The sequence below is a fragment of the Variovorax sp. ISS6 genome (assembly GCF_056523145.1).
The window spans coordinates 1,607,234-1,664,691 of the sequence record NZ_JAWRZC010000001.1; the positions used below are offsets into that span (position 1 = coordinate 1,607,234).

Here is a 57,458-nt window from a genome sequence, read left to right on the forward strand (position 1 = left end):
CAGCGCCATCAGCGCGCCGACCACGAAGGACAGGCCCAGCACCACCGCGATCGGGTAGAGCTTCTGCAGCACGGTCTGCGGCGCGCGCTCGATCAGCCCGGCCTGCGCATAACCGAGCGCGAGCGCGTAGAAGGTGTTGAGCGTGGCCAGCGTCATCGCGCGCTCGGTCACCGGGCCGGCGGCGCGGGTGTCCATGATCACGCGGCTGAGCACCGCCGGCGAGGCGACGATCGCCATCAGCGCGAGCGGGTTGGCCACCGGGTCGGGCAGGCCCAGCAGGCGCAGCACCCAGAACACGCCGAAGTAGGTCAGCGTGGCCTCGAGCAGGCTCTGCACCAGCACCATCGGGTTGTGGCGGAACCAGCGCAGCGGCAAGCGGCCGCCGGCCTCGAACAGCACCACGGCCACGCCGAGCTCGAGCAGGAACAGGCTGATGCCGCGCAGCGGCCAGATCGCGCCCTCGAAGCCGGCGAAGCCGACGATGGTGCCCACGATCGAATAGCCGACCACCTTGGGCATGCCCATGTAGCGGCGCACCAGGTGGCCGGAGGCGGCGGCCGCTGCCAGCAGCAGCGACCACAGCACGGTGGGAAGGCCGGCCGAGGGGCGGGCCCATTCGGACCAGAAGCCCATCAGGTCGGCGGTGAGACTCGTCAGGTTCATGCGGGTAGGAAAAAGCTCGTGGGCCGGCTGCGCCAGCGCTCGCGCAGCGCGCCGCGGATGCGGGCGCGGTCGGCGAGGCTCACGCTGTGCGCGCGCAGCGCCAGCCGGAAGGCGAAATAGAAACTCACGCTCACGTTGAGCGCACCGATCACCGGGATCGCCGCCACCGCCCACCACAGCAGCGGCTGCTGCAGTGCCGGCAGGCCGAGCGACACCGCGGCCGCGCCGATCTGGCCGGCCGACAGCGTCACGTGGCGCACGTCGAGGCCGAGCCCGAAGAAGCCCGCGACCGCGGGCAGCAGTCCGAGCATCAGGCCCAGCGAAATGTTGGCGGCGAAGCCGGAGATATGGGTGCGCATGAAGTCGGCCCATCGGCGGGCCCGGGCGGCACCCAGGACGGCGCCGATGCGGGGGTTGTACCGCATGGCGGAGTCCAGCCTGTGCAGGACAAAGGCGTTTTCTGCCCAGCCCGCGATAAGGCTGGAGGCGAACAGCAGCACCCCCGTGAAGGCCGCGAACAGCACCGTGGGGCCCGCGATCGACAGCGAGCGCAGCACCGCGCCCGCGTGCGCGGCATCGAGCAGCGGCCGCTGCAGCGCCAGCTGCCAGGCGATGGCGAGCGCGGCCACCGCCGGCACCACCACCAGCACGTTGCCCAGCACCGCCGCCACCTGCGAGCGCACCAGGTTGGCGACCTCGTCGACGAATTCGTCGAGGCCGCTGTCGGCGCGGATCCCGCGCAGCCGCGCGGCCAGCGCCGGCGCCGTCATGGCCGGCTGCTTGGTGGCGAGCGTGAGGTGCAGCAGCTGGATCGCGACGAAGCTGGCGGCGTACATCACGCCCGAGCCCAGGCCGCTCCAGAAGGCCGACAGGCCCAACGCGTAGATGCCGAACTTCGCGAGCACCGTGAGCGAGGTCAGCGCGCCGCCGCCCGCGGCCTTGCGCACCATCTGCCGGTAGCTCGCGCGGTCGCGCGTGATGTAGTGCTCGCCGGTCTCGGCGCTGCGCTCCGTGACCTTGGCCGCGAGCATCGAGGAGTTCGAGGCGATCAGCGCGCGGATGCTGTTGCGCTCGCTGCCGGCCTGCACCAGCCGGGCCACCAGCCGCGCGATGCTGACCGCGGGCGTGGGCGACATCAGGCCGTCGAGCAGCTCGCGGATGCGCAGCACCCGCTCGCGCATCTGGCGCACGCGGAACACCAGGCCGACCGAGATGCCGTTGTCCTCGAGGTGCTCGTAGACCGAGGCGGCGCTCGCGCGGCAGGCATCGAGCCGGTCGCGGAACGCGACGAAGGCCGCCTGCACCGCGGCCTCGTCGCGCGGACGGTCGTCGAACAGCCGCTCGCGCAGCTCGTCGAGCTCGGCCATCAGCGCATGGAAGGGGCGGCTCTCCTCGGTGCTGCGCATGCGCAGCCGCAGCTCGGACGAGAAGCCCGCGGCCACCAGCTGGCTCGCGCAGTAGGTGATCGCGTCCATCAGCGTGGCGCGCCAGCGCGGCACGGTGGCGCCGTCGTCGCTCGTTTCATCGGCCAGCAGCGCGCCGATGCGCACCAGCTGCGAGGCTTCGAGCAGCGCGATCCAGCGCGCGTCGAAGACGCCCGGCAGCACCATGCGGAACAGCTCCGAGGCATCGGTGGTCTCGGGCGTGCCCGGCAGGATCTTGCGGCGCAGCCGCTCGTTGAATTCGCTGAGGAAGGCGGTGCGCGGCGCGAAGCCGTAGTCGGCCAGGAGCGTCGACAGGTCGACGTCGCGCGTGAAGGCGCGCCACCAGGCGCGCACGCGCTCGCGCAGCTCGGGCCGCGCCTCGATGGCGTCGAGCAGCAGCAGCACGCGGCCCATGGCCGCCTGCGGCGAGGCACGGTCGCCGCGCAGCCAGTCGAACAGGTCGATGAGCCAGATGTGGCGCCGAGCCACGTCGGCGGAAGGATCGAGGCCGGCGAGCAGCCCCTGCAGGTCGCGCGAAGCGGCAGCCATGGGAAGAGGGATCGAAAAGGGAGAAGAGGAGGGCGATGCCGCAGCGGGAAGGTGTCCGTGCGGGTGCCCGGGCGGGGGCTAGTGCAGCACGCGCGAGACCGGCGCGCCGCCGACGTCGGCCTCGAGCACGAACATCGGGATCGGCACGTCGAAGCGCTCGCCGTCCTCGGTCACCACGAGGTAGCTGCCATGCATGGTGCCGCTCGCGGCCTGCAGCCGGCAGCCGCTGGTGTAGCGGAAGCTCTCGCCCGGCGCCAGCAGCGGCTGCTGGCCGATCACGCCCAGGCCCTTGACCTCCTGCGCATGCCCCGAGGCGTCGTTGATCAGCCAGTGCCGCGCGATCACCTGGGCACCGGTGGAGCCGGTGTTGGTGATCGTGATGGTGTAGGCGAAGGTGTAGATGCCTTCCTTCGGCGAGGACTGGTCGGCGAGGTAGCGCGGCTCGACCTCGATGGAAAGGGGGCTGTGTGACATGCGCGCGATGGTAACTGCTGGTTTTTGGCGCGGGGGGAGCTTCCCGGTGCCGGGCCGGCTTTCTTGCGGAAATGGCGAAGAAGGGATAATCTGGTCGGTATGACCAGAATTTCTCTTCCAGGCCATTGGCCGCTGCAGGACGCCAAGGCGCGCTTCAGCGAACTGGTGCGCCGCGTCCACAGCGAGGGGCCGCAGCACGTCACGGTCCACGGGCGCGACGAGGTCGTGGTGATCGCGGCCGAGGAGTTCCAGCGCCTGCAGGGCGCGCGCACGGGCCAGGCCCTGGTCGACATGCTGCAGGCGTCGCCCCATCGGGACATCGAGCTGTCGGTCGGCGCCTCCGAAGCCTCGCCGGTGCGCAGCGTCGAGCTGTGATGCCGTGAGCGGCTTCCTGCTCGACACCAACGTGCTGTCCGAGCTGCGGCGCCCGCGCCCCGAGCCCCGGGTGGTCGCCTTCGTCGCGGCACAGCCGCTGGAAAGCCTGTTCGTCAGCACCGTCACCTTCGCCGAAATCCGCTTCGGCATCGAACTGGTGGCCGACATCCACAAGCGCGCCCAGCTCAGCGACTGGCTGCAACTGCAGCTGCGGCCGATGTTCGGCTACCGCGTGCTGCCGGTCAGCGAGGACGTGATGTTCAAGTGGCGGCTGATGGTCGAGCAGGGCCGCAAGGCCGGGCGCACCTTCTCGCAGCCCGACCTGATCATCGCCGCCACCGCCGCGCAGCACGGCCTCGCGGTGGTCTCGCGCGACGCGGCTGGTTATGTCGGCACCGGCGTGGCGCTCGTCGATCCCTGGCAGGCGTAGAAGTCCGGGAGCTCCGCTGCGCCTTTGGCCGGCTGCGACAATCGCCGCCCATGACCTTCCGCATCGCCCCCTCCATCCTTTCCGCCGACTTCGCCCAGCTCGGCCAAGAACTCTCGGACGTGATCGCCGCGGGCGCGGACTGGATCCATTTCGACGTGATGGACAACCACTACGTGCCGAACCTGACCTTCGGTCCGATGATCTGCCAGGCGCTCAAGCCGCATGCCAAGACGGCCGACGGCACGCCGGTGCCGATCGACGTGCACCTGATGGTGCAGCCGGTCGATGCGCTCGCGGCCTCGTTCGCGCAGGCCGGGGCCGACTACATCAGCTTTCATCCCGACGCCACGCCGCACGTGCACCGCAGCATCCAGGCGATCCGCGCGGCCGGCTGCAAGCCGGGGGTGGTGTTCAACCCGGCGCGCGGGCTCGAGGTGCTCGACTGGGTCATCGACGACATCGACCTGATCCTGATCATGAGCGTCAACCCGGGCTTCGGCGGCCAGAGCTTCATCGACTCGGCGCTGCGCAAGATCGAACAGGCGCGCAAGCGCATCGAGCAGAGCGGGCGCGACATCCGCCTCGAGGTCGACGGCGGCATCAAGGCCGACAACATCGCGCGCGTGGCCTCGGCTGGCGCCGACACCTTCGTGGCCGGCAGCGCGATCTTCAACGCCAAGGACTACGGCGCCGTGATCTCGCAGATGCGCACGCAGCTCGCGGGCGTGGCCGCCGCCTGAGCGGCCGCGGGCATTTCAATCAGCGCCTGGACTGCTCGCCGACCTTGTCGGCGCGCAGCCCCTGGTCGGTGTCGACCAGGCCGCGTTCCACGTCGTCATGCGCGCGGCGGCCACGTTCGGTCGGCTTGCCGTCGCGGGTCTGCTGGCTGTCCGAGGACTGGTCGTGCTCGTGCGGCAGCCGCGGCGACGACTCGCCGCCCTGTTCGACCTTGGTCTTGCCACCGCCCGCATCCTGCTGCGGATCGGCGGGCTGCTTGCGGGGCGCGGTGTTGTCCTTGGCCATGGAGAAGGTCCCTTCGGTCGTTGATCGACATCCAGCTTGCGCGGCCACCCGCGGGCACCTGGTAGGACAGTCCAGGGGGCCGCTGTAGGCTTCTGCTTTCCACGTTGCCGCGAGGATCGGCGCTATGAAAAGAGGAGCGTCTTTGCGCCCGTCATGGCGCCTCCCCATAATCCCCGCATGGCTTCCTCTCCCTTCGACGCCGTCGCGCACGACAGCATCCGTCTCCACGCCTTCGCCTCCCTGAACCCCGGTCCCCGGCTGCTCGTGATGGGCGGCGTGCATGGCGACGAGACCAGCGGCACCGCCGGCATCGAGCGGGTGCTGGCCGAATTCGCGGCGGGCGAGCTCGCGCTCTTGCGCGGCGAGCTCACGCTGGTGCCGGTGGCCAATCCGCTGGCGCGCCGGCGGTTGCAGCGCGAGGGCGAGCGCAACCTCAACCGGCTGTTCAAGCCCGCGGCCGAGCCGGCCGACTACGAGGCCCGCGTGACCAACGTGCTGGCGCCCGTGATCGCGCGCCACGAGGTGCTGCTCGACCTGCATTCGTTCCAGAGCGCGGGCGAGGCCTTCGCGATGATCGGCCCGCGCGACAACACCGGCACCCTCGAGCCCTTCGCGCGCGCCGCCGAGGAAGGCCGGCTGGCGCTGCACCTGGGCACGCCGATCGTGGTCGAGGGCTGGCTCGACATCTATGCCGCGGGCCTGGCGCAGCGCGGCGCCGCGGTCGACGAGGCCGCCATCGACTTCGGCCGCGGCACCAACGAATACATCCGCGGCTGCGGCGGCTACGGCGTCACGCTCGAATGCGGCCAGCACCAGGATCCGCAGGCGCCCGAGGTGGCCTGGCGCGCGATCCGCCGCACCTTGGCGCTGCTGGGCATGGCGGCGCTGCCGCCGGGCCTGTCGGCCGGGCCCGACGTGCCGCCGCGCCTGCTGCGCCTGGCCAGCGTGACCGACCGGCTGCACGCCGACGACCGCTTCGCGCGCGACTGGGCCACCTTCGATCCGGTGCGGCGCGGCGAGCTCATCGGCACGCGACACGACGGCACGCCCGTGACCGCGCCCGACGACGGCTGCATCGTGTTCCCCAACGCGCTCGCGCTGCCGGACACCGAGTGGTTCTACTTCGCGCGGCCCAGCGAACGGCGGCTCGACGGCACGGCCTGAGCGCGAGGAATACACGGCGCGCCGTCGCGTTCCTACATCCGCGGCCCCGGGCGAGCACGAACATGGCGGACCAAGGAAACGAACCATGGCCGCCGACCGCCAGCCATCCACGCCGCGCATCACCCATGCCGACCGCCTCGTCGACGCGAAGAGCGGCATCGTCAAGGGCGAGCTCGCCGCCTACTACGCGCGCGTCGCGCCGCTGATGCTGCCCCACCTGCGCGGCCGGCCGGTGGCGCTGGTGCGCGCGCCCGACGGCATCGCGGGCGAGCTGTTCTTCCAGAAGCATGCGCAGCACGGCGAGATGGCCGGCGTGGGCCTGCTCGACCCGGCGCTCGATCCCGGCCACGCGCCGCTGCTGCAGATCGACACGGCCGAGGGACTGCTCGGCGCGGCGCAGTTCAACGTGGTGGAGTTCCACACCTGGAACGCGCTCTCGCGCGCCTTCGCCCAGCCCGATCGCATGACCTTCGACCTCGACCCCGGCGAGGGCGTCGAATGGCCGCGCATGCAGGAGGCCGCGCTGCTGGTGCGCACCCTGCTCGACGAGCTCGGGCTGCCGTCCTTCCTCAAGACCAGCGGCGGCAAGGGCCTGCACGTGGTGGTGCCGATCCGGCGCGCGCACGGCTGGGACGAGGTCAAGGGCTTCTCGCAGGCCATCGTGCAGCAGCTCGCGCGCAGCGTGCCCGAGCGCATCGTCGCCAAGAGCGGGCCGCGCAACCGCGTCGGAAAAATCTTCGCCGACTACCTGCGCAACGGCTTCGGCGCCACCACCATCAGCGCCTGGTCGGCGCGCGCGCGGCCGGGCCTGGGCGTGTCGGTGCCGCTGGACTGGGACGAGCTGTTCGAGGTCGACAGCGCCGATCACTGGACCGTGGCGACCATCGCCGAGCGGCTCGACATCGGCAACGCGCCCTGGGCCGCGATGGAGCGCAGCCGCAAGGGGCTCGGCGACGCGATGCGCAGGCTCGGTCACCTGGTGAACTGAACGCTCTCGTCCCGCGCGGACGGCTGGCCGCGATCGAGCGACATCACATCGAATTCATCGATGTGTAACTCCCACTCCATCGATTGGGCAAATAAGCAGGTACTCCTAAAGTCCCCGTCCACGAGCCACCCACGATGAAATGCGGCGCTTCCCGCGGCGCCGGCCGGAGACAAAGAACACCATGGAGCGATCCTTCGCCGAAGAAGTCAAGCGCCTCTCGCTGGGCGCGAACGAGGAATTCCACGGCGAGGGCATCCTGGCCGTCACCAAGGCCCTGCTGCAATCGGGCGTGAGCTACATCGGCGGCTACCAGGGCGCGCCGGTCTCGCACCTGATCGACGTGCTCGGCGATGCGCGCGAGCTGCTCGACGAGCTCGGCATCTACTTCGAGAACAGCGCCTCCGAGGCCGGCGCGGCCGCGATGCTCGGCGCCTCCATCAACTACCCGGTGCGCGGCGCCGTCACGTGGAAGTCCACGGTCGGCACCAACGTCGCGTCCGATGCGCTGTCCAACCTGGCCTCGGCCGGCGTGCAGGGCGGCGCGCTGGTGATCCTCGGCGAGGACTACGGCGAGGGCTCGAGCATCATCCAGGAGCGCACCCATGCCTTCGCGATGAAGTCGCAGATGTGGCTGCTCGATCCGCGGCCCAACCTGGGCTCGATCGTCGACGCGGTGGAGCAGGGCTTCGAGCTCTCCGAGGCGAGCCAGACGCCCGTCATGCTGCAGCTGCGCATCCGCGCCTGCCACGTGCACGGCAGCTTCGTCTGCAAGGACAACCGCGCGCCGGCCATCTCCACGCGCGAGGCCATCGCGCAGCCGCGCTTCGACTTCGCCAACATCAACCTGCCGCCCTCGATCTACGCGCAGGAGCGCATGAAGATCGAGTCGCGCTGGCCGGCCGCGCTGGCCTACATCCGCGACGCGCGGCTCAACGAGCGCTTCGACGGCGACTGCGCCGACGTCGGCCTGGTGCTGCCGGGCGGCCTCTACAACGGCACCCTGCGCGCGCTGCAGCAGCTGGGCCTGGCCGATGCCTTCGGCAACAGCCGCATTCCGCTGCAGGTGCTCAACGTGGTCTACCCGATGGTGCCCGACGAGCTCGTCGATTTCTGCCGCGGCAAGCGCGCGGTGCTGATGGTGGAAGAGGGCCAGCCCAACTACATGGAGGACGCGCTGCACGCGATGCTGCGCAAGGCCGGCTGCGACACGCGGCTGCACGGCAAGGACATCTTCCCGATGGCCGGCGAGTACACCGGCGAGGTGCTGGTGCGCGGCCTGGCCGAGTTCATCCGCCAGGCGCGGCCCGAAGCGCTCGGCGACCAGGGCGCCATGCGGGTGGCCGACAGCGCCGCGCCGCTGGCCGCGCTCAAGCCGCGCGCGGTCGAGGCGCTGGGCGTGCCCGTGCCGAGCCGGCCGCCGGGCTTCTGCATCGGCTGTCCCGAGCGCCCGGTGTTCGCCGCCATCAAGCTGATGCAGAAGGAACTCGGCAGCGTGCACGTCAGCGCCGACATCGGCTGCCACACCTTCGGCACCCTGCCGCCGTTCAACACCGGCAGCACGGTGCTCGGCTACGGCCTGGGCCTCGCGAGCTCCTCGGGCATCGCACCGCTGATGGGCAACCGGGTCGTCAGCATCATGGGCGACGGCGGCTTCTGGCACAACGGCTTCACCAGCGGCGTGGTCAACGCGGTCTATAACGGCCAGGACTCGGTGCTCGTGATCCTGAAGAACGGCTACACCTCGGCCACCGGCACGCAGGCCATTCCCTCCTCGCCCACGCAGCCCGCGGCCAAGCCGCTGACCTTGGACATCGAGGCCGCGCTCAAGGGCGTGGGCGTGGGCTGGGTGCGCAAGGTGCGCAGCTACAGCGTGGCCGAGATGCGCGACACGCTGCAGGAGGCGATGACCACCGAGGAGGGCGGCCTCAAGGTCATCATCGCCGACGGCGAATGCCAGCTCGAGCGCCAGCGCCGCATCAAGCCCGTCACGGCCGCGAAGCTCAAGCGCGGCGAGCGCGTGGTGCGCACGCGCTTCGGCATCGACGACGACGTCTGCACCGGCGACCACTCGTGCATCCGGCTGTCGGGCTGCCCCTCGCTCACCATCAAGCCCAACCCGAGCGCGCTGCGCACCGATCCCGTGGCCACCGTCAACCAGGGCTGCGTGGGCTGCGGCCTGTGCGGCGAGAACGCGCACGCCGCCATCCTCTGCCCCTCGTTCTACAAGGCCGAGATCGTGCAGAACGCCGGCACCTGGGAGCGCCTGCTGCACCGGCTGCGCAGCGGCGTCATCGGCCTCATGGCCGGCAAGGCGCGCGACCGCGCGGAGGCACTGGCGGCATGAACGACACCCCCTTCGAAGACGCACCGCGCATCGTGACCGTGCTGGTCGCCGCCATGGGCGGCGAGGGCGGCGGCGTGCTGGCCGACTGGCTGATCGCCGCGGCCACGGCCCAGGGCTTCCCGGTGCAGAGCACCTCGGTGCCCGGCGTGGCGCAGCGCACCGGCGCCACCAACTACTACATCGAGATCTACCCGGTCGAGGCCGCGCGGCTCGGCGGCGCGCGCCCGGTGTTCTCGCTCACGCCGAGCCCGGGCGACGTCGACATCGTCGCCGCCTCCGAGCTGATGGAGGCGGGGCGCGTGCTGCAGGGCGGCTTCGTGCATCCGCGGCGCACCACGCTCGTGGCCTCGACGCACCGCGAGTTCGCGGTGGCCGAGAAGTCCGCCATGGGCGACGGCCGCTACGACGGCCGGCGCGTGAGCGAGGCCGCGCGCGAGCTCGCGCGGCACAGCCACCTGTTCGACATGCGCGCGCTGGCCTGGCGCCACGGCACGGTGATCAACACCGTGATGTTCGGCGCCATGGCCGGCAGCGGCGCGCTGCCGTTCTCGCGCGAGGCCTGCGAGCAGGCGATCCGCGCCTCGGGCAAGGCGGTGGAGGCCAGCCTCAAGGGTTTCGCGGCGGGCTTCGAGCAGGTGATTCGTCCTGCGCCGGAAGCCGCCGCCAGGGCCGCCGCGGCAACGCCGCGCGCGCCCGTCGACCCGCGCATCGCCGCCATGCCCGAGCCGCTGCACGAACTGCTGGGCCACGGCCTGCAGCAGGTGCTCGACTACCAGGACGCGCGCTACGGCGCGCTCTACCTGCAGCGCGTCGACGCGGTGCTCGCGCTCGAGCGGAACTTCGGCGGCGAGCTGCCCGTGACGCGCGAGACCGCGCGCTATCTCGCGCTGTGGATGAGCTACGAGGACGTGATCCGCGTGGCCGACCTCAAGACGCGCGGCGAGCGGCTGCAACGCGTGCGCGAGGAAGTGGGCGCACGCCAGGGCGAGCCGCTGCGGCTGACCGAATACCTGAAGCCGGGCCTCGACGAGGTCTGTTCGCTGCTGCCGCCGCGCGCCTCGGCCTGGCTGCGCCGGCGCCTGGCCCACAAGGCGCACCGGCTCAACGTGGGCCTGCACATGCGCACCGACACCGTGCTGGGCTTCGCCATGCTGTGCGGCCTGCGCTCGCTGCGCGTGCTGCGCCGCGCCGGCGCGCGCTACGCGATCGAGCAGGCCATGATCGCGCGCTGGCTCGACACCGTGCGCGCCGCGCTCGCGCTGAGTCCGCGGCTGGCCTACGAGATCGCGCTGTGCGGCAACCTGGTCAAGGGCTACGGCGAGACCAGCGAGCGCGGCCACCGCAACCTCGGCGCGGTGCTCGACGACATGCAGGCGCAGTTCGCCGCGCCCCCCGGCGATGCCGCCGCGCTCGCGCAGTCGGCCGAGCGCGTGCGAGCCGCGCGCGAAGCGGCGCTGGCCGACCCCGAGGGCCGCACCCTGGCGCGCGCGCTGGGCCTGCCGCCGCCCGCGCCGCGCGTCCACCCCATCCACATCGTGCGGCGAAAGCCGGCGCGCTGAGGGCCCGCATCCTTTCCCCCCAGAGAACGACGACAGGAGACAAGACGATGAGAAACAGCAAGACTTCCACCTCCCTCGGCCGCCGCGCCGTCAACGCGCTGCTGGCCGGCGCGCTGCTGCTGCCGCTGGCCGCGCAGGTCCATGCGGCCGGGCCGATCAAGATCGGCGCCGTGGTCTCGGCCACCGGTCCGGCCTCCTTCCTCGGCGATCCGCAGCAGAAGACGCTCGAGATGTACGTGCGCAAGATCAACGCGGCCGGCGGCGTGCTCGGCCGCAAGCTCGAGCTGGTGCTCTACGACGACGCCAGCGACGCGAACAAGGCCAACGCCTTCACGCGCCGCCTGATCATGCAGGACGAGGTCGACGCGATCCTCGGCGCCTCCACCACCGGCTCGACCATGGCGATGGTGCCGCAGGCCGAGGCCGCGAAGATGCCGCTGATCTCGCTGGCCGCCGCCTCGGTCATCGTCGAGCCGGTCAAGCCCTACGTGTTCAAGATGCCGCACTCCGACCGCATGGCGGCCGAGAAGGTGCTCGGCGAGATGAAGAAGCGCGGCTTCACGCAGTTCGCGCTGCTGTCGGACACCGGCGGCTTCGGCAAGTCGGGCCGCACCGAGACGCTCAAGCTCGCCGAGACGCTGGGCCTGAAGGTGGTGGAGGACCAGACCTACGGCGAGAAGGACACCGACGTCACGCCGCAGCTCACGCGCATCAAGTCCTCGGGCGCGCAGGCCGTGTTCGTGTTCGGCACCGGCCAGGCGCCGGCCATCATCGCGCGCAACCACCAGCAGCTCGCGATGAAGCAGCCGCTCTACACCTCGCACGGCCAGGCCTCGACCGAGTTCATCCGCATCGCGGGCAAGTCCTCCGAAGGCATCCGCATGCCTTCGCCCGCGCTGCTGATCGCCCAGGCGCTGCCCGATGCCGATCCGCAGAAGAAGGTCAGCGTGTCGTATGCCAAGGACTACGAGTCGACCGCGAAGATGGACGTGTCGACCTTCGGCGGCTACGCGCACGACGCGCTGTACCTGCTGATCGACGCGATCCAGCGCGCCGGCGGCACCGACAAGCAGAAGCTGCGCGATGCCATCGAGGCCACCAAGGACTTCGTCGGCGTGAGCGGCATCTATCGCATGTCGGCCACCGACCACATGGGCCTGGACGTGTCCGCGTTCCGCATGGTCGAGATCAAGGACGGCAAGTTCGTGGAAGTCCGTTGAGTTCGCGCGCATCGACGGAGAGCGCATGAATCTCAATGCGAACGATCGCCGCCGGCAGGCGCGCCGGCGGTTGCCGCGCTTCGTCTTCGACTACGTCGACGGCGGCGCGGAGACCGAGGACTGCCTGCGGCGCAACGAGGCCGACCTGGCCGCGCTGCACCTGGTGCCGACCGCGCTGCGCGACACCCGCCATGCCGACCCCGGCATCACGGTGTTCGGCCGGCGCTGGGCCGCGCCGCTGGGCGTGGCGCCCGTGGGCTTCTCGGGCCTGGTGCGCCCGCATGGCGACACCCTGCTGGCCTGCGCGGCCGCGGCCACCGGCGTGCCGCACGTGCTGTCGACGCCGTCGAACGACCGGCTCGAGGCTGTGCGCGAGGCCGCGCTGCGGCGCGACCCCGAGGCGCTGCAATGGATGCAGCTCTACGTGATGGGCGATCGCGCCATCGCCGAGCAGCTGGTGCGCCGCGCGCGCGCCGCCGGCTATTCGGCGCTGGTGCTGACGGTCGACGCGGCCGTGAGCGGCTTGCGCGAGCGCGACGTGCGCAACGGCTTTCGGCTGCCGTTCCGCTTCACGCCCTCGACCCTGCTCGACCTCGCGCTGCATCCGCGCTGGTCGCTCGCGATGGCGATGCAGGGCCGCTCGCCCTCGTTCGTCAACCTGGCCGAGGCCGACGACGGCGCCACCTCGGCCCAGCTGCAGGCCGCGCTGCTGTCGCGCACCATGGACCGCACCCTGGCCTGGGAGCACCTGGCCTGGCTGCGCCGGCTGTGGGACGGCCCGCTGCTGGTCAAGGGCCTGCTGCATCCGGGCGACGCCGCGCTGGCCGTGCGCCACGGTGCCGACGGCATCGTGGTGTCGAACCACGGCGGCCGCCAGCTCGACGCGGCGCCCTCGACCATCTCGGTGCTGCCGCGCATGGTCGATGCCGTGGCCGGGCGCATCCCGGTGTTCGTCGACGGCGGTTTCCGCCGCGGCAGCGACGTGGTCAAGGCGCTGGCCGCCGGCGCCACCGCGGCCTTCGTCGGCCGCGCCGCGGTCTGGGGCATGGCCTGCGACGGCGAGGCGGGCGCGCGCGGCGTGCTGGCCGGCCTGGTCGACGACATCGCCCGCACCCTGGTGCTGCTGGGCGCCGACCGCGTGGACGAGGTCGCGCCCCATCACCTGCTCGCCAACCTTCCCTTTCCCGGCAGCGCCGGGCTTTCCCACGCCGGAGCACGCCATGGCTGACTTCATGCAATTCGTCTTCTCGGGACTCACCACCGGCGCGATCTACGCGCTGGCCGCGCTGGGCTTCTCGCTGATCTACAACGCCAGCGGCGTCATCAACTTCGCGCAGGGCGACTTCCTCATGCTCGGCGCCATGATCACGGCCGCGCTGCTCGGCGCCAGCCTGCCTTACGGCGTGGCCGTGGCCGGCGGCGTGCTGGCCACCGTGGTGGCGGGCCTGCTGCTGTACCGGCTCGCGATCAAGCCCGCGGGCGAGGCCAGCGTGGTGTCGCTGATCATCATCACCATCGGCGCCTCGATCTTCATCCAGGGCGTGGTGCAGATCGTGCTCGGCAAGAACCAGCAGACCCTGCCGGCCTTCAGTGGCGACGCGGCGCTGTCGATCCTCGGCGCCTACGTGCTGCCGCAGAGCCTGTGGGTGCTGGGCACGGCCGCGCTGCTGGTGGCGCTGTGCTTCGCCTTCTTCCGCTTCACCATGGTGGGCAAGGCGATGCTCGCGGTGGCGGCCAATGCGCTGGCCGCGCGCGCGGTCGGCATCCCGACCTCGCGCGTGCTGCAGCTCTCGTTCGGCCTCTCGGCACTGCTGGGCGCCGTGGCCGGCGTGGTGGCCGCGCCGATCACCACCACGGTCTACGACATCGGCCTGATGCTGGGCATGAAGGGCTTCGTCGCCGCCACGCTGGGCGGGCTCGGCAGCGCGGGCGGCGCGGTGGTCGGCGGCCTCATCGTCGGGCTGCTCGAGGCGCTGATGGCGGGCTATGTCTCCTCGGCCTACAAGGACGCCGTGCCCTTCGTGCTGATCGTGTTCATCCTGCTGGTCATGCCGCATGGCCTGTTCGGCAGCAAGGCAGCGGAGCGCGTATGAAGGCGTCCTCGCGGGCGCTGCTGCGTCCCTCCCTGCTGCTGCTGGCCCTGGTGCTGGCGCTGCTGCCGCTGGCCATGCCCAACAACTACGTGATCGACGTCGCGGTGCGCATCGCGCTGGCGGCCATCGCCGCGATCGGGCTCAACCTGCTGATGGGCTTCGCGGGCCAGATCAGCATCGGCCACGCGGCCTTCGTCGCCATCGGCGCCTACGGCAGCGGCATCGTGACGGCGCGCTTCGGCTGGCCCGCGCTGCCGGCCATCTGTGCCGCGGCCGTGGGCGCGGCGCTGGTGGCCTGGCTGATCGCCAAGCCGATCCTGCGCCTCAAGGGCCATTCGCTGACCATGGCCACGCTCGGGCTGGGGGTGATCGTCAACATCGTGCTGATCAACGAGGTCGACTGGACCGGCGGCCCCGACGGCATGCCGGTGCCGCCGCTGGCGGTGGCCGGCTTCGCCTTCGCCAAGGTGCTGCACTGGTACGCGCTGGCGGCGGTGCTGCTGTGGCTCGCGGTGCTGCTGTCGCTCAACCTCTACGAATCGCCGGCCGGGCGCGCGCTGCGCGGGCTCAACGGCTCCGAGGTGGCGGCGCGCGTGATGGGCGTGGACGTGGCGCGCTTCAAGGTGCGCGCCTTCGTGGTGTCGGCCGTGTTCGCCGCGGTCTCGGGCAGCCTCACGGCGCACTACCTGGGCTTCATCAGCCCCTCGCTGGCGGCCTTCACGCATTCGGTGGAGCTCGCGACCATGGTGGTGTTGGGCGGCATGGCCTCGACCTTCGGCGCGCTGCTCGGCGCCGCGCTGCTGACCGCGCTGCCGCAGCTGCTGGGCGGCCTGCACGGCTACGAGATGGTGTTCTTCGGCCTGGTGCTGATGCTCACCATGATGTTCCTGCCCAAGGGGCTGGTGCCCACGCTCGCGCTGCGGCTGCGCAGGAAGGGCTGAGCCATGCTCGAAGTGAAGAACCTCAGCAAGTCCTTCGGCGGCGTGCATGCCATGCAGGACGTGAGCTTCAGCGTGCGCGCCGGCTCGGTGCATTCGGTGATCGGGCCCAACGGCGCGGGCAAGACCACGCTGTTCAACCTGATCAGCGGCGTCTACGAGCCCACGCGCGGCGAGATCCTGCTCGACGGCGAGAACGTGGCGGGCATGGCGCCCGACCGGCTCGCGCGGCGCGGCATGAGCCGCACCTTCCAGAACCTGCAGGTGTGCATGAACATGACCGCCTGCGAGAACGTGATGCTCGGCGCCCACCTGCACACGCGCAGCTCGCTGCTGGGCGGCATGACCGGCGCCACGCGCCGCGCCGACGCCGCGCTGCGCGAGGAGGCGCTGCGGCTGATCGACTACGTGGGCGTGGGCCGCCATGCGCATGCCCATGCCACGCAGCTCTCGTTCGGCCTGCTCAAGCGGCTCGAGATCGCGCGCGCTCTCGCGAGCCGGCCGCGCCTGCTGCTGCTCGACGAGCCGGCCGCGGGCCTCAACGACACCGAGACCCACGAGATCACCGAACTGATCCGCAGCATCGCCGCCTCGGGCGTGACGGTGCTGCTGGTGGAACACGACATGAAGCTGGTGATGAACATCTCCGACCACCTGCTGGTGCTCGACTACGGCCGCAAGCTCGCCGAGGGCACCGCCGCCGAGGTGCGCGCCAATCCGCAGGTGATCGCGGCCTACCTGGGCACCGAGGCGGAGGCTGCCGCATGAGCGATGTCGCACTGGAAGTCAGCGGCCTGCGCGCCGGTTACGGCCGCATCGAGGCGCTGCACGGCATCGACCTGCGGGTCGGCGCGGGCGAACTGGTGGCGCTGGTCGGCGCCAACGGCGCGGGAAAGACCACGCTGTTGCGCGCGGTCTCGGGCCTGATCCGCGGCAGCGTCGGCAGCGTGCGCCTGTTCGGCCGCGAGATCGCGCGCGACAGCGCCGACGCGCGCGTGCGCGCCGGCCTGGCGCAGGTGCTCGAGGGCCGGCAGGTGTTCGGCCCGCTGTCGGTGCAGGACAACCTGCTGCTGGGCGGCTACACGCGCGCCGAGCGCCGCGCGCAGCGGCTGGACGAGATGTACGCGCTGTTCCCGGTGCTCGGCGAGAAGCGCCTGCTGGCGGCCGGCACGCTGTCGGGCGGCCAGCAGCAGATGCTGGCGATCGCGCGCGCGCTGATGTGCGAGCCGCGCATGCTGCTGCTCGACGAGCCCTCGATGGGGCTGGCGCCGCTGCTGGTGAAGGAGATCTTCGGCGTCATCGCGCGGCTGAAGTCGCGCGGCATCCCGATCCTGCTGGTGGAGCAGAACGCGCATGCCGCCCTCTCGGTGGCCGATCGCGGCTACGTGCTCGAGACCGGCGCCATCGCGCTGGGCGGGCCGGCCGCGCAACTGCTCGGCGACGAGCGCGTGAAGGCCGCCTACCTGGGCCTGTGAGGAACGACGCACGCATGAACTCCATCCCCGATACCGGCCTGCGCGTGGCCGACGTGCAGGCGCGCTGCGTCAACGTGCCGCTCGAGCATCCGGTGCGCACCAGCGTGGGCGTGGTGGCGACCGCGCCGCTGGTGCTGGTCGACCTGCACGCCGACGACGGCACCGTCGGCCATGCCTACCTGTTCACCTACACGCCGCTCGCGCTGCGCGCCACCCGGCGCATGGTGCTGACCCTGGGCAGCGTGCTCAAGGACCAGCCGCTCGCGCCCTTCGACCTCGACCGGCTGCTGGCGCAGCGGCTGCGCCTTTTGGGCCGCACCGGCATCGCGCTGATGGCCGGCGCCGGGCTGGACATGGCGGCCTGGGACGCGCTGGCCAAGGCGCGCGGCGTGCCGCTGGTCGAGCTCTTGGGCGGCACGCGCCGCGCCATCGCCGCCTACGACAGCCACAGCATGGACGGCCTCGCGCTCGGCACGAAGCGCGCCGCGCTCGCGGCGGCGCAGGGCTTTCGCGCCATCAAGACCAAGATCGGCCATGCCACGCTGGCGGAGGACCTCGAGGTGGTGCGCGCGCTGCGCGCCGTCGTCGGCGAGCGTGTCGAGCTGCTGGTGGACTACAACCAGGGCCTGAGCGTGCCCGAGGCGGTGCGCCGCATCCGCGCGCTCGAGGACGAGGGCGTCGGCTGGGTCGAGGAGCCCACCTTGCAGGAGGACTACGCGGGCCATGCGCGCATCCGCGAGCGCGTGGCGCTGCCGCTGCAGATGGGCGAGAACTGGTGCGGCCCCGAGGAGATGGCCAAGGCGCTGCAGGCCGGTGCCTGCGACCTCGCGATGCCCGACGCGATGAAGATCGGCGGCGTGACCGGCTGGCTGCGCGCCGCCGCGCTGGCGCAGGCGCACGGCGTGCCGATGTCGAGCCACATCTTCCAGGAGGTCAGCGTGCACCTGATGGCGGTGACGCCGACGGCCCACCTGCTCGAGCGCATGGACCTGGCGGCGCCGGTGCTGGCGCGGCCGCTGGCCTTCGAGGACGGCATGGCGACCGCGCCGGCCGAGCCCGGCACCGGCATCGCGTGGAACGAGGAGGCCGTCAGGCGCTGCCTCGTGTGAGGTTCAGAGCTTGCCGAGCGTGCGCACGATCTCGTCGACCAGCCAGCGGTGCGCCGCGCTGTACTCGTGGCGCGCATGCCAGTGGGCCTGCACCTGGAAGTCGGGCAGCGCCAGCGGCAGCGGCAGCGCCTTGAGCCCGCCCTGGCGCACGTAGAGGTCGGCCACGCGCGAGGGCAGCAGCACCAGCAGGTCGCTCTGCGACAGCAGCTGCGGCAGCACGGTGAACTGCGGCACGCGCGCCACGATGTTGCGGTTGATGCCGCGCTCGGCCAGCATGTCCTCGATCAGGAAGTGGCCCGAGCGCGGCGACGACACCATCACGTGGCGCGCCGCCGAGAAGGCCGCGAGGCTCATGCGCTCGCCGATGCTCGGATGGCTGGCCGACATCAGGCACACGTAGTGCTCGCGGAACAGCAGCGCGCCGTGCATCGGCGAACCCAGCGCGGGGATGTTGCCGACCGCCATGTCCAGGCGCCCGGTCGACAGCTCCTCGCCCAGCGTGTCGGAGATCTGCGCGATCTCGATCTCGATGCGCGGCGCCACCTCCTGGAAGCGGCGCAGCAGCGGCGGCACGAAGTACAACACGCCGATGTCCGACATCGCGAGCCGGAAGCGCCGCGTCGAGCGCAGCGGATCGAAGCTGGCGTTCTGCTCGAGCGTGCCCTCGACCATGGTCAGCGCCTCGCGGAAGCGCTGGAACAGCTGCTCGGCCATGCCCGTGGGCACCAGGCCGTCGCTGCCGCGCGAGAACAGCCGGTCGAGGTAGACCTTGCGCAGTTTCGCCAATGCGTAGCTCACGGTCGACTGCGTGACGTCGAGCCGCTCGGCCGCATGGGTCACGCTGCGGGTTTCGTAGATCGCGACGAACACGCGGACGAGGTTGAGGTCGAGGTGGCTCATGCGGGGCTGAATGTGCCACATGAATGCGGGATCGGGCAGCCGTACGCAGAGGGCGCGAAGATTACGCGAAGGACGCGAAAGAACAGCCGAAATGTGTGGGCCGCGCCCAGGCGATCGCCGTGCGCCCAACATCGCAGGAACGGTGCGAGGCGGTCGTGCGACGACAGCCCACCTTTTGGGGTTTTCTTCTGCGTCCTTCGCGAAACCTTCGCGCCCTCTGCGTACGGCTGCCCGTATTCAGAACCCCCTAGACCTCCACAGTCGTCACCTCGAAGCGCGCCAGCGTGTGCGCGCCGAACATCATCGTGATCGGCACGTCGGCCGCGTCGCGCCCGCGCGCCACCGTCACGCGGCCGATGCGGCGCTGGTTGTGGCGCGCGTCGAAGGTGTGCCAGCGGTCGCCGAGGTAGACCTCGAACCAGGCGCTGAAGTCCATCGGCGAGCGCACCGGCGGCACGCCGATGTCGCCGAGGTAGCCGGTGACGTAGCGCGCCGGGATGTTCATGCAGCGGCACAGCGTGATCGCCAGGTGCGCGAAGTCGCGGCACACGCCGGTGCCCTCGCGCAGGCCCTGCGCGGCGGTGCGCGTGGCGCGCGCGCTCGCGTAGTCGAAGCGCAGGTGGCCGTGCACGAAGTCCGAGATCGCCTGCACGCGCGACCAGCCCGGCGCCACGCCGCCGAAGCGGTCCCAGGCGAACTGCAGCAGCTCGCTGTCGACCTCGCAGTAGCGGCTGGGCAGCAGGAAGGCCAGCGTCTCCACCGGCAGCGCGGCGGGGTCGTGCTCGACGGCGTCGCGCTCCACCGGGTCGGGCGTGCCGGGGTCGGCGATCACGGCCTGGTTGCGCAGCCGCACGTTCGTCACGCCCGCGGGGATCTGCACGCGCGCGCAGGCATTGCCGAAAGCGTCGAAGTAGTGGTCGGTGAACAGCGGCGGCTCGAGCGTGAGCTGCTCGCCGCCGCCGCGCAGGTCCGCCACGCGCGAGGGATGGACCTGCAGCATGTAGACCAGCGCGGTGGGAGCGATGGGGGCCATGGCGAGCGCGAGCTCGATGTCGAAGCCGATCCGGATGAGCATGGGTTCTTTCGCGGGGGAGATTCCCCGACACCCATCTTGGGGTCGAAGACATGCGCGCGCGCGGGGTCAACGCGCGCATCGCTCGTAGTCCGTCGCGCTGTCGGCGTCTTCCTACCGCAGCGGCGTCCGCTCTCCCACAGACGGGGGCGGGGCGCCACTACGGGTTTCGCGCGGTGCGACCCCTACGCTCGGTCTCCGCCCGTATCGAAGCCAGGCAGGGAGAGGTCGCAAGTCCTGGCCAGAGCGATCCATATCGCACGGGCGCGTTCAACCGGTCCGCTGGAGGGAATCATGGAGTTTTCGTCGCTGTTCGACTCGTTCGCCACCCATTGGGGCGACGAGATCCTGATCTGGTCCGTTGCCGCCGTCGCCGGCTGCATCTGCCTGGTCGCATTGGTGAATGTGCTGGACATGCTTCTCGACAACGGCGGCGCCGGATGAGCCTGAGCTCCTTCCAAGACACCCAGAAAGCCCCTCGATGACGCCACAGAACAAGGCCGCCGCCCGGCGCGCCAAGCCCGCCAAGACTTCCAGAGCGGGGGACGCCAGCGATGCCAAGCAGCAGCAGCTCGAGGGCTTCACGCTCGACCACGGGGCCGAGCTGACGACCAACCAGGGCCTGCGGATTCCCGACAACCACAACTCGCTGAAGGCCGGACGGCGTGGACCCACGCTGCTCGAGGACTTCATCCTGCGCGAGAAGATCACGCACTTCGACCACGAGCGCATCCCCGAGCGCGTGGTGCATGCGCGCGGCGAGGCAGCCCACGGCTACTTCCAGGTCTACAAGTCGATGTCGCAGTTCACCAGCGCCGACTTCCTGCAGGACCCCGATGCGAAGACGCCTGTGTTCGTGCGCTTCTCGACCGTGGCCGGTTCGCGCGGCTCGGCCGACACCGTGCGCGACGTGCGCGGCTTCGCCGTCAAGTTCTACACCCGCGAGGGCAACTATGACCTCGTGGGCAACAACGTGCCGGTGTTCTTCATCCAGGACGCGATGAAGTTCCCCGACCTGATCCATGCCGTGAAGCCCGAGCCGCACCACGAGATGCCGCAGGCCGCGAGCGCGCACGACACCTTCTGGGACTTTGCCTCGCTGATGCCCGAGACCACCCACATGCTGATGTGGGCCATGAGCGACCGCGCGATCCCGCGCAGCCTGCGCATGATGGAAGGCTTCGGCGTCCACACCTTCCGCCTCGTCAACGCACGCGGCGAGAGCCACTTCGTGAAGTTCCACTGGAAGCCCAAGCTCGGCATCCACGGCCTGGCCTGGGACGAGGCGCAGAAGATCGCGGGCAAGGACCCCGACTTCCACCGCCGCGACCTCTGGGAGGCGATCGAGAACGGCGACTTCCCCGAATGGGAGCTCGGCGTGCAGATGATTCCCGAGGGGAAGGAGGGCACGCTGGGCTTCGACCTGCTCGACCCCACCAAGCTGATCCCCGAGGAGATGGTGCCGGTGCAGAAGATCGGCCGCATGGTGCTCAACCGCAACCCCGACAACTTCTTCGCCGAGACCGAGCAGGTGGCGTTCCACCCGGGCCACCTGGTGCCGGGCATCGACTTCACCAACGACCCGCTGCTGCAGGGGCGGCTGTTCTCGTACACCGACACGCAGATCTCGCGGCTGGGCGGCGCCAACTTCCACGAGCTGCCGATCAACAAGGGCGTGTGCCCGTTCCACAACTTCCAGCGCGACGGGATGCACCGCCAGACCATCGCGCGCGGCCAGGTCGCCTACGAGCCCAACACGCTGGGCTCGGGCGCCGAGTTCCGCGTGGACGGCGACAGCGCCGGCTTCCAGAGCTATCCCGACGCCGACTACGAGGCGCCCAAGCTGCGCCGCCGCAGCCACACCTTCGACGACCACTTCACGCAGGCGCGCCTGTTCTTCGAGAGCCAGAGCGCGCCCGAGAAGGAGCACATCGTCGCGGCCTTCCGCTTCGAGCTGTCGAAGGTGGAGGTGCCGGCGATCCGCCAGCGCATGGTCGACAACCTCGCGCACGTCGACGAGAAGCTGGCGCGCCGCGTGGCCGAGCCGCTGGGCATCGGCGAGCCCGATGCGCGCGCGGCCGCCGGGCGCGCGGGCTTCCGCGAGCACCGCATCCACCTGCCGATCGAGGAGTCGCCCGCGCTCAGCATGGCGGGCACCGGCGACGGCTCGATCCGCACGCGCAAGGTCGCGATCCTGGTGGCCGACGGCATCGACTCGGCCTCGCTCAAGCCGATCCGCGAAGCGCTCGAACAGGCCGGCGCCCAATGCAAGGTCGTGGGCCCGCGCCTGGGTTCGGTGGTCAGCGGCTCCAAGCGCCAGGTCGACACCGACGCCACCTTCGCCAACATGCCCTCGGTGATGTTCGACGCGGTGCTGGTGCCCGCGGGCGCCGAGGGTGCGCGCGCGCTCGCCGCCAGCGGCGATGCGGTGCATTTCGTGCTCGAGGCCTTCAAGCATTGCAAGGCCGTGTGCACGGTGGGTGAGGGCGTGCAGCTGCTGTCCACCCTGGGCATCGCCGCCGACACGCCGGCCGACAGCCTGCCGCCGGGCGTGGTGGTGGCGGCCACGCCGGTCACCAACCTCGGCGACACCAGCGCCGCGCAGCAGATCGCGCAGGACTTCGTGGCCGCGATCGCGAAGCACCGGCACTGGGACCGGCCGAACATCGACGCCGTGCCGGCCTGAGCCCGCTCAGACCCGTGCCGAACGCCGCAGCTGCTTGAGCAGCAGGCCCAGGTACGGGTTCGGGTCGGCCTCGCGGTAGCCCAGGTGCAGCGCCGACACGGCGCTCTTCTCGCGCAGCCGCTGGTAGACCACGCCCTCGAGCCGGATCGACTCGGTGCCGCTGGGCACGATCGCGAGGCCCACGCCGGCCGACACCAGGCCGACGATGGTCGAGGCGTCGCGCGCCTCCTGCACCATGCGCGGGCGGAAGCCCGCCTTCGAACACAGCTCCTGCACCTTCCAGTACAGCCCGATGCCCGAATGGCGCGGGTAGAGGATCAGCGGCTCGTCGCGCAGGTCGGCGATGCGCACCGGGGCCCGGCTCAGCGGGTGCGTGGCCGGCACCGCCACCATCAGCGGCGCCTGGTACCAGGCCTCGATCGCGATGCCCGCGGGGATCGGCACGTTGGGATGGCGCAGGATGCCGAGGTCGAGCTCGTGGCCGTGCACCGCGTCGAGCTGGTCGAGCGAGGTCATCTCGTGCAGCGCCAGCGCGATGCGCGGATGCGCGGCCTGGAACTCGCGGATCGCGGCCGGCAGCGTGGCCGACAGCATCGACGAGGCGGTGTAGCCCAGCGCGATCTTGCCGATGCCGCCCGTCGCCGCGTCGCGCGCCTCGCCCTTGGCCGATTCCACCGAGGCGAGGATGGCCTGCGCGCGCTCGAGGAAGTGGCGCCCGGCCTGCGTGAGGTGCACGCGGCGCTTGTCGCGGTCGAGCAGGCGCACCTGCAGCTCCTCCTCGAGCAGGCGGATCTGCGTGCTCAGCGGTGGCTGCGCCATGTGCAGCCGCTGTGCCGCGCGCGTGAAGTTCAGCTCCTCCGCCACCGCCACGAAATAGCGCAGATGCCGTAGTTCCATCGATATCTCCTGCGTATGGGAATCTGTGAGCAATCAGTATTTCCAAATATAAGGCCGACTGCCTACAGTCGCCGCCATGGAGACAAGAGACACCCCTTCGCCGGCGTCCGCCGGCAGCACCAGCCCCGTGATGCAGCGGCTCGCGCGCCGCCAGTGGGTGGCCGCGCTCGGCGTGCGCCATGCGCGCGGCGCCGAGATCGCGCGGCTGGCCAAGGCCAGCGGCCACCATGCGATCTGGGTCGACCTCGAGCACAGCGCGATGCCGATCGACGCGGCCGGCGCCATCTGCGCCACCGCGCTCGACATCGGCCTGGTGCCCTTCGTGCGCGTGCCCGAACGCGAATACGGCGTGATCGGCCGGCTGCTCGACGCGGGCGCGGCCGGCATCATCGTGCCGCGCGTGGAAACGGCCGAACAGGCGGCCGACGCGGTCGCGGCCTGCCGCTTTCCGCCCGAGGGCCATCGCTCGGCCATCGCCGCGCTGCCCGCCTTCGGCTATCGCCGGCTGCCCGCCGCCGAACTGCGCGAACGCGCCAACCGCTCGACCGTGGTCAAGCTGCTGATCGAGAGCCCGCGCGGCATCGAGAACATCGAGGCCATCGCCCGCGTGCCGGGCGTGGACCTGCTGGCGATCGGCAGCAACGACCTCGGCGCCGAGATGAACCTCGCGGGCGGCCCCGCCGTGCATCCGCGGCTGCGCGAGGCGCACGACGCCGCGCTCGCGGCCTGCGCGCGCGCCGGCAAGCCGCTGGCCATCGGCGGCGTGGCCGACATCGCCTACGTGGCCGACTGCATCCGCCGCGGCGCCGCGCCCTTCCTCATGACCGGCATCGACACCGACCTGCTGCTCGCCGTGCTGCACGAGCGCGTGGCGCAGGCGCTCGATTCGGTGCGGCCGCTCGACGGCGCCGTGCTGCTCGACTGAGCTTCTTCACATATTCGATCCGACCTTTTCCATGACCGACCAGATCCTCGTTTCCAAGCCGATGCGCGACGCGCAGACCCTGACCCGCGCCGCCTTCGAGGTGCCCGCCGGTGCCTGCGACGCGCACGTGCACGTGTTCGGCCCCGAGGCACGCTACCCGCGCGTGCCCGCGCCGCACTACACGCTGCCCGACGGCGACCTGCCGCAGCTGCGTGCCGCGCTCGGCGTGCTCGGCCTCGAGCGCTTCGTGATCGTGCAGCCCAGCTTCTACGGCACCGACAACCGCTGCATGCTCGATGCGCTCGACCTCGCGGGCGATGCCGCGCGCGGCGTCGCGATGGTCGAGGACGGCACCTCGGCGGAGGAACTCGCCGCCATGCATGCGCGCGGCGTGCGCGCGCTGCGGCTCGACCTGTTCCTGCGCTCGGGCCTGCCCACGGCCGAGCTGCAGCGCTTCATCGCGCGCAGCGTGGAGCGCACGCGCGCGCTCGGCTGGCATGTCCAGTTCTACACGCCGGGCTGGGTGGTGCGCGACCTGATCCCCTTCCTGCCCGAGATCGAGAGCGACTTCGTGATCGACCACATGGGCTACATGCTCGAGAGCGACGGCCTCACGCGTGCCGACTTCGACCGCCTGCTGCGCGCGGTGCACGATGGCCGCGGCTGGTTCAAGCTCTCGGGCCCGTACCGGCTCGCCAAGGACGGCAACTACGAGCGGCTGCGGCCGCTCGCGCAGGCCATCGTCGAGGCCGTGCCCGAGCGCGTGATCTGGGGCAGCGACTGGCCGCACATTCCCGAGGGCGGGCGCGACACCGGCGAACTGCTGAACCTGCTGGGCGACTGGATCCCCGACGCCGCCGCGCGCCGGCGCATCCTGGCCGACAACCCGGCGCGGCTGTTCGGGTTCTGAGACCATGGCTGCCTCCACGATCGAAAGCCCGGCCATGCAACTGAACTGCATCCAGGAACTCGCCACCACCGGCGCGCGCGCGGTGGCCGGCTTCGTCCACGGCGGCACGCGCTACCTCGCGGTGCCGCAGCTGGCGCGCGACGTCGAGGGCCAGCCCGCGAAGATGACGCTGGGCGACAGTGACCTCGAGATGCCCGTCTACCGCTGGGAAGGCGGGCGCTTCGTGCCGCACGCCAGCCTGCCGGTGCCCGGCGGCGAGGACGCCGAGTTCTTCCGCATCGGCGAACGCGCCTTCCTCGCCACCGCGAGCCTGCGCAGCGGGCGCGATCCCTACACGCTGGCCGTGCCGTCGACGATCTTCGAGCTGGTCGACGGCCGCTTCGAGCCCTTCCAGCGCATCGACGGCTTCGCGGCCAAGCAGTGGCACCACTTCGCGATCGGCGAACGGCACTTCCTCGCGCTCGCGCAGGGCGTGACCCTGCCGGGCGAGCAGCCCGCGCGGCCGGTGTCGTCGTGCCTCCTCGAATGGGACGGCGCGCGCTTCGTGCCGTTCCAGGACGTGTCCTCGGCCTGGGGCTACAACTGGGCCTTCTTCGAGGTCGGCGGCGAGCGGCTGCTGGCCCATGCCGACCATGCCGTGCCCTCGCTGCTGCTGCGCTGGAACGGCGAGCGCTTCGAGCCGTTCCAGCAGCTCGACGGCCAGAGTGGCCGCGCCTTCTGCTTCTTCGAGACCCAGGGCCAGGCCTGGCTGGCCTTCGCCAACCTGCATGGCGACACGCTGCTGTACCGCTGGCAGGACGGCGGCTTCGCGGTGCACCAGGTGCTCGCGGGCCCGGGCGGGCGCGAGTTCGCCTGGCGCGGCGATGCCGAGGGCGGGCACCTGGTGCTCGTCAACTTCCTGCACGGCACGCGCGAGGCGCCGATCCCCGAGCTCGAGTCGATCGTGTTCCGCATGGACGACGGCCGGCTGGTCGAGGCCGCGCGCTTCGCGACCTCGGGCGGCACCGACGCCGCCTTCTTCGAGGCCGACGGCGCGCTGCATCTCGCGGTGGCCAACAGCCTGAGCGCGGCGGTGCGCTTCGCGACGCCCAGCCGCATCTACCGCGTCGACGCTTCCACCAACGGCTGACCCGCCATGGCCACCTACGCACCCCACGAAAGCCCCGAGCTGGTCCGCCTGTTCGAGACCTACACGGCCGGGCCCACGAGCATCGGCGCCACGCTGACGGCGCGCACCGCCGCGGCCAGCGCGCACGATCCGCTGATCGTCGCGACCAGCACCGACATCGTGCTGTTCCCCGGCGGCGGCCGGCCGCCCGAGATCGAGGGCTTCCGCATGTCCACGCGCGGCTTCAAGGAGCTCGCGGGCATCTCGCACCACGGGCCCGCGGTGGCCTCGCTGCTGCGGCTGCGCGAGCTCGATCCCGAGGGCGAACTCTGGCGCGCGGAGACCCGACGCCTGATCGACAGCACGCGCGCCGCGCGCGCCGCCAACTCCGAGGCGCTGTGGCGCGACACCGTCGCGGTGCCCGCCTACCGCGGCCGCGAGGCGCGCATCGCGCAGCTGGTCGACTACTCGTGCGCGCTGACCGAGCGCTACCTCGAGCGCGCGCTGCGCGAGCCCGACAGCTTCACCGCCGCCGACATGCGCGAGCACTACATCGAGGCGCGCGGCGATGCCGCGGGTGCCACGGTGCCGATGAACGCCGTGATGATCGCCACCTTCTTCCTGGTCGGCATGGACACCGGCCACCGCGTGATCGGCTGGTTCGACCGCCATGCGATCGACTGGTCGCGCGCCATGGTGCTGATCGTCGGCCGCCAGGGCCGGCCCACGGCCGGCGTGACCTGGACCACCAATTCGGTCGCCGCCATGATCCTCGCGGCTTCGGGCCAGCGGCTCGCGCTCGACCGGCTCTACATCGCGCCGCACGGCCCGAGCTTCAAGGTGGCCGAGCTGCCCGACCTCGCGGCGGTGCGCGCCTTCGAGGAGCCGCTGCGCCAGATCTGGGCCCACACGCGCACGGTGAGCGAACTCGGGCCGCTGATGTACGAGGGCTATCCGCGCTTCGAGCCCGGCGCCGCGGGGCGGCCCCGCATCGACGCGCGGACGGAGTCGGTCGGCGAGATGCCCGCGATCGCGAGTCCCGACGACTGGTTCGCGCTCAATACGCGGCTGCGCGTGGTGCTCGAGGATCCGCGGCAGCTGCTCTCGGGCTGCGTGGTCGACTACGCGGTCGACCAGCTGCGCGCCAACGGCAACGACCCCGCGCGGCTGGTGGTGCCGGGGCTGGACAACGTGAGCTATCCACCGTTGGTGCCGCGCACCGGCGGTTGAGTGGACTGCGGCGGGCCGATCGGGCTCGCGGAGGCGGGACAACCAAAGAAGAAGAGCAGGACGGCAGGCACGCCGGCGGCGACGCCGCGCGCATTCGATTCATAGAAAAGAGAACGGAGACAAGACCATGAGAAAACTCGCAACCCTGTGGGGCGCCGCCCTCGCGCTGACGCTGGCCAGCGCCGGCGCGCAGGCGCAGTCCGGCGCCTGGCCCCAGCGCCCGATCCGGATCGTCACGCCCACGCCGGCCGGCGTGGGCTCGGACGTGTTCGCGCGCGCCTATGCCGAGCGGCTCGGCCAGATGCTCAAGACGCCGGTGGTGGTCGAGAACCGCCCCGGCGCGCTCGCGGCGATCGGCACCGACGCGGTCGCCAAGGCCGCGCCCGACGGCTACACCATCCTGTTCTCGACCAGCAACCCGTTCACCATGACGCCGTTCCTGCTGTCGAAGCTGCCCTACAACCCGCAGACCGACCTGGTGCCGGTCACGCAGGCGCTCAAGGGCGGTTCGTTCATCGTCGCCAACCCCTCGGTGCCCGCGAAGAACCTGGTGGAGCTGGTGGCGCTCGCGAAGAAGGACCCGGGCCGCGTGAGCTTCGCCTCCTACGGCTCGGGCAGCACCGCGCACCTGGGCTTCGAACTGCTGCAGGATGCCGCGGGCATCGAGCTGCTGCACGTGCCCTACAAGCAGAGTGCCATGCCCGACGTGATCGCGGGCCAGGTGATGCTGGGCTTCGAGCCGCCGATCTCCGCGCTGCCCAACATCCGCGCGGGCCGCATCAAGCCCATCGCCTACACCGGCAGCCAGCGCAGCGCCGCGCTGCCCGACGTGCCCACGCTGGCCGAGCGCTATCCGGGCCTGGAGGTGTTCACCTGGCTGGGCTTCTGGCTGCCCGCGAAGACGCCGCCCGAGATCGTCGACCGCTTCAACCGCGAGATCCGCGCGGCCACGCAGTCGCCCGAGATGCAGAAGCTGATCGCCGAGGCCGGGCTCGAGCCGATGGGCACCACGCCCGAGGAGACGCGCGCCATCGTGCGGCGCGAGGCCGAGGCGATGGGCAAGCTCATCAAGGCCAAGAACATCCGCATCGATTGAGTGACGCGGCCGGGCCTTGCCCCGCGCCATCCCGCACCGCCTCTTTCCATTTCGACCGCGCCGCGCCGGCCCGAGGGCCGCAGCGCCGGCTTTCGCTCGCCCATTTCTCGGAGACACCCATGCGCAACATCCCCTTCGCGTTCCGCGCCGTCCTGGCCGCCGTGTTCCTTTCGTCCCTGCCGCTGCTCTCGCAGGCCCAGTCGAGCGTGCAGGTGTTCGGCACCGTCGACCTCAACTTCACCTACAGCAAGGCCGGCGGCAAGAGCGTGCGCGCCATGGACCAGGGCGGCAACATCTTCCCGAGCCGGCTGGGCTTTCGCGGCAGCGAGGACCTGGGGGGCGGGCTGGTCGCGAGCTTCTGGCTCGAGTCGGCGCTGCTGCCCGACACCGGCGAGTACCAGGGCGTCTACTGGCACCGGCGCTCCACGCTGAGCCTGTCGAGCCGGACCTGGGGCGAGCTGCGGCTGGGCCGCGACTACGTGCCCACCTTCTGGAACGTCTCGCAGTTCTCGCCCTTCGGCACGGTGGGCGTGGGCGGCTCGGCCGCGATGGTCGAGGGCTGGCCGTTCGGCCTGGGTGGCGCGCGCACGCTGGTGCGGGTCGACAACTCGGTCGGCTACTTCCTGCCGCGCGACCTCGGCGGCTTCTACGGCCAGGCGATGTACGCGATGCCCGAGGGCGCGGAAGGCATGCGCTATGCGGGCGCGCGCCTGGGCTATGCCAGCGGCCCGCTCGACATCGCGGCCGCCTATGGCCGCACGCCGGTGGCCAACGGGCAGGTCTACCGCACCGCGACCGTGGGCGGCACCTACGACTTCGGGCCGGTGAAGCTCTACGCCAACTACCACCGCCACCAGACGACCAACGACCGCCAGGTGCACCTGATGGTGGGGGCGAGCATGCCGGTGGGCCCGGGTGTCATCAAGGTGTCGGCCGCGCGTGCCAATCGCAGCGGCCCCGGCCTCGATGCCGACGACGCGACCCAGTTCGCGGTCGGCTACGTGCACTGGCTCAGCAAGCGCACCGCGGTCTACACGGCCTATTCGCGCATCCGCAACCGCGGCAACGCGGCCTACGTGGTCGCCGATTCCTCGCCGGCCGGCTCGCCCGGCATGCCCTCGAGCGGGCTGCAGTTCGGCATCTCGCACAACTTCTGAGGCCGTGGCCCTAGTCCATTTGCGCTAGACCGTATTGCGAATAGGCGGGGGTAGGGGCCGTCCCTAGACTTTCCCCACGAGGCCAGAACGGCGCGCACTTCCGCGGCGTCGATGCCCGCCAAGGCGGGCATGCCGGCCGCGCGCGGGGGTCCAATGGCGAGGTTTTCGAGAATGGGATGGGCGCTGGGATGGGCCGGCGTGGTGCTGCTGACGCAGCTGTCGCCGGCGCAGGCGCAGGAAGGCCCGAGCGCCGAGGCCGCGGCCAGCAAGATGGAGCAGGCCCGGCTCGCCGACACCGACACGCTGCTGGCGCTGACCAGCGAAGGCGCGGTGCTCTACGGCCAGGACAACGTCAAGCTCTCGGGCTACCAGTACTGCAGCCAGGCGGTGGCGCTGGCCGAGTCGGGCGAGTTCCGCCAGAGCGTGCGCGCCGCGAGCAAGGCGCTGCACCTGGCCAACACCACCAACGACCCGAACCTGCGTGCCATGGCCAACCGCGACCTGGCCATCGTCTACAGCTACTCGGGCCAGCTCGAGAAGGCCGAGCAGTTCGCCCGCGAGGCGCTCAAGAGCGAGGCGCGCGACCCCAAGCTGGTGGTGGGCCCGGTGCAGAAGGTGATCGGCGACGTGCGCACGCGCCGCGCCGACTACGAGGGCGCGATCCTCAGCTACGACGAGGCGCTCGCCAACAGCTCGCCGCGCTATGCGCCGCTGGTGCAGGCCTCGCTGGTCAATGCGCTGATCGAATCGGGCACGCCGGCCAACACGCAGCGCGCGCGCGAGCTGATCGGCACGCTGCCGCAGCCGAAGGACGCACCGCTGGCCGCGCAGCTCGACCGCACGCGCGCGCGGCTGCTGCTGGCCGAGAACAAGCCGGCCGAGGCACGCGACCTCTACCGCACGCTGGCCACGCGCCAGGTCGGCGCGGACAGCGGCTACTACCAGCTCTGGGCCTGGGACGGCGTGGCGCGCAGCGAGGTGGCGCTGGGCCAGAAGCAGGCCGCGGCCGAGGCCGTGGGCCGCGCGCTCGATGGCGTGGACAAGGTGCGCGCGAAGTTCCGCAGCGAAGAATTCAAGATGGGGCTGTTCTCCGACCTGCAGTCGGTGTTCGAGCGCGGCGTGGCGATCTACAGCGACGCGGGCGACAGCGCCCGCGCCTTCGAGGTCAGCGAGCACAGCCGCTCGCGCGCGCTGCTCGACGCGGTGCGCGGGCGCGCCAAGCTCAGCGAGCAGGCCGCGGCCACGGTGGACCTGGCGACGCTGCAGCGCACGTTGGCCGCCGACGAGCGCGTGGTGCAGTTCCATTCGCTGCCCGACCGGCTGATGGTGTGGGTGGTGAGCCCCGCGGGCATCGAGAGCAAGACGATCCCGGTCAGGCGCGAGGAACTCAACGAGTTGGTCGAGACCTTCCGCAACACCATCGTGCGCGGCCGCCGCACCGCGATCACCAACGCCGACAAGCTCGGCGCCGCGCTGCTCGGCCCGCTGAACCTGCAGCCCGGCCAGCGGCTGGTGATCGTGCCGCACGGCCCGCTGCACTACCTGCCGTTCCAGGCATTGCGCCTGAACGGCCGCTACGTGATCGAGACGCACCCGGTGGCGGTGGCGCCGTCGATCAGCATCGCGGTGCAGCTCGCGCAGCGCACGCCGCGCGTGAACGCCACGCTCACGGCCTTCGGCAATCCGCGCATCGAGGACAAATACGACCTGCCGGGCGCGGAGAGCGAGGTCAAGCAGCTCGCTCAGTACTTCCCGAGCAACAGCGTCTACATGGGCGCGGCCGCCACCAAGACGCAGTTCCGCGACGTGGCCGCGCGCTCGCCGCTGATGCACGTGGCGGCGCATGCGGAAGCCGACGAGGTCGATCCGCTGTACTCGCGCATCCTGCTGGCCAACGAGGGCGGCAAGCAGAATTTCCTCGAGGCGCACGAGATCCTCGAGCTGCCGATGCAGGGCACGGCCCTGGTGACGCTGTCGGCCTGCGAGTCGGGCCTGGGCCGCATCGCGCAGGGCGACGAGGTGCTGGGCTTCACGCGCTCCTTCCTCTCCGCGGGCAGCTCGAGCCTGATCGCCTCGCTGTGGCCGGTGTCGGACGACGCGACGGCGGTGCTGATGAGCACGCTCTACGGCGAACTCGCGAAGGGCCGCGACCTGCAGAAGGCGATGCAGGCGGGGCAACTGGCGGTGCTCAAGGATCCCAAGATGTCGCATCCCTTCTTCTGGGCGCCGTTCAATCTGATCGGCAACTGGCGTCTGACGGTGGGAGGCTGAAATGAAACACCAACAGCCGGACGCAGAGGACGCGAAGATTTCGCAAAGGGCGCGAAAGAGAAATTCAAAAATTTTCTTGCCTTCCTTTTGCGTCCTTCGCGCAACCTTCGCGTCCTCTGCGTCCGGAAGTCCGCTTTCGTTTTCGACCCCGTCTGTCGCTTCATGCGATGCGGGTGGCGCGCAGCGCAATGGATAACTGAGATGCGAAACGAAAACCTCTCGAAAAGCCCGCGCCCCGATGCGCGGCGGAGCATCCCCATGCGCGTCCTGCAACGCTCCACGCCGATCGCCCTCGCCGTCTCCGCCCTGTTCGGCGCCGCCTTGCTCGTGGCCGCCCAGCGTGCCCATGCCACCGAGGCCGAGGAGACCGCGCTGCTGCCCACGCAGGACCCCTGCGGCAGCTGCAACCGGCCCATCGCCCAGGCCACCGGCGGTGTCGCGCCGCAGACCCTGCCCGCGCCGTCGCGCAACACCTCCGCCACCGGTGCCTTCAAGCTCAACGACCTGCGCCTCAATGGCGTGAAGGCGCTGAGCAACGAGGAACTGCAGTCGATCACCACGCCCTACATCGGCCGCGACGTCACGCTGGCCGACCTCGAGGAGCTCGCGAAGGCGATCACCGCGCGCTACAAGGAGCGCGGCTACTTCCTCGCGCAGGCCGTGGTGCCCGTGCAGACCGTGCGCGACGGCATCGTCGAGATCAGCGTGATCGAGGGCCGGCTGGGCCGCGTCGACGTGCTGGTGGCACCCGAGGCGCCGATCGCCGAGGCGCGCGTGCGCGGCTTCCTCGCGCCGCTGCAGCCGGGCGAGGCCGTCAACGCGCCCGCCTACGAACGCGCGATGCTGCTGCTGTCGGACCAGCCCGGCGTCAAGGTGTCGTCGGCGCTGCAGGAGGGCACGCAGCCCGGCACCACCGATCTCTCGGTCGAGGTCGCGGCCGCGCCGCGCTGGGCCTTCACCGCCGAGGGCGACAACCACGGCACCAAGGAGTCGGGCCGCTACCGGCTCGGCGGCACCGTGCGCTGGCTCAGCCCCTTCGGCATCGGCGACAACCTCGATGCGCGCGTCATGGTGTCCGACAGCAATGCGCTGCAGTACGGCCGCATCGCCTACGAGGCGCCGATCGGCACCAGCGGCCTGCGCGCCGGCATGGGCCTGGCGCGCGTGAGCTACGACCTCGGTGGCCAGTTCTCCGACCTCGACGCGCAGGGCCGCGCCGACGTGCTCGATTTTTCGCTCAACTATCCGCTGATCCGCCAACGCCAGCAGAACCTGTTCCTGCGGCTGACCGCCGACTTCAAGGACCTGCGCGACGAGATCCGCGCCGTCGACTACGACGTCAAGAAGCGCGTGCGCGGCATCGGCCTGGGCTGGACCTGGGAGCGGCGCGACGAGGTCCTCGGCGGCGGCTACTGGGCCAGCACCGGCACTCTTTACCACGGCTCGCTGTCGATCCGCGACCCGCAGACCCTCGCGGCCGACCAGGCCTTCGGCGGACGCCAGACCGAGGGCGGCTTCACCAAGATGAGCTTCCAGCTCTCGCGGCTGCAGTCGATCGTGCCGCGCCATTCGCTCTATCTCTCGATCGGCGGCCAGTGGGCCAGCAAGAACCTCGATGCTTCCGAGAAGCTCGCGCTCGGCGGCGCGCGCGCGGTGCGCGCCTACCCCTCGGGCGAACTGCTGGCCGACCAGGGCGTGATCGGCACCGTCGAATGGCGCTGGTCGGTCAACGAGGAGCTCACGCCCTTCGTGTTCTACGACGCGGCGCGCGGCAAGCTCGCGCGCCATCCCTCGCCCTTCGACGGCGAGAACTCGCGCAGCCTGCGCGGCTACGGCATCGGCCTGAGCTGGTCGCGCCCGGGCAATTTCTCGATCAACGCGACGCTGGCCTGGCGTGACGGCACACCGCGGGCACAGACCGACGGCGGCGGCCACAACCCGCGGCTGTACGTCCAGGTTCAAAAGGCGTTCTGACCATGAAGCAACGCACGTCTCCTCTTCTTCGCACCACCGCGCGCCGCCTGCGGCTGCGGCCGGTCGCGTTCTCGCTGATCTGCGCGGGCGCCGTGCCCGCGATGGCGCAGGTGCTGCCCACGGGCTTCCTGCCCTCGGCGCTGCCGGGCAACATGGTCTCGATGACCCAGGCCGGCAACATCATGAGCATCGTGCAGGGCAGCCAGCGCGGCATCGTCAACTGGACCACGTTCTCGATCGGCGCCAAGAACATCGTCAACATCCAGCAGCCCAATGCCTCGGCGATCCTGCTCAACCGCGTCACCGGCAACGAGCTCTCGACCATCGCGGGCCAGCTCAACGCCAACGGCCGCGTGTTCCTGATCAATCCCAACGGCGTGCTGTTCGGTTCGGGTGCCAGCGTCAACGTGGGCGGGCTCGTGGCCTCGACGCTGGGCCTGACCACCAGCGACGCGAACTTCCTCGGCGGCACGACCAACTTCAGCTTCGAGCGGCTGAATGCCAACGCCAAGACGGTGGTGAACGACGGCGGCATCACGGCCACCGGCGGCCCCGTGGTGCTGATGGGCGCGGGCGTGAGCAACACCGGCACCATCACGGCCGACGGCCAGACCGTGGCGCTGGTCTCGGGCCGCAAGATCACCTTCGACCTCGCGGGCGACGGCCTCACCAACATCGCGATCGCATCCGACTCGATGGCGACCAACGCCTCGGTCGGCAACACCGGCACCGTGCAGGCCGACGGCGGCAAGGTCGTGATGGTGGGCCAGTCGACCACTCTCGGCGAACTAGTCGTGAACCAGGCCGGCGTGGTGCGCGCGCGTTCGCTCGGCACGAAGAACGGCGAGATCGTGCTCGGTGGCGGCGCCGACAACGAGGTGCATGCGGGCGGCACGCTCGACGCCACCTCCACCGGCACGGCGGTGGGTGGCCGCATCTCGGTGGCGGCGGGCAGCGTGCGCGTGATGGATGGCGCGCTGCTCGACGCGAGCGGCGACGCGGGCGGCGGCTCGGTGCAGCTCAAGGCGCTGAACGGGCTGTCGATCGCGTCGGCCCCGCCCGCCGCGCTGCTGGCGTCGGGCGCCGTGGTGCGTGCCGATGGCCGCGCCGGCAATGCCGCGGGCGGCGAGATCCGCATCGAGGAGGCGAGCTACGGCGCGCTGCCCGGCACCGGCAGCGAGGCGCCGCCGGCCACCCGGCTCGGCATGCACCTGTCGGGCACGCTGTCGGCCAAGGGCGCCGGCTCGGGCGCTGGCGGCAGCATCACCACCAGCGCCGATGCGATCCAGGTCGGCAGCGACCTCGCGCTGTCGGCCGCGGGCGGCGCGAACGGCGGCGCCAACGGCAAGTGGACGCTCAACTCGAACAAGCAGATCGTGGTCACGTCCGAGGCGCCGAACTACGACCCCGGCAGCTATCCCAGCGCCGGCGGCATGGCTTCCAGCCCGATCAGTTCGCAGGCGCTGGGCCGCGCGCTCGGCCAGGGCACCGACGTCACGCTCGCGAGCGGCGCGGCCAATGCCGAGGGCGGGCAGGAGATCTTCGGCGTGGTGTTCGACACCGCGGCCCAGGTGGTCAAGAACGAGGGCGGCAATGCCTCGCTGCGCGTGGATTCGGCCACCGGCATCGCGATGCTCGAGCGCTCGACCATCCAGTCGAAGACCGGCGCGCTCCACGTCGACTTCAACGCCGATGCCAACGGCCCCGCGCTGCCGGCCGGCGACGCGCCGATCGTCGGCGAGGGCGCGGCGCGCATCGCGCCGATCCAGATGACCGACGCCGTCATCGAGACCAATGGCGGCAACGTGCGCTTCTATGGCCAGGGCGACGCGCAGAACGGCCGCGCGCTCGGCTATGCCAACGTCAGCTTCTCCAGCCTGCCCTTCTCCAGTGCCGGCGTGCAGGTGACCGGCGGGCGCATCTCGACCTGCGCCATGGGCGCCGCGAGCTGCGCGCAGGGCGGCGAGATCAGCCTGCGCGGCGCGGGCCAGACCGTGCTCTCGAGCTCCTACCTGGTCGGCAGCACCGGCGTGCTGCTCGCGAGCACCGAGCTGATCAGCGGCAGCGGCGCCATCACCGTCGACGGGACGGGCGGGCTGGCCGCCACCGGCGTGGCGATGGGCCAGTCCTCCTCCGGCGGCACGCCGGGGCCGCGCAACCGCATCGCCTCGGCCAGCGGCGACGTGACGGTGCGCGGCAGCACGCGCGGCTGGACCGCGGGCGAGGACGTGGAGCGGTTGCAGTTCGGCGCCAGCGGCGCGGGCGTGCGCCTCGCGGGCACCGACATCGTCACCGGCGGCAATGCGCGCGTGGAAGGCAAGGGCGCCGACCTCGGCGCGCTGCTGGCCGATCCCGGCTTCGCCAAGCTCTCGGCCTCGTCCACCATCAATGCCTCGCACGGCGTGCTGATCGGCGACACCGGCATCGCGGCCGGGCAGGGCCGGCGCATCGACATCGTCGGCACCGCCGGCAGCGCGGGCCTGACCTACGACTTCAACGGCGTGCCGACGCCACCGCCGGCGGGCATCAACGAAGGCTTCACGCCCACCGCGGTGTGGATCCGCGCCAGCGGCGCCGGCCAGGGCCTGCGCGCCGAAGGCGGCCAGATCAACATCGTCGGCGGCAATGGCGACGTGCTGCTGCAGCGCGGCGCGCAGGCCGATGCGCTGCTGAGCACCGCGAGCAACAACGTCGCCGGCGGCGCCATCGCCGTCACCGGCCGCAACATCTACGGCGGCGGCCTCGCGGGCGCCACCGGCACGCTGGCCGATGCGAGCGGCGCGGGCACGGGCGGCAGCATCCGCTTCGAATCGACGGTCAGCGACAAGACCGGCGGCATGCTCGCGCTGGCCACGGGCATGACCCTGCGTGCCGACAGCACCTCGGCCAGCGGCAACGGCGGCGACATCCGGCTGCTCGCGGGCGACAGCCTGCGCGCGCACGGCACGCTGTCGGCGCGCGGCGGCAGCACGGGCGGCAACGGCGGCTTCGTCGAGACCTCGGGCACGCAGTTCGACCTGACCGGCATCCGCGTCAACGCGGGCGCGCCGGCCGGCACCGCGGGCCAGTGGCTGATCGACCCCTATGCGGTCACCATCGTCAATGGCGCGGCGGCCGGCACGCTGCCGACCAACCCCTTCGATGCCGTCACCAACTCCACGATCCAGGACGGCGACATCAATGCCGCGCTCAATGGCGGCGCGAGCGTGAAGATCACCACCGGCACCGGCGGGCCGGGCGCGGGCAGCATCACGCTCGCGAACAACGCGCTGATCGACTACACCGCCGCCTTCGGCCCGCTGAGCTTCGAGCTGGCCTCGGGCAACAGCATCCAGGGCGGGCTGGGCACGGTGATCCGCTCGTCGGGCAAGGGCGGGCCGCTCAACGTGCTGTTCAACGCGGGCGTCAATCCCGACGGCACGCCCTCGGCCACGCCCGGCTCGATCAGCTACAACGGCACCATCGCCACGCGCGGCGGCAGCGTCACGATGAATGCGCGTGGCGATGGCGGCGCCACCAGCGGCTTCATCCAGATGAATGGCGCCTCGGTGCAGACCGATGGCGGCGCGGTCACGCTCTACAGCGGCCAGCCCGGCGCGCCCACCGGCTACGTCACGCTGGTCGACAGCCAGATCGACACCCGCGTGGGCCAGACCGATGCCGGCGCGGGCGGCGCGGTGCAGATCGCCGGCGGCAACGTGACGCTGGCGGGCGCGCAGATCGCGACGTCGACCGGCAACGTCGACATTCGCGGCAGCTCGGCCGACTGGAACAGCGGCGTGGTCATCACCGACGGCCGCACGCCCTCGACCATCTCGACCACCAGCGGCAACGTCACGGTGCAGGGCGTGGCGCGGCGCCAGGCCTCGTCGACCTTCGCGGCGGCGCACGGCGTGCTGGTCAACGGCGGCAGCAGCATCACCACCGGCAGCGGCAGCATCGCGCTGCGCGGCTACAACTTCAACAACGACACCACCGTGCCCGCGGCCGCGCCCGATTCGGGCGTGCGGCTGGAAAACGGCGCGCGCATCGTCACCACCGGCGGCGGCGACATCGAGATCACGGGCCGCTCGCAGAACGGCGGCAGCGGCGTCTCGATCGAGGCCGGCGGCTCGCCCAGCGTGCCCGGCGCGGCGCCGGTGGTGCAGAGCAGCCGCAACCTGGTGCTGCGCGCGGTCAACGACGGCAGCACCGACGCGATCGTCATCGGCACGCCGGTGAGCGCGGCCACCGCGATCAACCTGCGGCCCGGCGGCATGGACGCCAACTTCGCGGTGTCGGACAGCACCAATGCGCCGATCGTGCTGGGCGGCGCGGGCACCGGCGGCTACTCGGTCTCGAGCGCGGAGTTCGCGCGCCTCGCCGCACCCACCATCGTGGCGGGCAGCGCCACCCATGCGGCCGACATCACGGTGGCCGGCGCCATCGCCACGCCGGGCGCGCTCACCCTGCAGAACGACGCGGGCGGCAACATCGCGCTCAACGGTACGGTCGGCGCCTCGCAACTGGGCCTGCTGTCCGACGGCAACATCACGCAGTCGGCCGCGGGCGCGATCACCGCCACCGGGCTGCTCGCGCGCTCGAGCGGCGCGGGTGTCGACCTGCGGAATCCCGCGAACAACGTGGCGACCGTGAGCGGCGGTGCCGAGGGCGGCTTCGCCTACGTCGACGCGAACGCCGTGACCGTCGGCGCGCTGAGCGTCAACGGCTTCGACGCCGCGACCAACCAGCTCGCGCCGACGGCCACCACCTCGATGTCGGCCGGCACGGTGTTCGTGCGCACGCTCGCGGGCGACCTCACGCTGGGCACCAGCGTCAACGCGAGCACCAGCGCAGACCTGGTGGCGGCGGCGCGCTTCCAGAATCCGGGCAGCTTCACCATCGGCGCCGGCACCTGGCGCGTCTGGGCCGACACCTGGATCGGCGAGACGCGTGGCGGCCTCGCGGGCTCGGGCCCCTTGCCCAACCTCTACCACTGTGCCTACCTGGGCCTGTGCACGGTGACGGTGCCGGCCACCGACAACCACTTCATCTACGCGCAGCAGCCGACCGCGATCGTGACCGTGGGCAATGCCTCGCGCCAGGAAGGCGCGCCCAACCCCACCTTCACCTACAGCGTCAGCGGGCTGATCCTCGGCGACAACGCCTCGAGCTTCAGCGGCACGCCGGGCACCGGCGCGAACGCCTCGAGCCCGCCGGGCAACTATCCGATCGACGGCGCCTTCGCCTCGGCGGCCGGCTATGCGATCCAGGTGGTGCCGGGCAACCTGCGCGTCGATCCGGGGCCGCCGCCGCCGCCCGCGCCCCCACCGCCGCCGGTGGCGCCGCCGCCACCGCCCTTCGTCTTCCTCGAGCGGCCCGAGCTGCCCTCGGTGGACGTGGTGCGCGACCAGCCCTCGACCTACCTGTACGACCGCAACATCGGCCAGGCGCCGATCTGCGTGGCGACCGGGCCGCTGGATGGCGACCGCGCGGCGCAGGGCGGCGACGTGTTGGCGCGCGAATGGTCGCGCGTGCGTTCGCGGCCGAACCTGCTGAGTTGCGTCAACACCGAGCGGCGCAACGGCTGCGCCGACTTCTAGGCGTCCCGTGCCGTGATGACGAACAGCTGCGCCATCAGGTCGGCCAGCAGGCGCAGCTGCGGATCGTCGGTCAGCGCCGCGTGGCGGTAGCCGGCCACATGGGCCTCGAGCCCGTCGATGGGGCCGGCGAAGAACAGCCGCCGCAGCGCGCCGCCGAGCGCATCGTTCTCCGCCGCGCGCGGCCGGTCGTCGATGGTGCTGTGCGCATGGCTCTCGAGCCGCGGCGTGGCGAGGAAGGGGGCGAGCACCGCCGCGCGCAGGCGGCCCTCGGCCACCCAGCGGTTCAAGGCCATGTCGAAGGCCTGCGCGGGGCCCTCGGCCAGCGCCTCGCGCAGCAGCGGCGGCAGGGCGCGCAGCCCCTTCGGCGTGGCGAGGTAGGCGACCGCGCCCCAGTTATAGAGGCCGCGCGCATCGAGCACCTCGATGCCGGCGATCGCATCGCGCGGCGCGGCCGGGTCGGCGGGCAGCTGCTTCTTCAGCGCCTGCCACAGCGCGAGCAGGCCGGGCGCCGAGGTGTAGGGCAGGCATTCGAGGAACACCAGGTCCCGGTCGGCGAGCTGCGCGAGCGCCTCGGGCCGCAGCAGCGGCGGCAGCGCGCGGCTCAGCAGCGCATCGTCCTCGAGCACCAGGAAGAAGTCATCGGGCGGCGCGCCCTCGAGCGCGCGTGCGTGCGAGAGGAAGCAGGCGCGTTCGCCGGCGCTGGTCGCGGCATCGGCGGGCACCGCGGGCAGGGTGGCCGCGTCGATCGCCTCGAAGCGCGCCACGCCCTCGATGCCGAGCGCGCGCAGCTGCGCTTCCATGGCCGTGCGGCGATCGCCACTGCGTTGCAGATTGATGAAGCAACCGTTCATGATGCGGGGATGAAGCAGGTCCTGCCATTGTCTCCCTTGTCTTGCGCCATCGCGCCGATCGCCGAGAGGCGGACCGCATGATGCTCAGCGTGGTGCTGCCGTTCTATCGCAAGCTCGCGGAGTTCGAGCGCGTGGCCGCGCTCAACGCGCCGCACTGGTCGCGCCCCGGCATCGAGGTGGTGATCGCGCTCGACGAACCGGCCGAGGAACAGGGCCTGCTGCAACTGCTCGCGCGCTTCGAGACGGTGTGCTGGCGCGTGGTCGTCAACGACCGGCCGCATGGCTGGCGCCCGCCCTGCCGGGCCATCAACGTCGGCGTGCGCCATGCGCGCGGCCGCTTCGTGCTCGTGCATTCGCCCGAGTCGGCCTATGTGGACGACGCACCCGCGCTCGCGCTGCAGGCCGCGCTGGCGGTCGAGCGCGGCGTGGTGCTGGGCCGCGTGGGCTTCGCGCGCTTCGACGAGGTCGACGGGCCGCTGCCCGTCCTGTTCGCGCGCCAGGTGCCCGAGGCGCTGTTCCTGCGCACCTTCTACGGCTCGCTGTGCGGCCCGCGCGAGGCCTTCGAGGCGGTCGGCGGCTACGACGAGTCCTTCGCCGGCTGGGGCGGCGACGACGACGACTTTCGCGTGCGGCTCGAGATGGCGGGCTGGCGGCTTTTGGCCTGCGCCGAACTGAAGCTGCTGCACCTGTCGTTCGAGACGCGCGACGGCGCCGAGCAGTTCGATCCCGACAACGACTGGCGCAAGTGCACGCCCGCGCAGGCGCGCGCGAACGGCGAGGACTGGGGGCGCGATTTCGCGCGCATCGCCCGCGACGACGCGCCGCCGGCCGATGCCGGGGCCGTGCCCGCGTGGCCGCCACCCGCGCCCGTGTTCGCGATGGGCTCGCGCCGCCAGTGCGAACTCTGCGCGCGCATGCTGCACCACGAGCCGGCGCCGCACTACTTCTGCCCGCGCTGCAGCGCCGAGCCGCCGAAGCCGCTGGCAGCGCGGCCGCGCATCGTCTGCGTGCTGCAGCTGCGCGACGAGGCGCGGCTGCTCGAGGGCTGCCTCGACCACCTGCGCGAGCATGTCGACGGCGTCATCGCGCTCGACGACGGCTCGACCGACGACACCGCGCGCATCCTGCGGCGCGAGCCCAAGCTGCTCGAGCTGCTGTCGAACCCGCCCGGCGGCGTCTGGAACGAGCCGGACAACAGGCGCCGGCTGCTCGAAGGCGCGCGGCGCCATGGCGCGGGCTGGGTGCTGGTCTGCGATGCCGACGAGCGCTACGAGCGCCTGTTTCTCCAGCACCTCGGCGCCATCGTCGATTCGCTGTCCGACACGCCACTCGGTTGCCTCTCGCTCGCGGTGCGCGAACTCTGGGATGCGCCCGACCGCTTTCGCGACGACGGCCCCTGGGGCGCCAAGTCGCGCGTGTGCCTGTTCCGGCTGCCGCGCGAGATCGCCTACGACGCGGCACCCGCGCTGCACGGGCCCTGGTATCCCGACGCGGTCGCGCGGCATGGCCGGATGTTCCGCAGCTACTTCCGGCTCTACCACCTGCGCATGATCCGGCGCGAGGACCGCATCGCGCGGCGCGACCGTTATCGGCAACTCGATCCCGGGCACCGCTGGCAGGCCGTCGGCTACGACTACCTCGCCGAGGAAGGGCCGGGACTGCGGCTCGAGAAGATCGCGCCCGATCGCGGCTACGACCTGGAGACCTTGCCGGCCGATCTGCGTCAGCCCGACGGCCCGGCGCTGGCCGCGAGCGAGCGCGCGTAGTCGCCGCGGTAGACGCGCGTGCCGGTGTGCGTGAGGCGCGAGCGCGTGTCGACGAAGACCTGGCCGCCGATCGATTGCCAGCGGCGGCAGAACGCGAAGTCCTCGCTGAGGTAGCGGCCGTTGCCGGGCTCGGCCCAGACGTCGAAGAAGCGGTGGTGCGGCCAGGCCGCGGCCGCCTCGTCCTCCATGCGGTCGGGCGTGTAGCGCAGCTCGGGCAGGGCCTGCGCGAGCCGCTCGAACACGGCGCGTTCGATCAGCATGAAGCCGGTGGGCGCGTCGAGCACCTCGACGAAGCCGTCGGCGTCGACGCGGGCCGCCACTTCGGGTCCCGTGAGGTTGACCGGGAACACCGCGTGCCGCGCCTCGAAGTCCTCGCGCGTGCTGCCCGCGGGCAGCGGCTGCGCGAGCCCGGCGCGCGGCCAGCCGTCGTTCTTGTGCGGATAGGCGCCGGCCACCACCGCGTGGCCGGCCAGCAGCAGGCGCAGCGCGGCCTCGGGCTCGAAGCCGATGTCGGCATCGATCCAGAACAGGTGGGTCCAGCGGCTGTCGGCCATGAACTCGGCCACCAGCCGGTTGCGCGCGCGCGGGATCAGGCTGTCGCCGTCGAGGAAGCGCGTCTGCATCGGGAAGCCGTGGCGCCACGCGAGGTTGACCAGCCCGAGCAGGCTGCGCACGTAGTCGCTGGTCATCGCGCCGCTGTAGCTGGGCGTGGCGATGAAGGGGCGGATGTCTTTCAGGGCGTCGATGGACAGCATCGTGGTGGAGCAATGACGGTGTTCATGCGGGCTGCGCATGCCGCCGCGTCGACAGCAGCGCCCGCAGCTTCGCCGGTGCCACCGGCTTCGTCAACAGCGTCGCGCCGCTGTGGCGCAGCCGCTGCAGCGCATCGGGCCCGGTGGCGCCCGAGACCAGCACCGCGAGCGCCTCGGGCTGCAGCCGCTTGGCGGCGTCGATCACGTCCATGCCGTCGGTGTCGCCGGGCAGCTGCAGGTCGCACAGCACGGCGTCGTAGGGGATGTCGCCGGTGCCCAGCCGCGCGATCGCCTCGGCGCCGGTGGCCACGCATTCGACCTGGCAGCCCCACTGCTCGAGCAGCGCGCGGCTGCCGTCGAGGATGGCCGGGTCGTCGTCCACCACCAGGCAGCGCAGGCCCGCGAGCGGCGCGGGCGCGGGCGGTGCCGGCTGCGGCGGCGCGATGTCGGCGGCATTGGCCGCGGGCAGGGTCAGCGCGAAGGTGCTGCCGGCGCCGAGCGCCGAGCGCAGCGCGATGCGCGTGCCCAGCAGGGTGGCGATGCGCGCGCAGATCGCGAGGCCGAGGCCGAAGCCGCGGCGGCGGTCGCGTTCGGTGTTCGCCACCTGGTAGAACTCCTCGAAGATGCGCTGCTGGTGGATCGGCGCGATGCCCACGCCGTTGTCGCGTACCTCGATGCGCACGCCGCGCCCGCCGTCGGGGCCGCTGCGCGCGCGGCGCGCGGCCACCAGCACGGTGCCGCCCGCGGGCGCGTGGCGCAGCGCATTGCTCACGAGGTTGCCGACGATGCGCTTGAGCAGCGCCGCGTCGCTGCGCACCGCGAGGCCGCGGTCGCTCCAGCGCAGCCGCACGCGCAGCTCGGCGGCGCTGGCCGCGTGCTGCGCATCGAGCTGGTCGAACAGCGCGGCCAGCGAGACCTTGGCGATGGCCGGCGTGAGCACCTGCGCGTCGAGCCGCGAGATCTCGAGCAGGTCGTCGAGCAGCACGCCCATGAACTCGGTGCTCTCCTGCAGCCGCAGCACGGCCGGGCGCTGCGCCTCGCTCGCGCCGGGCAGCAGACCGTCGATGAACAGGCCCATGGCATGCAGCGGCTGGCGCAGGTCGTGGCTGGCGGCGGCCAGGAAACGCGCGCGCGACAGCGCGGCCTGCTCGGCCTCGGCCATGCGCTGCAGCGCGACAGCGGTGGCCTCGCGCACGCGCTCCTCGCTGACCTGGCGGTTGTGCTGCAGCCGCTCGGCGAGGCGGTCGATGTCGTGCGCCAGCATGGCCAGCTCGTGCGTGCCGCGCGAGCCGCCCTCGACCACGCCGCAGCGCATCTCGAAATGGCCGGCCTCGAGCGCCGCCACGGTGCGCGACACGCGGCGCAGCGGCCGCGCCACCGTGCGCGCCATGTGGCGCACCGAGGCCCAGGCCGCGAGCAGCGCCACCATCGCGATGCCGATGCCCGCGAGCAGCGAGCGCGTGCGCTCGCGCGAATAGGCGGTGGTGTCGCGGAAGGTCTGCACCAGGCCGACCGGCGTCTCGCCCGCGGCGGTCGAGCCCGCGGGCGCGAAGGCGCTGGCGCGCGAGGCCTCGCGCAGCGTGACCGGCGCGGTGAACATGCGCAGCTGCGCGAGCGAGCCGGCCTTGGGCCCGGCCGTCACGTAGACACCGGCGCTGTTGCTGATCTCCACGCGCATCACCTGGCCGCCGCGCAGCGCGGCATTGGCCACGTTCTGCAGCGCGGGCAGGTCGCCGGCATAGAGGCTCAGGTCGGACATGGCCGCCACCTGGCGCGCCACCGCCTGGCCCTCGGCGTCGAAGGCGGCCTCCAGCGTCTGCAGCCGGTTGTGCGTGAACCAGGCGGTGAGCGCGAGCGCCACCGCCACGCAGGGCACGACGCCAAGGCGGAACAGGTCGCGCTGCAGGTTGCCGCGCACCACCAGGGCACCGGCGATGGGGGGCACGGCCGAACTGGGATCCGCGCCCTCGGGCGGCCGGGTGGCGCTCATCGCGTGGCGGTCAGGCGCTCGGTCAGTTCGCGTTCCTCGGGCAGCCGCAGCCCGAGTCCGCGCGCGACGGTGGGATTGATGCGCACGGTGGCGGGCGTCGCGGCCTCCACCAGCGGATTGCCGCCACCGCCCGCGCCGGCGCCGCCCGCGACCTTCTGCGCCAGCAGCCGCGCCTGCTGCGCGAGCTGCGCCGGCGTGGAGACCGCGGCCGCGAGGCCGCCCGAGCGCACCAGGCCCTCGCTGGCGCCGAACACCGGCAGGCCGGCGCCCGCGCCCGCGCGCAGCACCGACAGCGTGGCGGCCTGGTTGTCGCCGATCAGGTCGGGCAGCACCATCAGCGCATCGCTGCGCGGCACCACGGCGCGCAGCGCGGTGGCGAGCGAGCGCGCGTCGGGCGTGTACTCCACCTGCAGGTCCCAGCCGCCGCCGGGCTGTGCCTGCGCGGCGCGCTGCAGGTCGCGCACCAGCGGTTCGGATTCGGGCGTCGCGACCACGCCGAGGCGATGGCGCTGCGCCGGCAGCACCGCGCCCACCAGCGCGAGCTGGTCGGCCATGGCCGGGTCGCGCAGCAGCACGCCGACGCGGCGATCGGCGCGGCGCAGCGCGGGGCTGGCGCGCAGGCCCTCGTAGTCGAGCCGGCTCAGCATCGCGAGCACCAGCGGTTCCTGGCCCGGGCGCTCGATGGCGGCGCGCGCGGCCGTTGCACCCACCGCCATGGTCAGCGAGCCGCCGTCGGCGCTCGAGATCGAGGGCCGCATGCTGCGCGTGCGCACGCTCACGTTGACGTCGCCGGGCTCGGCGGCCGCGCTGTCGGAGGCATTGGGCGCGCCTGGAGAAAGGCGCACCAGCTCGAAGCGGCTCGCGGGGTCCAGCCCCTGGCGCAACTGCTGCACGAATTCGGCATGCGCGGCGAGGTCGTCGCCCATCAGGACCGTGAAGCCGCCGGCCGACGACAGCGCGGCGCCCAGCAGCGCGGCGCAGGCCAGCAGCGCACGCGTGGCGCCGCGCAGCAACCGGGTCGTGCAGGGGAGGATGGGAGAGGGGTTCGCGGCGACGGACATGAAGGCTTCTGCCACTGGGGGGCGATGGTTCAATGTACGGAAGCGCCCCCCTTCGCGCGATAAGGCGGAGGGCTTATGCCCGCGGCGCGCACCCTGCCGGGCTGTGAGGAAGTTCACGCGGCAACGGCCGCTTGGCCTATCTCCGATGGCGTATCGCCACCGAAGCCCGTTGCCCGGCGCGTTCTCAGGCCTGCACGGCCCGCGCCGCGGCCGCGCGTTGCGCGAGGATCGCCTGGCGCAGCACGCGCGGCGACACCGGCTTGTAGAGCACCGTGATGCCCGCGCTCTGCACCTCGCGCAGGCGGTCGGGCTTGGTCTCGCCGGTGACCAGCAGCCGCGCGGTGCCGATGCCGATGCCGCGCGGATGGCGTTCGAGCGCGGCGATCACGTCCAGGCCGTTGTCGCCGCCCTGCAGCAGCAGGTCGCTGACCACCACGTCGGGCGGCACGGGCCAGGTGTCGGCCATCGCGAGCGCCTCGGCACGGGTCTGCGCGGCCAGCACCTCGGCGCCCCAGTTCGACAGCACCACCGTCAGGCCTTCGAGGATGGTGCGCTCGTCGTCGATCACCAGGATGCGCAGGCCGGCGAGGCAGTGCGCGTCGTTCTCGAGCACGGGCTGCGCGGCCGCGGCCGGCGCGGGCAGCCCCGCGGGCGCCGAGCGCACCAGCACGCGCACGCAGGTGCCCCTGTTGACGCGCGAACTGAGCTCCACGCGCGTGTTGAGCAGCTCGGCCAGCCGCTGCACCGTGGCCAGTCCCAGGCCCATGCCGCGCGTGCCGCGCGAGGCCTGGCGGCCCGAGGGCTCGACCTGGTAGAACTCCTCGAACACCCGCGCCTGGTGCTGCTGCGCGATGCCCACGCCGGTGTCGACCACGTCGATGCGCACGCCGCGCCCGCGCTGGCGCGCGCCGATCAGCACGCCGCCCTCGAGCGTGTGGCGCAGCGAGTTCGACACCAGGTTGTTGAGGATGCGCGACAGCATCACGTAGTCGCAGCGCACCCACAGGTCGGTCTTGCGCGCCACCAGCCGCAGGCCCTGCTGTTCGGCCACCGGGCGGAAGTTGCGGCTGATCTCGTCGAACAGCCGATCGAGCGGGAAGTCGACCCACTGCGGCTGCAGCACGCCGGCGTCGAGCTGCGAGAGGTTCAGCAGCTCGGAGAACAGCCGGTCGAGCGAGTCCACGCATTCGCGGATGTGGCCGATGCGCTGCAGCCGCAGCGGATCGGTCTCGCCGTTGGCCAGGCCGTCGGAGAACAGCGTGAGCGCGTGCAGCGGCTGGCGCAGGTCATGGCTGGCGGCGGCCAGCAGGCGGGTCTTGGCCTGGCTCGCGACCTCGAGCTGCTGGTTCTTGCGCGCCAGTTCGGCCGTGGCCTCGGTGATGCGGCTCTGCAGCAGCCGGTGGCTCTCGGCCAGCGCGCGCGCGGCCTCGTTGAAGCCGCGCTGCAGGTGCTGCACTTCGGAGGTGCCCTCGATCGTCACGCTCGCGGCCTCGCCGGCGCCGAGCCGGTCGACCGCCTTGCCGAGCGCGCGGATCGGCTCGCTGATGCGGCGCGCCGCCCACCAGCCGGCCAGGCCCACGCCCACCAGGCTGGCGCCGAGCACCAGCACCACGTTGAGCCAGACCGAGCGGCGCGCGTTCTGCACCGCGCCGAGGCTGATCTCGACCATCACCTTGCCGCTGGCGCGGCCGTCGTCGCCGACGATCGGCACCACCACCTGCAGGCCCTCGCCGCGCGCGCGGTCCATGGTCTCGGAATTGGCCACGATCTCGCCGTCCTCCGACCAGATCTGCACCTGCTGCACGTGCGGCTGGTAGGTGCCCGACTGCGCGGTGCGCTGCAGCGCGCGCCGGTCCATGCGCACGATCGGCGCCTGCGCCACCGTGGCCACCTGCAGCGCCACCGTCTGCGCATTGGCGCGCATCAGTTCGGTGAGGTTGTCCAGGTGCTGGCGCGTGAGCACCGTGATCGCGACCAGCGTCGCCACCATGGCCGGCAGCATCGCCAGCAGGATCAGCTGCTGCGCGAAAGTGAGCCGCGCCAGGCCGCGGACGACGGCGAAGTTCCAGTTCATGGACGCGGGAAGGGCATGGCGACCGAGCCTACGGAGGCCGTGCGAGGCAGGGAAGACGGGAAAAACATCACGAAAACTGCTTCTGGTTGATATCTAATGGCGTCCGCTTCGCCATGTTAGACCGGCCGGTTCGCTGCGGCCGTCCTCGCCCGTCCAAATATGCCGGCTTTCCTGCGCTGTTCCCCAGGCCCCTCCGAGCCCACCGGTATCCGTCGCCCCGCCTGGCGGCGCTGGCTGGCGGCGGTACTGCTGGGCGCCTCGCTGCCTTGGGCCGCGATGGCGCAGGGCCCGGCGGCGCCCTCGCTGCCCTCGGTCTCGAACATCCCGCCCTCGGCCCAGTCCACGCCGGCCCAGACCGTCAAAGGCGGCTTCACGGCCCCGGGCGGCCATGGCGCCGAGGCCGCGCCGATGCGCTTCGGCATCCTGCCGCTGGGCGGCGCCTTCGAATCGCGCAGCGACTGGGATCCGCTGCTGGCCGAGCTCAGCCGCGCGCTCGGCCGGCCGGTGGCGGTGCTCTCTGTCAATTCGTACGAGGCGCTCGAGCAGGCGATCCAGCGCGACGACGTGGACATGGCCTTCCTGTCGGGGAAGATGGCGCTCGACGCCGTGAGCCAGCGCCGCATGAAGGTGGTGGCGCAGGTGGTGCGGCACGACGGCCTGCCCGGCTACCGCGCGCTGCTGCTGGCGCGCAAGGCGCCGCCCTTCAACACGCTGGCGGGCCTGCTGGCCGACCCCGACCGCTGGCGCCTCGCGCGCGGCGAGAAGCAGTCGGTGTCGGGCTTCATCGTGCCGCAGCTGCAGTTCTTCCTGCCCAACCACATCGCCATGGAGACCCGCTTCGCGAGCGAGGTGGTGGGCACGCACCAGGTCACGGCGCTGGCCGTGGCCAACAACGAGGCCGACGTCGCCACTAACAACACGGCCGACTTCGAGCGCTTCAAGCTGCGCTTCCCGGCCGAGGCCGGCCGACTGCAGGTGCTGTGGGAGTCGGAGCTGATCCCGCATGCGCAGATCGTGATGCGGCGCGACTATCCGCCCGAGCTGCGCCAGCGGGTGCAGGCCTTCCTCGTGGCCTACGGCCGCGCCAAGGGGCCGCGCGGCGATGCCGAGCGCGTGGTGCTGAAGTCGCTGCACGACCTCGCGGGCTTCGTGCCGGCCGACAACAGCTCGCTGCTGCCCGCCGCCAAGCTGGCCTACCAGCTCGCCACGCAGAACGCGAAGACCGCGCAATGGGTCAACGACGCCGCGCGCCAGGCCCGCCTGCAGCGGCTGGACAGCGGCTATGCCGAGCAGGTCGGCGTGCTGAAGGACGTCTCGCCTTGATCGCCTGGCTGCGCGCCGCGTGGCTGGCGGTGTTCGCCGTGCTGGCCTGCGCCGTGGCGCCCGCCGCGCTGGCCACGCAGCCGGCGCCCGTCAAGGGGATCCGCTTCGGCGTGCTGCCGCTGGGCGGCGCGGTCGAGTCGCGCGCGCTGTGGACGCCGCTCTTGGCCGACCTCGGCCGCGCCATCGGCGTGCCCGTGAGCGCCTACTCGGTCTCCTCGTACGAGGAGCTCGACCGCGCCATCGGCCGCGACGAGATCGACATGGCCTTCCTGTCGGCCAAGATGGCGCTCGATGCCGTGACCCAGGGCCGCATGAAGGTGATCGCGCAGATCGCGCGCCGCCCCGGCATGCCCGAGCACCGCGCCGTGCTGCTGATGCGCAAGGCGCCGCCCTTCAACAGCCTCGAGGCGCTGCTCGCCAAACCCGAGCAGTGGCGGCTCGCGCGCGGCGACAGCCGTTCGGTGACCGGCTTCCAGGTGCCGCAGAGCGAGCTGTTCCTGCCGAACCACATCGCGATGGAAACGCGCTTTCGCAGCGAGATCGTCGACACCCACCAGGCCACCGCGCTGGCCGTGGCCAATGGCGACGCCGACGTGGCGACCAACAACACGACCGACTTCGAGCGCTTCCGCGAGCAGTTCCCGGTCGAGGCCGAACGGCTGCAGGTGGTGTGGGAATCGCAGCCGCCGCCGGGCGCGCCGATGGTGGTGCGGCGCGACTGGCCGCCCGAGTTCCAGGCCCGGCTGCAGTCCTTCCTGACCAACTACGGCCAGGGCAAGGGCGCGCGCGGCGATGCCGAGCGCGAGGTGCTCAAGACCCTGCGCGCGGGCTTCGGCTACGCCGCGGCCGACGACGGCGCACTGCTGCCGCAGGCCCGGCTCGACCGCCAGCTCGGCCGCCAGCGCGCGATGGCCGCGCAGTGGGTCAACGAGGCCGCGCGCGAACAGCGGCTGCAGCGCATCGAGAAGGTCTACGCGGACCAGGTGCGGCAGCTGGGCGGTACTGCCGCGCGCTGAGGCCCGCCTCTCGCCGGGTGGCGCCGGCGCAACCATTGTTCGCAGTGCAAACGCGTTGGCGCTTGCACACTGCGCGACCTCGTTCCCTGGGAGGTCACGCCGATGTCGAATCTGCCGCGCACCTTGTCGGTCTCCGGACCGGCGCTTCCCCTTGTCGATGGCCAGTCCGCGCTGCGGGCCGTGCGGCTGTCGGGCCGCGAGGGGCTCGATGCGCTGTTCTGTTATGAGCTGCTGCTCGAGTCGCCCGATGACACCGACCTCGACCTCGATGCCTTCATCGGCCGCGAGATCCACTGCCGCATCGCACTCGACGACGGGCTGGACGGCGTGCGCGAGATCAACGCGCTCGTCACAGAGGCAGCCTTTCTGGGAGAGGCGGGCCGCCACGCCCAGTACCTGCTGACACTGCGGCCCTGGCTGCACCTGGCCGAACTGCGCACCGACTGCAGGATCTTCCAGGACCTGACGGTCGTGCAGATCCTCGAGGCCCTGCTCGCGCGCTATCCCTTTCCCGTGCGCTGGCGCCTGGCCGAGCACTATCCGCCGCGCGACTACCAGACCCAGTTCAACGAGAGCGACTTCGCCTTCTTCGAGCGCCTGTGCCAGGAATGGAGCATCGGCTATCACTTCGAGCATGCGGACGGGGCGCACCGGCTGGTGCTCGGCGATGGGACCGGGGCTTTTGCGCCCGCCGCCGGGCGTTACCGCGACCTGGACTTCCATCCGCCGGGCTGGAAGCTCGATGCGGAGTACGTCCACGGCTTCGTGCCCATGCACCGGATCGCCAGCGGGCGGTATGCGAGCCGGGAGTACGACTACATGCGGCCGCGGGCCGACCTTTCCGTCGGCCAGGGCGATTCACAGGCCGAGGTCTACAGCTGGCACGACCCGGTCGGCGGCAGCCACTGGGCGCAGCCTCGGGCCGGACGCGGGGGCTTCGAGGAAGCCGCGAACGATCCTTTCGCCGAGGGCCGCCAGCTGGCGCTGCTTCGCCTGCAGGCCCTGCGCGCCGAGGCGGTCCGCGCGCGGGGCTGCGGGCCCCTGCGGGGCCTGGCTCCTGGACACACCTTCCGCCTGCACGGCCACCCGCGCCAGGAGGTCGGGGCCACCGAGTACCTCGCGCTCGACACCCGCTTGCTGATCGAGGAGGTCGGCGCCGACAGCAACCGCCGCGCGCACTGGCGTGTGAATCTCGACTTCACCGCCCACCCGCTGGCCGAACCGCTGCGCCCCGCGCTCGTGCGGCCCAAGCCCGTGGCCGTCGGCCCGCAGGTCGCAAGAGTCGTCGGCCCCGCAGGCCGGAACCTCTGGACCGATGCCCTGGGCCGCATCAAGGTGCAGTTCCCCTGGGACCGCGAGGGCGCGCACGACGCCCACGGCAGTTGCTGGCTGCGCGTGAGCGCGCCCTGGGCGGGCAACCAGCTCGGCGGCGCCTGGCTGCCGCGCATCGGCCAGGAAGTGATCGTGAGCTTCATCGGCGGCGATGCCGACCTGCCGATCTGCACGGGGCGGGTGCATGACCGGGACAACCTGCCGCCCTGGGCCTTGCCGCAACAGGCCGCGCTCAGCGGGTTCAGGAGCCGGGAGCTGACCGAGGGCGGTGGCAATGCGGCGGCGGGACGCAGCAACCACCTGGTGCTCGACGACACGCCCGATCGCATCCAGGCGCAGCTCAGGAGCGACCACCAGTGCAGCGTGCTGAGCCTGGGGCGCTACGCGCGCATCGAGGACCATGCGGGGCGCAAGGAGGAGCGCGGCGAGGGCTTCGAGCTGCGCACCGACGGGCACGGGGTGCTGAGGGCGGCACGGGGGATGCTGATCACCACCGAGGCCCGGCCGAACGCGGCGAACCATGCGCTCGACATGGGCGAGACCACCGCGCGGCTCGCGAATGCGCGGGCGCTGCACCGCGGGCTGGCCGAAGCCGCCCTGGCCGCGAAGGCCCAGGATGCCGGCGACGACCAGTCGCGGGTGGCGCAGGTGTTGGCAGCCCAGAACGACGCGATCCGTGGCGGCCCCGGCGATCCGCCCGCTGGCCGTTGCCCCGAATTGCAGGCGGCGCAGCTGCTGCTCGCCAGCGCGGCCGGCATCGCCGCCACCACGCCGGGCAGCCTGCACCTGCAGGCCGGCGGTCCCCTCGCGCTCACGAGCGAAGGTCCCGCGAGCTTCAGCGCGCTGCGCCGGCTGCTGGTCGCCGCGCGCGAGGGCGTGCGCCTGTTCGCGCTGCGCCACGGCATGCGGTGGATCGCGGCCAGCGGCGCGGTCCGCGTCGAGGCGCGCGCCGGCGCGATCGGCCTCGAGGCCCGCGGCGCCGTGCGCATCACCAGCAGCACCGCGGACATCCGCATCGCGGCGCCGAAGCGCATCGTCGTCAACGGCGGCGGCAGCTTCAGCGAATGGAGCAGCGAGGGCATCGTGCACGGCACGCCGGGCCGCTGGGTCGAGCACGCGGCCAGCCACGTCAAGACCGGGCCGGTCGGTCCTCCCTCCTGAGCCCGCGTCTACTCCCTTCGCCGTACGTCCTCGAGCGCCGCCTATGCCGTTAGCTAGGCCTTAAGGCGGATTTGCCCATGACTTCTCGCGCCGGAAACTCACCGCTTCTTACAGGCAGCCCTTGCCGTTGACGGAGTGCGAGCGGATGAGTTGGCGAACAAAAGTGGTCTGGAGCGAGGGGATGCTGCTGCAGCCCCAGCACCTGCAGCAGAGCGAACGACATGCCGATCACGCGCGGCACGTGCTGCTGCGCTCCACCACGCCCTATGCCTGGGGCTTCGCCGAACTGGAGATCGACCAGGCCGCGCTGACGCTGGGCAAGCTGGCGCTGGTGCGCGCGGTGGGCGTGTTCGGCGACGGCACGGTGTTCGACATGCCGGCGGTCGATCCGCTGCCCGAACCGATCGACATCCCCCAGACCATGCGCGACGAGGCCGTGGTGCTGGCGCTGCCACTGCGCCGCGCCGGGGCGCGCGAGGCCGATGCCGAGGAGTACGAGGAGCTGGTGCGCCACCGCGTGCTCGAGTCCGACGTGCCCGACTCCAACACCGCGGGCGAGCGCACCGCGATGCTGCAGCTGGGCCAGCTCCACACGCGGCTGATGCGCGCGAGCGAGGCGACCGATGCCTGGACCACGCTGGGCGTGGCGCGCGTGGTCGAGCGCCGCGTCGACAACCAGGTGCAGCTCGAGCGCGCGATGCTGCCGCCGCTGCTCGACGTGGCGGGCCATGCGGTGATCCGCGCCTGGCTCGACGAGCTGCTGGGCCTGCTGCGCCAGCGCGGCGAGGCGCTGGCCGGGCGCATGACGCAGGGCGGCACCGGCGGCGTGGCCGAGATCGCCGACTTCATGCTGCTGCAGACCGTGAACCGCAACGAGGCGGTGTTCGCGCACCTCGCCAGGAGCGCGATGCTGCATCCGCAGCGCTTCTTCGAGCAGGCGCTGGGCCTGGCCGGCGACCTCGCGAGCTTTCGCGACTCGCGCCGCGTGGCGCGCTTCGGTCCCTACATCCACGACGACCTCGCGATGAGCTTCCGGCCGCTGATGGACGACCTGCGCCGCAGCCTGTCGATGGTGCTCGAGCAGTCGGCGATCCGCATCGACCTGCACGACCGCAAGCACGGCGTGCGCGTGGCCGTGGTCAGCGACGTCGAGCTGCAGCGCAACGCCACCTTCGTGCTGGCCGTCAACGCCCACATGCCCAGCGAGGCGCTGCGCGCGCGCTTCCCGACGCAGGTCAAGATCGGCCCGGTCGAGCGCATCCGCGACCTCGTCAACCTCGCGCTGCCGGGCGTCACGCTGACGCCGATGCCGGTGGCGCCGCGCCAGATCCCGTTCCACGCGGGCGCGAACTACTTCGAGCTCGAGACCCGCAACAGCGACCTCTGGCGCCAGCTCGAGCAGTCGGGCGGCGTGGCGATGCACATCGCGGGCGACTTCCCGGGCCTCGACCTCGCGTTCTGGGCGATCCGGTCATGAACACCTCGACGGAAATCCGGTCGTGCCAGACGGATGCGCTGCCGGATTCGGGCTGCCCGGACGCGAAGGGCGCGAAGGTTCCGCGAAGGACGCGAAAGAAGTCCGGGAATCCATTTCTTGTGTTCCTTTCGCGTCCTTCGCGGAACCTTCGCGTCCTCTGCGTCCGGAAGTCCGATCCCGTCTTTCTTCGCGGGACCCACGCATCATGAGCACACCTCCCGACCCCTTCGCCGCCTTCGAGTCCGAGCGCACGGTCATCAAGCCCAAGCCGCGCACGCCGGCCAATGCGCCGGCGGCCTCGGCCGCGCCCGCGCCTTTCTTCCCCGCCACCGATCCCACGCCGGTGGCCGACCTCGGCGAGCTCGGCCTGCTCAATCCGCTGGTGTCGGCGGCCGGCAAGCTGCTGGTGCTGATCGGCAAGCTGCGCAACCTGGTGCAGCCGCCCAACGTGCCGGCGCTGCGCGCCTCGACCGCCGAGGCCGTCAACCAGTTCGACCAGAACGCGCGCCGCGCGGGCGTGGGCAACGAATCGGTGCTGGCCGCGCGCTACGTGCTGTGCACCGCGCTCGACGAGGCGGTGGCCAACACGCCCTGGGGCGTGCAGGCCGGCTGGAACAAGCAGAGCCTGCTGGTGCAGTTCCACAACGAGACCTGGGGTGGCGAGAAGGTGTTCCAGCTGCTGGCCAAGCTCGCGCAGGACGTGCCCACGCACCGCCAGCTGCTCGAGCTGATCTACAGCGTGCTGGCGCTCGGCTTCGAGGGCCGCTACCGCGTGGTCGACAACGGCCGCGCGCAGCTCGACTCGGTGCGCCAGCGGCTGGCCGACCTGATCGCCAAGGACCGCCCCGCGGTCGAGCCCGAGCTCTCGCCGCACTGGCGCGGGCAGGGCGCGGGCACGGTGCGGCTGCGCGAGTCGCTGCCGCTGTGGGTGTTCGCGGCCGGCTTCGCGCTACTGCTCGCGCTGGCCTGGTTCGGCCTGCGGCTCACGCTCAACTACCGCTCCGACACCACCTACTCGGCGCTGTCGAGCCTGCGCGTGCCCAACATCCAGATCGCGCCGCCGGCCGCGCCGGCCAAGACGCCGCGGCTCGCGCGCTTCCTCGAGCCCGAGATCAAGCAGGGCCTGGTCACCGTGACCGACGAGGCCGACCGCAGCGTGGTGCGGCTGCGCGGCGACTCCTTCTTCGGCTCGGGCAGCGCCGACCCGATGGCGCAGTCGCTGCCGGTGCTGCGCCGCATCGGCCAGGCACTGGCCGAGGTCAAGGGCGAGGTGCTGATCACCGGCCACTCCGACAACCAGCCGATCCGCTCGCTGCGCTATCCATCGAACTGGCACCTGTCGGCCGCGCGCGCCGACGCGGTCAAGGGCGCGCTGTCGACGCTGGTCGATCCGGCGCGCATGCGCTCCGACGGCAAGGCCGATGCCGAGCCGGTCGCGCCCAACGACTCGCCCGCCAACCGCGCGCGCAACCGCCGCGTCGAGGTGGTGCTGCTGACCGAGCCCGAGCGCCTGGCGTCGGCGCCCGCCGCCGCCGCGCCGCCTGCGCCGTCGCCCGCCACGGGAGCGACCAAATGATCAAGAAAATCTTCGGCTTCCTGTTCAGCCCGCTGCTGCTGACGCTGCTCGCGCTGATCGTCGTCGCGCTGCTGATCTGGTGGATCGGCCCGCTGGTGAAGATCGGCGCGCTGGCGCCGCTCGAGAGCGAGACCGTGCGCGCCATCGTCATCGGCGTGATCGTGCTGCTGGTGCTGCTGCGCGCCATCTACCGCCGCTGGCGCGCGCGCCGCGCCAGCCAGCACCTGACCGACGGCCTGATGAAGGCGCCCGCGGCCAAGGCCGGCACGCCGGTGGCCGGCGAGCAGCAGATCCTCGACACCCGCTTCAACGAGGCGGTGGCCACGCTCAAGCAGATGAAGCTGCACGCGGCCGGCAAGAAGCCCGGCTGGCGCGACTGGCTCTCGATCTCGGGCGGCAGCTATCTCTACGACCTGCCCTGGTACGTGTTCATCGGCGCGCCGGGCGCGGGCAAGACCACCGCGCTGGTCAACTCGGGCCTGTCGTTCCCGCTGGCCGAGAAGTTCGGCCCCGGCGCCATCCGCGGCGTGGGCGGTACGCGCAACTGCGACTGGTGGTTCACCGACGAGGCCGTGCTGATCGACACCGCGGGCCGCTACACCACGCAGGACAGCCACCAGTCGGAGGACAAGAGCGCCTGGGAAGGCTTCCTCGGCCTGCTCAAGAAGGTGCGCCCGCGCCGGCCGCTCAACGGCGTGTTCCTCACGGTCAGCGTCGGCGACCTGCTGAGCCAGGGGGCCGAGGCGCGCTCGCAGCTCGCGGCCTCGATCCGCGCGCGCCTGCTCGAGCTCGACGGCAAGCTCACGACGCGGCTGCCGGTCTACGTGCTGGTCACCAAGAGCGACCTGCTGTACGGCTTCACCGACTACTTCGACGACCTCGGCAAGGAGCAGCGCGCGCAGGTGTTCGGCTTCACGCTGCCGCCCGAGGAGAACCAGCAGGTCGACGAGAAGGGCCTGTCGCTGGCCTTCCAGCGCGAGTTCGCGCTGCTGCACCAGCGCGTCAACGACGGCCTGATCGCGCGCATGCAGCGCGAGACCGACGGCACGCGCCGTGCCGCGATCTTCGGCTTCCCGGCGCAGTTCGGCGCCATCGGCCCGCTGCTGTCGGACCTGCTCGACCAGGTCTTCACCGGCTCGCGCTTCACCCAGCCGCCATGGGTGCGCGGCGTGTACTTCACCAGCGGCACGCAGGAAGGCAGCCCGATCGATCGCGTGATGGGCAGCCTGGCGCGCAGCTTCGGCATCGAGCGCGCGATGCTCGCGCCGCAGAAGTCGAGCGGACGCAGCTACTTCCTCACCACGCTGCTGCGCGAGGTGGTGTTCCCCGAGCAGCGCCTGGCCGGCGCCGACGTCAAGCTCGAGCGCCGCCGCCACACGCTGCGCTTCGCGGCCGTGGCCGCGATGACGCTGCTGACCGTGGGCCTGCTCGCGGCCTGGGGCT

Annotated in this window: 44 protein-coding genes (2 of these 44 running past the window's edge); 32 read left to right on the forward strand and 12 right to left on the reverse strand. The window is 71.8% G+C overall.

The window, feature by feature from the left end; translation table 11 throughout:
• From AC1HIL_RS07480 to apaG, 3 genes are all read right to left on the reverse strand, one after another.
• Positions 1-663 carry the 5' portion of a cation:proton antiporter gene (locus tag AC1HIL_RS07480; RefSeq protein ID WP_057593323.1) on the reverse strand. 612 nt of this gene lie to the left of the window's left edge, so 663 of the gene's 1,275 nt are visible here — the first part of the coding sequence; its start codon is at positions 661-663; its stop codon lies off the left edge, out of view.
• A complete protein-coding gene (locus tag AC1HIL_RS07485; RefSeq protein WP_479671495.1) occupies positions 660-2,636 on the reverse strand; it encodes a site-specific recombinase in 1,977 nt (658 codons plus the stop codon). The genes AC1HIL_RS07480 and AC1HIL_RS07485 overlap by 4 nt, the downstream gene beginning before the upstream one ends.
• 78 nt (positions 2,637-2,714) lie before the next feature.
• On the reverse strand, positions 2,715-3,110 hold the full coding sequence (apaG, locus tag AC1HIL_RS07490) for a Co2+/Mg2+ efflux protein ApaG (RefSeq protein ID WP_261209182.1): 396 nt from the start codon (positions 3,108-3,110) through the stop codon (positions 2,715-2,717).
• A gap of 99 nt (positions 3,111-3,209) precedes the next feature.
• Between apaG and AC1HIL_RS07495 the strand changes: the two genes are divergently transcribed.
• The 3 genes from AC1HIL_RS07495 to rpe are packed head-to-tail and all read left to right on the forward strand — an operon-like array spanning position 3,210 to position 4,655.
• Entirely contained in the window at positions 3,210-3,485 is a 276-nt protein-coding gene (locus AC1HIL_RS07495; protein ID WP_057593318.1) for a type II toxin-antitoxin system Phd/YefM family antitoxin, read from the forward strand.
• A gap of 4 nt (positions 3,486-3,489) precedes the next feature.
• Positions 3,490-3,915 (forward strand): PIN domain-containing protein, encoded by a 426-nt coding sequence (locus AC1HIL_RS07500; protein WP_479671496.1) that lies wholly within the window; start codon positions 3,490-3,492, stop codon positions 3,913-3,915.
• A gap of 50 nt (positions 3,916-3,965) precedes the next feature.
• On the forward strand, positions 3,966-4,655 hold the full coding sequence (gene rpe / locus AC1HIL_RS07505) for a ribulose-phosphate 3-epimerase (RefSeq protein ID WP_057593315.1): 690 nt from the start codon (positions 3,966-3,968) through the stop codon (positions 4,653-4,655).
• A gap of 19 nt (positions 4,656-4,674) precedes the next feature.
• Here the strand turns inward: rpe and AC1HIL_RS07510 are convergent, their stop codons facing one another.
• Complete coding sequence (locus tag AC1HIL_RS07510; RefSeq protein WP_261209155.1) at positions 4,675-4,938, reverse strand: hypothetical protein; 264 nt, start codon at positions 4,936-4,938, stop codon at positions 4,675-4,677.
• Between the two features lie 177 nt (positions 4,939-5,115).
• Here AC1HIL_RS07510 and AC1HIL_RS07515 point away from each other — a divergent pair, with 177 nt between their 5' ends.
• From AC1HIL_RS07515 to AC1HIL_RS07565, 11 genes are all read left to right on the forward strand, one after another.
• Positions 5,116-6,102: a succinylglutamate desuccinylase/aspartoacylase family protein gene (locus AC1HIL_RS07515; RefSeq protein ID WP_057593313.1), complete on the forward strand. Its 987-nt coding sequence runs from the start codon at positions 5,116-5,118 to the stop codon at positions 6,100-6,102.
• 85 nt (positions 6,103-6,187) lie between these two features.
• A complete protein-coding gene (gene ligD, locus AC1HIL_RS07520) occupies positions 6,188-7,090 on the forward strand; it encodes a non-homologous end-joining DNA ligase (protein WP_409976499.1) in 903 nt (300 codons plus the stop codon).
• Between the two features lie 181 nt (positions 7,091-7,271).
• Entirely contained in the window at positions 7,272-9,434 is a 2,163-nt protein-coding gene (locus tag AC1HIL_RS07525; protein WP_479671497.1) for a thiamine pyrophosphate-dependent enzyme, read from the forward strand.
• The gene (locus AC1HIL_RS07530; RefSeq protein ID WP_479671498.1) at positions 9,431-10,993 is read left to right on the forward strand and encodes an indolepyruvate oxidoreductase subunit beta family protein; all 1,563 of its coding nucleotides are present in this window, start codon (positions 9,431-9,433) and stop codon (positions 10,991-10,993) included. Before AC1HIL_RS07525 ends, AC1HIL_RS07530 begins: the two co-directional genes overlap by 4 nt.
• Positions 10,994-11,040: 47 nt before the next feature.
• Entirely contained in the window at positions 11,041-12,213 is a 1,173-nt protein-coding gene (locus tag AC1HIL_RS07535) for an ABC transporter substrate-binding protein (protein ID WP_261209135.1), read from the forward strand.
• A 25-nt stretch (positions 12,214-12,238) separates the two neighbouring features.
• Positions 12,239-13,441, forward strand: coding sequence for an alpha-hydroxy acid oxidase (locus AC1HIL_RS07540; RefSeq protein ID WP_064262327.1), 1,203 nt, complete (start codon positions 12,239-12,241; stop codon positions 13,439-13,441).
• Positions 13,434-14,306, forward strand: coding sequence for a branched-chain amino acid ABC transporter permease (locus AC1HIL_RS07545; protein ID WP_398498213.1), 873 nt, complete (start codon positions 13,434-13,436; stop codon positions 14,304-14,306). The genes AC1HIL_RS07540 and AC1HIL_RS07545 overlap by 8 nt, the downstream gene beginning before the upstream one ends.
• Positions 14,303-15,247, forward strand: coding sequence for a branched-chain amino acid ABC transporter permease (locus tag AC1HIL_RS07550; RefSeq protein WP_057593306.1), 945 nt, complete (start codon positions 14,303-14,305; stop codon positions 15,245-15,247). Before AC1HIL_RS07545 ends, AC1HIL_RS07550 begins: the two co-directional genes overlap by 4 nt.
• A 3-nt stretch (positions 15,248-15,250) precedes the next feature.
• Positions 15,251-16,012 (forward strand): ABC transporter ATP-binding protein, encoded by a 762-nt coding sequence (locus AC1HIL_RS07555; RefSeq protein WP_057593305.1) that lies wholly within the window; start codon positions 15,251-15,253, stop codon positions 16,010-16,012.
• On the forward strand, positions 16,009-16,719 hold the full coding sequence (locus AC1HIL_RS07560) for an ABC transporter ATP-binding protein (protein ID WP_261209128.1): 711 nt from the start codon (positions 16,009-16,011) through the stop codon (positions 16,717-16,719). Before AC1HIL_RS07555 ends, AC1HIL_RS07560 begins: the two co-directional genes overlap by 4 nt.
• A 14-nt stretch (positions 16,720-16,733) precedes the next feature.
• Positions 16,734-17,828 (forward strand): enolase C-terminal domain-like protein, encoded by a 1,095-nt coding sequence (locus AC1HIL_RS07565; protein ID WP_479671499.1) that lies wholly within the window; start codon positions 16,734-16,736, stop codon positions 17,826-17,828.
• 3 nt (positions 17,829-17,831) lie between these two features.
• Here the strand turns inward: AC1HIL_RS07565 and AC1HIL_RS07570 are convergent, their stop codons facing one another.
• Both AC1HIL_RS07570 and AC1HIL_RS07575 read right to left on the reverse strand, forming a co-directional pair.
• Positions 17,832-18,728 (reverse strand): LysR family transcriptional regulator, encoded by an 897-nt coding sequence (locus tag AC1HIL_RS07570; RefSeq protein ID WP_057593302.1) that lies wholly within the window; start codon positions 18,726-18,728, stop codon positions 17,832-17,834.
• A 247-nt stretch (positions 18,729-18,975) separates the two neighbouring features.
• Positions 18,976-19,803, reverse strand: coding sequence for a transglutaminase-like domain-containing protein (locus AC1HIL_RS07575; RefSeq protein ID WP_479671500.1), 828 nt, complete (start codon positions 19,801-19,803; stop codon positions 18,976-18,978).
• A gap of 291 nt (positions 19,804-20,094) precedes the next feature.
• Between AC1HIL_RS07575 and AC1HIL_RS07580 the strand changes: the two genes are divergently transcribed.
• Together AC1HIL_RS07580 and katE are read left to right on the forward strand one after the other, a co-directional pair.
• The gene (locus AC1HIL_RS07580) at positions 20,095-20,244 is read left to right on the forward strand and encodes a hypothetical protein (protein ID WP_172705381.1); all 150 of its coding nucleotides are present in this window, start codon (positions 20,095-20,097) and stop codon (positions 20,242-20,244) included.
• A 37-nt stretch (positions 20,245-20,281) separates the two neighbouring features.
• Complete coding sequence (katE, locus tag AC1HIL_RS07585) at positions 20,282-22,486, forward strand: catalase HPII (RefSeq protein ID WP_057593300.1); 2,205 nt, start codon at positions 20,282-20,284, stop codon at positions 22,484-22,486.
• Positions 22,487-22,492: 6 nt separating this feature from the next.
• On the opposite strand, the gene AC1HIL_RS07590 is transcribed toward katE, so the two are convergent.
• A complete protein-coding gene (locus AC1HIL_RS07590) occupies positions 22,493-23,383 on the reverse strand; it encodes a LysR family transcriptional regulator (RefSeq protein ID WP_057593299.1) in 891 nt (296 codons plus the stop codon).
• 76 nt (positions 23,384-23,459) lie between these two features.
• Here AC1HIL_RS07590 and AC1HIL_RS07595 point away from each other — a divergent pair, with 76 nt between their 5' ends.
• The 9 genes from AC1HIL_RS07595 to AC1HIL_RS07635 all read left to right on the forward strand — a co-directional run bounded on the left by AC1HIL_RS07595 (position 23,460) and on the right by AC1HIL_RS07635 (position 39,636).
• On the forward strand, positions 23,460-24,308 hold the full coding sequence (locus AC1HIL_RS07595; protein ID WP_261209098.1) for an HpcH/HpaI aldolase family protein: 849 nt from the start codon (positions 23,460-23,462) through the stop codon (positions 24,306-24,308).
• A 31-nt stretch (positions 24,309-24,339) separates the two neighbouring features.
• Complete coding sequence (locus AC1HIL_RS07600) at positions 24,340-25,218, forward strand: amidohydrolase family protein (RefSeq protein WP_093350769.1); 879 nt, start codon at positions 24,340-24,342, stop codon at positions 25,216-25,218.
• Between the two features lie 4 nt (positions 25,219-25,222).
• Positions 25,223-26,347 (forward strand): hypothetical protein, encoded by a 1,125-nt coding sequence (locus tag AC1HIL_RS07605; RefSeq protein WP_479671501.1) that lies wholly within the window; start codon positions 25,223-25,225, stop codon positions 26,345-26,347.
• A 6-nt stretch (positions 26,348-26,353) separates the two neighbouring features.
• Positions 26,354-27,556 (forward strand): DUF5624 domain-containing protein, encoded by a 1,203-nt coding sequence (locus AC1HIL_RS07610; protein ID WP_479671502.1) that lies wholly within the window; start codon positions 26,354-26,356, stop codon positions 27,554-27,556.
• A 127-nt stretch (positions 27,557-27,683) separates the two neighbouring features.
• The gene (locus tag AC1HIL_RS07615; RefSeq protein WP_413761600.1) at positions 27,684-28,652 is read left to right on the forward strand and encodes a Bug family tripartite tricarboxylate transporter substrate binding protein; all 969 of its coding nucleotides are present in this window, start codon (positions 27,684-27,686) and stop codon (positions 28,650-28,652) included.
• Between the two features lie 119 nt (positions 28,653-28,771).
• The gene (locus AC1HIL_RS07620) at positions 28,772-29,809 is read left to right on the forward strand and encodes a porin (RefSeq protein ID WP_479671503.1); all 1,038 of its coding nucleotides are present in this window, start codon (positions 28,772-28,774) and stop codon (positions 29,807-29,809) included.
• A gap of 171 nt (positions 29,810-29,980) precedes the next feature.
• Entirely contained in the window at positions 29,981-32,080 is a 2,100-nt protein-coding gene (locus AC1HIL_RS07625; RefSeq protein WP_412179418.1) for a CHAT domain-containing protein, read from the forward strand.
• A 258-nt stretch (positions 32,081-32,338) separates the two neighbouring features.
• Positions 32,339-34,054, forward strand: a complete 1,716-nt coding sequence (locus AC1HIL_RS07630; RefSeq protein ID WP_413761598.1) for a ShlB/FhaC/HecB family hemolysin secretion/activation protein — start codon at positions 32,339-32,341, stop codon at positions 34,052-34,054.
• A gap of 2 nt (positions 34,055-34,056) precedes the next feature.
• A complete protein-coding gene (locus AC1HIL_RS07635; protein WP_479671504.1) occupies positions 34,057-39,636 on the forward strand; it encodes a two-partner secretion domain-containing protein in 5,580 nt (1,859 codons plus the stop codon).
• Here the strand turns inward: AC1HIL_RS07635 and AC1HIL_RS07640 are convergent.
• On the reverse strand, positions 39,633-40,487 hold the full coding sequence (locus AC1HIL_RS07640; protein ID WP_479671505.1) for a glycosyltransferase family 25 protein: 855 nt from the start codon (positions 40,485-40,487) through the stop codon (positions 39,633-39,635). The two genes, AC1HIL_RS07635 and AC1HIL_RS07640, sit on opposite strands and share 4 nt — an antisense overlap.
• Positions 40,488-40,564: 77 nt before the next feature.
• On the opposite strand from AC1HIL_RS07640, the gene AC1HIL_RS07645 reads away from it, so the two are divergent.
• Positions 40,565-42,253: a glycosyltransferase family 2 protein gene (locus AC1HIL_RS07645; RefSeq protein WP_479671506.1), complete on the forward strand. Its 1,689-nt coding sequence runs from the start codon at positions 40,565-40,567 to the stop codon at positions 42,251-42,253.
• Here the strand turns inward: AC1HIL_RS07645 and AC1HIL_RS07650 are convergent.
• From AC1HIL_RS07650 to AC1HIL_RS07665, 4 genes are all read right to left on the reverse strand, one after another.
• The gene (locus AC1HIL_RS07650; protein ID WP_479671507.1) at positions 42,211-43,008 is read right to left on the reverse strand and encodes a hypothetical protein; all 798 of its coding nucleotides are present in this window, start codon (positions 43,006-43,008) and stop codon (positions 42,211-42,213) included. The genes AC1HIL_RS07645 and AC1HIL_RS07650 overlap by 43 nt on opposite strands.
• Positions 43,009-43,030: 22 nt before the next feature.
• Complete coding sequence (locus tag AC1HIL_RS07655; protein WP_479671508.1) at positions 43,031-44,995, reverse strand: hybrid sensor histidine kinase/response regulator; 1,965 nt, start codon at positions 44,993-44,995, stop codon at positions 43,031-43,033.
• Positions 44,992-46,056 carry an ABC transporter substrate binding protein gene (locus tag AC1HIL_RS07660; protein WP_479671509.1) on the reverse strand — a complete coding sequence of 355 codons (1,065 nt, stop codon included), beginning with the start codon at positions 46,054-46,056 and terminating at the stop codon, positions 44,992-44,994. Before AC1HIL_RS07660 ends, AC1HIL_RS07655 begins: the two co-directional genes overlap by 4 nt.
• Positions 46,057-46,240: 184 nt before the next feature.
• On the reverse strand, positions 46,241-48,130 hold the full coding sequence (locus tag AC1HIL_RS07665; RefSeq protein WP_057593288.1) for an ATP-binding response regulator: 1,890 nt from the start codon (positions 48,128-48,130) through the stop codon (positions 46,241-46,243).
• 159 nt (positions 48,131-48,289) lie between these two features.
• Here AC1HIL_RS07665 and phnD point away from each other — a divergent pair, with 159 nt between their 5' ends.
• The 6 genes from phnD to tssM form a co-directional block, all read left to right on the forward strand.
• Positions 48,290-49,453, forward strand: coding sequence for a phosphate/phosphite/phosphonate ABC transporter substrate-binding protein (gene phnD / locus AC1HIL_RS07670; RefSeq protein WP_412179417.1), 1,164 nt, complete (start codon positions 48,290-48,292; stop codon positions 49,451-49,453).
• Complete coding sequence (locus tag AC1HIL_RS07675) at positions 49,450-50,469, forward strand: phosphate/phosphite/phosphonate ABC transporter substrate-binding protein (protein WP_479671510.1); 1,020 nt, start codon at positions 49,450-49,452, stop codon at positions 50,467-50,469. Before phnD ends, AC1HIL_RS07675 begins: the two co-directional genes overlap by 4 nt.
• Positions 50,470-50,571: 102 nt before the next feature.
• Complete coding sequence (locus tag AC1HIL_RS07680; protein WP_479671511.1) at positions 50,572-52,962, forward strand: type VI secretion system Vgr family protein; 2,391 nt, start codon at positions 50,572-50,574, stop codon at positions 52,960-52,962.
• 145 nt (positions 52,963-53,107) lie between these two features.
• The gene (gene tssK, locus AC1HIL_RS07685; RefSeq protein WP_479671512.1) at positions 53,108-54,439 is read left to right on the forward strand and encodes a type VI secretion system baseplate subunit TssK; all 1,332 of its coding nucleotides are present in this window, start codon (positions 53,108-53,110) and stop codon (positions 54,437-54,439) included.
• Positions 54,440-54,644: 205 nt separating this feature from the next.
• Positions 54,645-56,015, forward strand: a complete 1,371-nt coding sequence (locus tag AC1HIL_RS07690; protein WP_479671513.1) for a DotU family type VI secretion system protein — start codon at positions 54,645-54,647, stop codon at positions 56,013-56,015.
• On the forward strand, positions 56,012-57,458 hold the start of the coding sequence (gene tssM / locus AC1HIL_RS07695; RefSeq protein WP_479671514.1) for a type VI secretion system membrane subunit TssM. 2,156 nt of this gene lie beyond the right edge of the window; only the first 1,447 of its 3,603 coding nucleotides appear in the window; its start codon is at positions 56,012-56,014; the stop codon falls past the right edge of the window. The genes AC1HIL_RS07690 and tssM overlap by 4 nt, the downstream gene beginning before the upstream one ends.

Bases quoted from the DNA above. Each gene is read 5' to 3' on its own strand.
- AC1HIL_RS07600 (WP_093350769.1), top strand. From the start codon at position 24,340: ATGACCGACCAGATCCTCGTTTCCAAGCCGATGCGCGACGCGCAGACC.
- AC1HIL_RS07545 (WP_398498213.1), top strand. From the start codon at position 13,434: ATGGCTGACTTCATGCAATTCGTCTTCTCGGGACTCACCACCGGCGCG.
- AC1HIL_RS07680 (WP_479671511.1), top strand. From the start codon at position 50,572: ATGTCGAATCTGCCGCGCACCTTGTCGGTCTCCGGACCGGCGCTTCCC.
- AC1HIL_RS07610 (WP_479671502.1), top strand. From the start codon at position 26,354: ATGGCCACCTACGCACCCCACGAAAGCCCCGAGCTGGTCCGCCTGTTC.
- AC1HIL_RS07485 (WP_479671495.1), bottom strand. From the start codon at position 2,636: ATGGCTGCCGCTTCGCGCGACCTGCAGGGGCTGCTCGCCGGCCTCGAT.
- AC1HIL_RS07655 (WP_479671508.1), bottom strand. From the start codon at position 44,995: ATGAGCGCCACCCGGCCGCCCGAGGGCGCGGATCCCAGTTCGGCCGTG.
- AC1HIL_RS07570 (WP_057593302.1), bottom strand. From the start codon at position 18,728: ATGAGCCACCTCGACCTCAACCTCGTCCGCGTGTTCGTCGCGATCTAC.
- AC1HIL_RS07625 (WP_412179418.1), top strand. From the start codon at position 29,981: ATGGGATGGGCGCTGGGATGGGCCGGCGTGGTGCTGCTGACGCAGCTG.
- AC1HIL_RS07640 (WP_479671505.1), bottom strand. From the start codon at position 40,487: ATGAACGGTTGCTTCATCAATCTGCAACGCAGTGGCGATCGCCGCACG.
- tssK (WP_479671512.1), top strand. From the start codon at position 53,108: ATGAGTTGGCGAACAAAAGTGGTCTGGAGCGAGGGGATGCTGCTGCAG.
- AC1HIL_RS07550 (WP_057593306.1), top strand. From the start codon at position 14,303: ATGAAGGCGTCCTCGCGGGCGCTGCTGCGTCCCTCCCTGCTGCTGCTG.
- AC1HIL_RS07615 (WP_413761600.1), top strand. From the start codon at position 27,684: ATGAGAAAACTCGCAACCCTGTGGGGCGCCGCCCTCGCGCTGACGCTG.
- katE (WP_057593300.1), top strand. From the start codon at position 20,282: ATGACGCCACAGAACAAGGCCGCCGCCCGGCGCGCCAAGCCCGCCAAG.
- AC1HIL_RS07635 (WP_479671504.1), top strand. From the start codon at position 34,057: ATGAAGCAACGCACGTCTCCTCTTCTTCGCACCACCGCGCGCCGCCTG.
- AC1HIL_RS07645 (WP_479671506.1), top strand. From the start codon at position 40,565: ATGATGCTCAGCGTGGTGCTGCCGTTCTATCGCAAGCTCGCGGAGTTC.
- AC1HIL_RS07590 (WP_057593299.1), bottom strand. From the start codon at position 23,383: ATGGAACTACGGCATCTGCGCTATTTCGTGGCGGTGGCGGAGGAGCTG.
- AC1HIL_RS07525 (WP_479671497.1), top strand. From the start codon at position 7,272: ATGGAGCGATCCTTCGCCGAAGAAGTCAAGCGCCTCTCGCTGGGCGCG.
- AC1HIL_RS07515 (WP_057593313.1), top strand. From the start codon at position 5,116: ATGGCTTCCTCTCCCTTCGACGCCGTCGCGCACGACAGCATCCGTCTC.
- AC1HIL_RS07535 (WP_261209135.1), top strand. From the start codon at position 11,041: ATGAGAAACAGCAAGACTTCCACCTCCCTCGGCCGCCGCGCCGTCAAC.
- AC1HIL_RS07690 (WP_479671513.1), top strand. From the start codon at position 54,645: ATGAGCACACCTCCCGACCCCTTCGCCGCCTTCGAGTCCGAGCGCACG.
- rpe (WP_057593315.1), top strand. From the start codon at position 3,966: ATGACCTTCCGCATCGCCCCCTCCATCCTTTCCGCCGACTTCGCCCAG.
- apaG (WP_261209182.1), bottom strand. From the start codon at position 3,110: ATGTCACACAGCCCCCTTTCCATCGAGGTCGAGCCGCGCTACCTCGCC.
- AC1HIL_RS07665 (WP_057593288.1), bottom strand. From the start codon at position 48,130: ATGAACTGGAACTTCGCCGTCGTCCGCGGCCTGGCGCGGCTCACTTTC.
- AC1HIL_RS07530 (WP_479671498.1), top strand. From the start codon at position 9,431: ATGAACGACACCCCCTTCGAAGACGCACCGCGCATCGTGACCGTGCTG.
- AC1HIL_RS07620 (WP_479671503.1), top strand. From the start codon at position 28,772: ATGCGCAACATCCCCTTCGCGTTCCGCGCCGTCCTGGCCGCCGTGTTC.
- phnD (WP_412179417.1), top strand. From the start codon at position 48,290: ATGCCGGCTTTCCTGCGCTGTTCCCCAGGCCCCTCCGAGCCCACCGGT.
- AC1HIL_RS07495 (WP_057593318.1), top strand. From the start codon at position 3,210: ATGACCAGAATTTCTCTTCCAGGCCATTGGCCGCTGCAGGACGCCAAG.
- AC1HIL_RS07580 (WP_172705381.1), top strand. From the start codon at position 20,095: ATGGAGTTTTCGTCGCTGTTCGACTCGTTCGCCACCCATTGGGGCGAC.
- AC1HIL_RS07575 (WP_479671500.1), bottom strand. From the start codon at position 19,803: ATGCTCATCCGGATCGGCTTCGACATCGAGCTCGCGCTCGCCATGGCC.
- AC1HIL_RS07510 (WP_261209155.1), bottom strand. From the start codon at position 4,938: ATGGCCAAGGACAACACCGCGCCCCGCAAGCAGCCCGCCGATCCGCAG.
- AC1HIL_RS07630 (WP_413761598.1), top strand. From the start codon at position 32,339: ATGCGCGTCCTGCAACGCTCCACGCCGATCGCCCTCGCCGTCTCCGCC.
- AC1HIL_RS07660 (WP_479671509.1), bottom strand. From the start codon at position 46,056: ATGTCCGTCGCCGCGAACCCCTCTCCCATCCTCCCCTGCACGACCCGG.
- AC1HIL_RS07605 (WP_479671501.1), top strand. From the start codon at position 25,223: ATGGCTGCCTCCACGATCGAAAGCCCGGCCATGCAACTGAACTGCATC.
- AC1HIL_RS07540 (WP_064262327.1), top strand. From the start codon at position 12,239: ATGAATCTCAATGCGAACGATCGCCGCCGGCAGGCGCGCCGGCGGTTG.
- AC1HIL_RS07650 (WP_479671507.1), bottom strand. From the start codon at position 43,008: ATGCTGTCCATCGACGCCCTGAAAGACATCCGCCCCTTCATCGCCACG.
- AC1HIL_RS07595 (WP_261209098.1), top strand. From the start codon at position 23,460: ATGGAGACAAGAGACACCCCTTCGCCGGCGTCCGCCGGCAGCACCAGC.
- AC1HIL_RS07565 (WP_479671499.1), top strand. From the start codon at position 16,734: ATGAACTCCATCCCCGATACCGGCCTGCGCGTGGCCGACGTGCAGGCG.
- ligD (WP_409976499.1), top strand. From the start codon at position 6,188: ATGGCCGCCGACCGCCAGCCATCCACGCCGCGCATCACCCATGCCGAC.
- AC1HIL_RS07555 (WP_057593305.1), top strand. From the start codon at position 15,251: ATGCTCGAAGTGAAGAACCTCAGCAAGTCCTTCGGCGGCGTGCATGCC.
- AC1HIL_RS07560 (WP_261209128.1), top strand. From the start codon at position 16,009: ATGAGCGATGTCGCACTGGAAGTCAGCGGCCTGCGCGCCGGTTACGGC.